The sequence below is a fragment of the Wenyingzhuangia gilva genome (assembly GCF_030519655.1).
In the GTDB taxonomy this organism is placed as follows: Bacteria; Bacteroidota; Bacteroidia; order Flavobacteriales; family Flavobacteriaceae; genus Wenyingzhuangia; species Wenyingzhuangia gilva.
On sequence record NZ_JAUMIT010000005.1, the window covers coordinates 288,357 to 332,541 of the forward strand.

A 44,185-nucleotide genomic window follows, 5' to 3' on the forward strand; every position below is an offset into this window, starting at 1 on the left:
GGTGTTTTCTTTCATATATAATCAATGCTTTTTAAATGGAATAAATCTAATAACTCATTTAACTAATGTTAAATGAGTTAAATGAGTAAAAATATTAACATAAATCAGTTTGTTAAGAGTAAATAAAAAATTATTTTTGTTCTCGATTTAGAAAATTGATATATGTCAGTGTTTTAATAATCAAAAATTATGAAGGCTAAAAGTTATAAAATATTAGTTTTATTAGCAGCGGGTATTGTCTTTTCGGCTAATGCAGCTCCAGGGCCTCCACCTCCGCCTCCAGGATTACATCCTCCAGCTCTACCTATAAATATGGGTGTGGTAGTATTAATATTAGCAGCTGTAGGATTGGGAGTAACCAAGTTGAAGAAACAAACGATATAAATAAAAAAGCCACTCATTGAGTGGCTTTTTTATTTGTTGTAACAATTTTATTAAATGCTATATTTGGCTATTTTCTTTACATATTTTCCTAATACATCAAATTCTAAGTTTACTTTTGTGTTTATTTTATAGTGTTTAAATCTAGTGTTTTCATAAGTATAAGGAATAATAGCAACACTAAACGTATTTTCTCCAGAGTCAACCACTGTCAAGCTTGTACCGTCTATAGTAATAGATCCTTTTTCAATGGTTAAATTTCCAAGGGTTTTATCATACTCAAAACTAAACTGCCAACTTCCGTTTTTGTTTTCAATATTAGTACAAATACCAGTCTGATCTACATGTCCTTGTACAATGTGTCCATCTAACCTATCACCAAGTTTCATTGCTCGTTCTAAATTCACAACATCATTTATTTGTAGTGTGTCTAAATTTGTCTTTTCAAGAGTCTCCGCAATAGCTGTAACGGTGTATTCGTCTTTATCAATCTTTACTACAGTTAAACAAACACCGTTGTGTGCAACACTCTGATCAATTTTTAGTTCGTTGGTAATATTTGAAGAAACAGTAATGTCTAAATTGGTGTTTTTGTGTACTAAGTTTTTAACAACACCGGAGGTTTCAATAATTCCTGTAAACATGATGTATATGATTTTAAATGACTAATTTCGTACTCCAAAAGTAATATATAATGAGTGATAATCGTATAATAAGAGTAGGAATCTCTGTTGGTGATTTGAATGGTGTAGGAATAGAGTTGATTTTAAAAACATTTGAAGATAAAAGAGTGTACGATTTGTGTACACCTGTTGTGTATGCATCAGATAAGGTGATGTCATTTTACAAAAAACAATTAAAGTTTAATTATCCAATAAATTTTATAGCAGATGCCCAAGGCATAGAAGAAGGAAGGTTAAATGTTATAAAGGTATGGGATGAAGTGGTTGAATTACAACCAGGGATACCGACACAAGTATCGGGTCAAAAAGCTTTTGAATCATTAGCGGCTGCCACAGAAGCTATAAACAAAGAAGAGATAGATGTGCTTTTAACCGCTCCAATAAGTAAAGATAATATTCAGTCAGAGGAATTTAGTTTTCCAGGACATACGGAGTATTTAGAATCAAAAATTGATGGCGAAAGTTTAATGATTTTAATGTCAAAAGACATCAAAGTAGGATTGGTTACAGGGCATATTCCAGTTTCTCAAGTTTCCGAAGCATTGAACAAAGAACTAATTTGCAAAAAAATTGATATTATGTATCAATCATTAATGCAAGATTTTGGAGTCTCAAAACCAAGAATTGCTGTTTTAGGTTTAAATCCACATTGTGGAGATCACGGAGTAATTGGTAAAGAAGATGATGAATTAATTCGTCCAATATTAGAGGAATATCAAGAAAAAGGTCAGTTGGTTTATGGGCCTTATGCAGCAGATGGTTTCTTTGGAAATCAATCTTATCAAAAATTCGATGGAGTTATTTCTATGTATCATGATCAAGGATTGGTTGGGTTTAAAGCCATTTCGTTTGGTGAAGGAGTTAATTTTACCGCAGGTTTAGCTAAGGTAAGAGTGTCTCCAGACCACGGAACAGCCTTTGATGTTGCTGGAAAAGGAATGGCAAATACTTCCTCATTTCAAGAGGCTTTGTATAAAGGAATTTCAATAATTAAAAAGAGAAAAGAGTACGAAAAATTGACGGCTAACAGTTTAAAAACTAAAAAGTAAGAAATTAATCATTTAGTTTTTGAATCAACAAAATGTTTTTATATCTTTGCCGGCTCAAATTGATGTTTTTATATGAAAACACTTAGTGAATTTAGGATACCTTTTATAGGGTTGAAAGAAGGAAAACACCAGTTTGATTTTCAAATTGATAGAAAGTTCTTTGATGCTTTTGAATATGATGAGTTTGAGGAGGTTGATTTTAATGTTCGTTTAGAGCTAAATAAAAAAACAACCTTATTAGAGTTAAATTTTGTTGCAAATGGAAGTGTAAAAGTTCCTTGTGATGTAACAGGAGAAGATTTTGATCTAGAAGTTAGTGGTAGGTTTTCGTTAATTGTAAAGTTTGGAGAAACTTTTAATAATGATGTAGAAGACTTATTAATTTTACCTCATGATGCATATCAAATAGAAGTGCAACAATATATATACGAGTTAATCGTGTTGTCTGTACCTCAAAAAAGAGTAAAGCCAGGAGTCTCACGTAAAGAGATTAAAGATGCACAAGAATTTGAAAAGCAATTAAAGAAGAAAGAAGTAAAAAAAGAACAATTAGATCCAAGATGGGATCAGTTAAAACAATTATTAGATAAAAAATAAAAATTTATAGCAATGGCACATCCAAAGAGAAAAATCTCAAAAACAAGAAGAGATAAAAGAAGAACTCATTACAAAGCTGTAGCTCCACAAGTTGCTGTAGATCCAACTACTGGAGAAGCACACTTATATCATAGAGCTCACTGGAACGAAGGAAAATTATATTACAGAGGTCAAGTTGTTATTGACTCAACTGAAGCTGAAGCATAGTTAATCGTTTTTACATGTATTAACAAAGAAACCCTCATTTTATGAGGGTTTCTTTGTTAATTTGAACAAATATTGACAAAAAAAGGAGCCTTTTTAATCAAGATTTAGAAATAAATTTTATTACTTTGGCTTTTCATATTGTTTAAAGATTTCTTAACAATCAATTTATGGCAAAGATTAGTGCTGCTATCACAGCTGTTGGAAAATATGTTCCTGATTATGTATTGACTAACAAAGAGTTAGAGCAGATAGTAGAGACAAATGACGAGTGGATTACCTCTCGTACAGGAATCAAGGAAAGGAGAATCTTAAAAGACAAAGATAAACCAACCTCTTATTTAGCAATTAAGGCTGCTGAAGATTTGATTCAAAAGAAAGGATTAGACCCAAAGGAAATTGACTTAGTTTTGGTTGGAACTGCTACACCTGATATGAATGTAGCGTCTACGGCAGTATATGTGGCCACTCAAATTGGAGCTATAAATGCATTTGGTTATGATTTACAAGCAGCATGTTCAAGCTTTTTATATGCAATGTCTACAGCAGCAGCATATATAGAATCTGGTAGATACAAAAAGGTGTTAATTATTGGTGCCGATAAAATGTCATCTATTATAGACTACGAAGACAGAGCAACATGTATTATCTTTGGTGACGGTGCAGGAGCTGCATTATTTGAACCAAACACTGAAGGTTTAGGATTACAAGATGAATACTTAAGAAGTGATGGAATTGGAAGAGAATTCCTTAAAATGGAAGCTGGTGGATCTTTAAATCCTGCTTCTCATGAAACAGTAGATAATAAACAACATTATATAAGACAAGAAGGTAGAACTGTATTTAAGTATGCCGTTTCTAATATGGCCGATGCTGCGGTAAAGGTTTTAGAAAGAAATAACTTGACTAATGATGATGTAGATTGGTTGGCTGCACACCAAGCAAACACAAGAATTATTGAGGCAACTGCTAACAGAATTGAATTAGACAAATCAAAGGTAATGATGAATATTCAGTATTATGGAAATACTACATCAGGTACTTTACCTTTATTGCTAGCAGATTACGAAAAACAACTTAAAAAAGGTGATAATATAATATTTGCTGCTTTTGGTGGCGGATTTACATGGGGAGCTACCTACTTAAAGTGGGCTTATAACTCATAAAATAATTAATTAACTTTAAAGAATACGCACTTAATATAAACGATTATGGAATTAAAGGACATTCAGAATTTAATTAAATTCGTGGCAAGATCTGGAGCTAACGAAGTAAAATTAGAAATGGAAGATATTAAAATCACCATTAAAACAGGGGAGGGTAAAACCGAAACTACTATTTTACAACATGCAGCACCATTATCTATGGCAGCACCAGTAGCTCAAGCAGCACCTGCTCCTGCAGCACCAGTTGCTTCAGACTCACCAGCACCTGCTCCTGCTGCTGAAGATTCAAAATACATTACAATTACGTCTCCAATGATTGGTACTTTTTACAGAAAACCATCTCCTGACAAACCATTGTTTGTTGAAGTAGGTGATACTGTTCAAGCAGACTCAGTAGTTTGCGTAATTGAAGCAATGAAGTTATTCAACGAAATTGAATCTGAAGTATCAGGTAAAATCGTAAAAATATTAGTAGAAGATAGTACTCCAGTAGAATTTGGACAGCCATTATTTTTAGTAGATCCATCATAATTACTGATGCGTTTACAAGATTTAAGTACTAACTACTAAAAGAAAAAAAATGTTTAAAAAAATATTAATAGCCAACCGTGGTGAGATTGCTTTACGTGTTATTAGAACATGTAGAGAGATGGGAATCAAAACAGTAGCTGTTTATTCAACTGCAGATCAAGATAGCTTGCATGTTCGTTTTGCAGATGAGGCGGTTTGTATTGGACCTGCTCCAAGTTCGGAGTCTTATTTAAAGATGGTAAACATTATTGCAGCTGCAGAAATTACCAATGCAGATGCAATTCATCCAGGATATGGATTCTTGTCTGAAAATGCAAGATTTTCTAAATTATGTCAAGATCACGATATTAAATTTATTGGAGCTACTCCAGAAATGATTAATAGAATGGGGGATAAAGCCAATGCTAAATCTACCATGATTGCTGCAGGAGTACCTTGCGTACCAGGTAGTGAAGGAGTGATTGAAGATTTTGAAACATGTGAAAAAGTAGCATTGGAAACAGGTTACCCTGTCATGCTTAAAGCTTCTGCTGGAGGTGGAGGTAAAGGGATGAGAGCTGTTTGGAAAGCAGAAGATTTAAGAGATGCTTGGGATTCTGCACGTCATGAATCAAAGGCAGCTTTTGGAAATGATGATATGTACATGGAAAAGTTAATTGAAGAACCACGTCATATTGAAATTCAAATTGTTGGAGATGCATATGGAAAAGCATGTCACTTATCAGAAAGAGACTGTTCTGTGCAACGTCGTCATCAAAAACTAACAGAAGAAACACCTTCTCCATTCATGACAGATGAGTTGAGAGAAGCGATGGGAAATGCTGCTGTTGCAGCTGCTGAGTACATTAAGTACGAAGGAGCTGGGACTGTTGAGTTTTTGGTAGATAAGCATAGAAATTTCTACTTTATGGAAATGAATACTCGTATCCAAGTAGAGCATCCAATTACAGAAGAAGTTGTTGATTACGATTTAATTCGTGAGCAAATTATGGTAGCAGCAGGAATTCCAATTTCAGGTAAAAACTATTTTCCTAAATTACATTCAATAGAATGTAGAATTAATGCAGAAGATCCTTTTGCTGGGTTTAGACCTGCACCAGGTAAAATTACTTCTTTTCATGCACCAGGAGGGCACGGAGTTCGTTTAGATACTCATGTTTATGCTGGGTATACCATTCCGCCAAACTACGATTCAATGATTGCAAAGTTAATTTGTACTGCGCAAACTCGTGATGAAGCCATCAACAAAATGAAACGTGCTTTAGATGAATTTATTATTGAAGGAATTAAAACAACAATTCCTTTTCATCGCCAATTAATGGATCATCCAGATTATGTAGCAGGTAATTATACCACTAAATTTATGGAAGATTTTGTGATAGAAAAAACAATATAAATTAAGTTTTATAAGTCAAAAAAGAGAGCGCTGTAGAGCGCTCTCTTTTATTTTTATGTAAATTTATTGTCATGAAAATATTAGTTGTTTATACAGGGGGAACTCTTGGAATGGTAAAAGATGAAATATCTGGAGCTTTAAAACCTGGAAGTATAAAAGGAATAGAACACTTTCTTGAAAAGGAGAATTTTTTAAATCATTGCCATTTAACATCTACTAGCACTTTGGTGGATTCTTCTAATTTTAATAAAAAATATTATTCTGAATTAAGCGTTATCATTAAACAAAACTATTCAAAATATGATGCTTTTTTAGTTTTAATGGGAACAGATACGATGGCTTATATAAGTTCATTGTTAAGCTTTTGTATTAGTGGCCTTGCTAAACCAATCATATTTACAGGAGGTCAAAAAACATTGTATGAGCAAGATTCTGATAGCGTAAAAAACTTAAAAGGAGCGATTCAAAAGTTGATAGAAAATAAATTTCCTAATGAAGTTGGAATTTACTTTTCAGAACAATGGCACAGAGCAGTTTGTACAACGAAGCATCATACAAAAGATTTTGATGCATATGTTTCAATTATTAATCATTCATATATAGCAGATTTAAGTGAAGAATTTAGTGTTGTAACTAAAGTTTCGGCTAACCCAGTAATTATAAAAATAACTCCTTTTAATGACGAGAATTTGTTGTTTACACTTTTGAAAGATCAAAAAATTAACATAATCATATTAGAAATATTTGGTTCTGGTAATATGCCAGAGTTTTCAGAGGGGCTAAAAAGGTTGTTTAAAGAGAGAATTAATGAGGGGTTAAAGGTTGTTGTAACCTCACAATGTATGTATGGAGGCCTAGAAATAGGTAGATATGAATCTAGTTTAAACATCTCATCATTAGGGGTTTTAAATGCAGGAAGTATGACAAAAGAGTCTATTGTCGGGAAATTGATGTTCTTGGTCGAAAAAAAATTAAATATTCAAGAGTTTAGGACAATCTTTGAGAATTCTGTTCGAGGTGAATAGAAAATTGTTAACAATATTTAACAATATATTATTTTTTAAAGTAAACATTTTTTTGTTACTTGCTCATCGTTTATCAATTATCATTAATAGTATTAATTAAAATAGAAATGAAAAAAGTTTTTAGTATCCTAGCTGTTGCAGGATTATTGTTTTTAGGGACTTCAAATGCATTTGCACAAGAAGAAGAAGCTACTGTAGATTCTACAAATGTAGCAGCAACTGAAAATGTTGCAAATGAAGAGACGGCGGCTACTCCAGAAAAAGCGGAAGAAGCTGAAGCTCCAAAAGTTGAACCAACTTTTCACCAAGTATTAAAACAACGTTTTATTGAGGGTGGTGCTGAATTCATGGGAATTGTATTGGTTGCGTTAATTTTAGGATTAGCTATTGCTATCGAAAGAATTATTTATTTAAACTTAGCTACTACAAACACTAAGAAATTAGTTGCGAAAGTAGACGAAGCATTGTCTTCAGGTGGTTTAGATGCTGCAAAAGAGGTTTGTAGAAATACAAAAGGACCTGTTGCTTCTATCTTTTACCAAGGTTTAGATAGATCATCAGAAGGAATCGATGCTGCTGAAAAAGCGGTTGTTGGTTACGGAGGAGTTCAAATGGGATTATTAGAGAAAAATATCTCTTGGTTATCTTTATTTATCGCCTTAGCACCGATGTTAGGATTCATGGGTACAGTAATTGGTATGATTGAAGCTTTTGATGCAATTCAAGTTGCAGGAGATATTAACCCAGCGGTAGTTGCAGGAGGTATTAAAGTAGCCTTATTAACTACTGTATTTGGATTAGTAGTAGCAATTATATTACAAGTATTTTACAATATTATCGTTGCAAAAGTTGATAGTATTGTTAACAAGATGGAAGATGCTTCTATCTCTTTAATCGACTTATTAGTTAAATACAAAAAATAATATTCATTATGAGTAGTAAATTATCAAAAATATTAACCGCTATAATTTTTGTTATTGCTGTTATTGCTGCTGTATTGTTTATTAACGTATTTATTGCTGAGGAAGACGAATTATATTCAAAGGTAAATCCTTTGGTAGAATTTTCAGCATGGTTGTTATACATTACATTAGCTATAACTTTAATATTCTCAGTGGTGAATATATTTAAACATCCAGAAGAAATAAAAAAGATAGTAATCAATTTAGCCATTTTAGCGGCTGTTTACTTTGTAGCATATCTTACAGCATCTGATGCTGCTGTATTAAATGTTCAAGGGCAAGTGTTAAAAGGTGGTGATGCTGGGTCAGTATCAAAATTAATCAGTACAATTATTAACTTTAGTGTATACTTAGGAGTTATTGCAATTGCTGCTGTTGGTTTAGGTACCGTTAAAACAGCAATTAAATAAACCTGATTTATGGCAAGAAGAGAAAATAGTGAAATTAATGCAGGTTCAATGGCAGATATTGCTTTCTTGCTGCTTATCTTTTTCTTGGTAACAACAACTATGGATACCGATTCTGGTATTCTAAGAAAATTACCAGAAAAACAACCAGAGAATGTAGATCCGCCACCAGTAAAGCAGAGAAACATATTTGAAGTAAACATCAACCGTTTCGATCAATTATTAGTTGAAGAAGAAGAAGTGAAAATTGGTGAATTAAGAGAATTAGCAGTTAAATTTATTGACAACGGAGCAGGTAAAAATGCAGAAGGACAGGTTTGTAATTATTGTGAAGGGGAAAAATCAGAATCATCTTCTGAGCATCCTGCAAAAGCAATAATTTCGGTTCAAACTGCGCAAACAACTTCTTATGGAATGTATATTTCGGTTCAGAATGAATTGTTGGCAGCCTACACGGAGTTAAGAAATAGATATGCAAAAAAATATCTACAAGGAAAATATAAAGGACTTTCGTATTCTGATTTGTTAAAATTACAAAAAGGAGATGTAGAAAATCCAGATTTAGATGCTGCAATCGATCAGATTAAAAAGGCATATCCTGAGATATTATCTGATGCTAAACCAATAAAATAATAAGCAATATGTCAAAGTTTGGAAAGAAGAAAAAAGAAGTGCCCGCAGTAAACACTGCAGCATTGCCGGATATTGTATTTATGCTTTTGTTTTTCTTTATGGTATCTACTACGATGCGTGAAACATCTTTATTAATTAAAAAACCAAAATTGCCTAGTGCAACTGAAGTAAAGAAGTTAGAACACAAAAGTTTAGTAAGTACTATTTATGTAGGTAAAGCTGTTAATCCTTCAGAAGGAACTGGAGATAAAATCCAGTTAAACGATAAAATTTCTACAGTAAATGATATTGTAAATTTTGTGTATTCTGAAAGAGATAAGCATGATGCTGAAGAGCAGAAAGCAATGGTTACCTCTATCAAAGCAGATATGAAGACCAATGTTGGAACCATCTCAGATATCAAAGATGAATTACAATCAGTTAATGCATTAAAAATTAGTTATTCATCTAGTTCAGGTGATGTCGCTAATAATTTTAAATAATAAAAAAGCAGTGCCAAAAGCACTGCTTTTTTATTGTCTTTATATGATAAAATTTTAACGAATAGGTTTTCGAAACTTATTTATTTTGTTGTATTTTTCGGATCAATTGTTGTGTATCTTGCGCAACATAAAAATTATAATAATTAAATACTAAAAATATGAGCGTTATAGTTAACATTCACGCAAGACAAATTTTTGACTCTAGAGGTAATCCAACTGTAGAAGTTGATGTAATTACTGAAAATGGAGTTTTAGGTAGAGCTATTGTTCCTTCTGGAGCGTCTACTGGAGAGCATGAAGCCGTAGAATTAAGAGACGGTGGTTCTGACTTTATGGGGAAAGGTGTTTTAAACGCTGTTAAAAACGTAAATACTGTACTTGCTGAAGAATTAATAGGGTTTTCTGTTTTTGAACAAAATGCTATTGATAAAGCAATGATTGATTTAGACGGAACTCCAAATAAAGCTAAATTAGGAGCTAACGCAATTTTAGGAGTTTCTTTAGCGGTTGCTAAAGCTGCTGCTAACGAATTAGATATGCCTTTATATCGTTACGTAGGTGGTGTTTCTGCTAATACTTTACCTGTTCCTATGATGAACATCGTAAATGGTGGATCCCACTCTGATGCTCCAATCGCATTCCAAGAGTTTATGATTATGCCAATTAAAGCTAAAAACTTTACTGAAGCATTAAAAATGGGAACTGAAATCTTCCACAACTTAGCTAAGATTTTACACGGACGTAATTTATCTACTGCTGTAGGTGATGAAGGAGGATTTGCTCCAACATTTGATGGAACAGAAGATGCTATTGAAACAGTATTATCTGCTATTGAAAAAGCTGGATATAAGCCAGGAGAAGAAGTGAAATTAGCTTTAGACTGTGCTTCTGCTGAATTCTATGAAAATGGAAAATATAACTATGCTAAATTTGAAGGTGAAGGTGGAGCAGTTCGTTCTTCTAAAGAACAAGCTGAATACTTAGCTGAATTGGCAAGTAAATATCCAATCATCTCTATTGAAGATGGTATGGACGAAAATGACTGGGAAGGATGGAAATACTTAACTGAATTAATTGGAGATAAAGTTCAATTAGTTGGTGATGATTTATTTGTAACAAACGTAGAGCGTTTGGCTACAGGTATTGAAAAAGGTATTGCTAACTCTATCTTAATTAAAGTAAACCAAATTGGTACTTTAACTGAAACTATTGCAGCGGTAAACATGGCACACAATGCTGGTTACACTTCTGTAATGTCTCACCGTTCTGGAGAAACTGAAGATACTACTATTGCTGATTTAGCTGTGGCATTAAACACAGGTCAAATCAAAACTGGTTCTGCTTCTCGTTCTGATCGTATGGCTAAGTACAACCAATTAATTAGAATTGAAGAAGAATTAGGTGAGGTAGCCTATTTTCCACAAGCTAAAGCTTTCAAAATTAAAGCTTAATTGCTTTCAATAAATATTTAAAAAGCACCTCATTTGAGGTGCTTTTTTGTTTTATCTAATTTCTATAACGATTATTAAAAACTATTGTTTATTTTGAGTTGGATTATTAATTTTTTGAGATGAATGTAATGGTAAGAAAAGGCGAGTTAAAAGATGCTCGTGGAATATTTTCGTTGATTAATCAATTAGCCAAATTTGAAAATGAACCCGAAGCAGTTGAAGTAACTTTGAAAGATATTGAAAATGATGGATTTGGTAAAAATCCAAAATTTGAAGTATTTGTAGCAGAATTAGATGGTGATATAATTGGTATGGCTTTGTTTTACTATAGATATTCCACTTGGAAAGGAAAGACATTGCATCTAGAAGATTTAATCGTTCAAGAAGATGCAAGAGGTAAGGGAGTAGGAAAATTGTTGTATAATAAAGTTTTAAAGTATGCCTATCAACAAAAGTTAAAAAGAGTAGAATGGGCTGTTTTAGATTGGAATACACCAGCTATTCATTTTTATGAAACTTCAGGAGCCGTTGTTTTTGATGATTGGCGAGTGGTACAAATGACTCAAAAACAATTGAAGAATTACATTGATAGCATTTAATTTTTTCATCTATTTATAAAATAAAAAAATCCCAAAGCAAAACGCTTTGGGATTTTTTAAATAATGATAGTTACTAATTATTTAGCAGCTTCGTAGTTTGCAGAAACAGCATCCCAATTAATTACATTAAAAAATGCATTGATATAATCAGGTCTTCTGTTTTGATAATTTAAGTAATAAGCATGTTCCCATACATCTAAACCTAAAATAGGTTGATTACCACAAGTAACACCTGGCATTAATGGGTTGTCTTGGTTAGGAGTAGAACAAACGTTTACAGCTCCACCTTTCGCAACACATAACCATGCCCATCCAGATCCGAATTGAGTAGCAGCAGCTTTAGAAAAAGCCTCTTTAAAAGCTTCAAAAGATCCAAATGCAGCATCAATAGCATCAGCTAAAGCTCCAGTTGGTTCTCCTCCACCATTTGGAGACATTACGTTCCAAAATAATGAGTGATTGTAAAAACCTCCACCGTTATTTCTAACAGCTTTGTTTTCCATATCTAATCCGTTTAATATCTCTTCGATAGACTTTCCTTCTAAGTCTGTACCAGCAATGGCAGCGTTTAAGTTTGTAGTATATCCGTTGTGGTGTTTGCTATGGTGTATTTCCATAGTTCTTGCATCTACATTAGGTTCCAATGCATCGTATGCATAAGGTAATTTTGGTAATTCAAAAGCCATTTTGTTATGATTTTTATTGTTTCGTACTCAAAGATAATTAACTATTTTTTTTTCAAAGAATTTTTAGGACTTATTTACAGAAATCATTAAACTGTGAAAATATAAAATTCTTAAAATTAGGGTTTTATGAATTTAATTCATAAATTTAAGATGATTCATGGTAATACGAACCCCTTTCATGTTTTTGTTTAACTAAAACTGTTTTCCATGAGTAATTCTATTTTTACTTCCGATGGACTAAGTTCCATGTATCATGTTATTCTAGATTCTATCTATAATATTGTTAAAGATATTTTGAACCAGGTCAAAGTGTTGAATACAATTCAGAGAATTATTATAGCTATATACTTTTTCTTAGTGATATTCTTTTTTAGTATGGCAATTTACTATGCTTTGTTTCAGCGTTGGTTTTAGTTTTATAAGCTTCGAAGACAAAATATACAAATACAATTACATATTCTAAAAATACCAACCAAAGATTTTCTTTGTAATTGTGGTTTTTATATGCACTATAACTAAGGATAATAGTAAAACTCCATAAAACAGGAAAGGTGTAATTTGTAAAAATACATAAGAATAGAGGAATAGCTATGTACCAAGGGTGAACTACGCTTGCCAACAAATAATAGCTGATGATTAAAAACAGCATGCTGGTTAAAAGTGTTTCTGTTTGATTGTTTTTTCTGAAGAGAGAAATAAGGATAGTAATACCAATAATAATAAAAGGCGTTGTTTTTCCAACCAAACCAATGATGTTATAGCCTTTAATCCAAAAGCCAATTTCTCTAACAACATAATAAATACTAGCATTGAATTCAAAGTTTTGAAAATAGAGTTCTATACTAGACATAAAGTTGTTTACTAAATCTTGACTTAAAAAAGGGGTGAATAGTATTACGTTAATCCCTAAAACAATTGCTCCATAAATGAATAGATTTTTGAATCCTAATTTTTTGTACAGAAGGGGAATAAAAAGCAATGGAATTAATTTGATTGAAACTGAACAAGCCCAAAGGGATGCAGATAAATGATTTTTGTTTTGAAGTAAGTAATAAATACTTGCGCTAAGAAAAGCAATCATCATTCCTTCGTAATGTAAGTTGCCTGTGATTTCAATGATGATAAAAGGGTTGATGAAATATAAGAGTATTTTTCTTTTATCAATATTTAAGTTATCTAAGATCTTGAGGCCAAAATATAGGGAGATGATATCAGCGATAATTAATGTTAATCTCATTACAATAGTGCTAATGAAAATACCATTTTCTGAAATGATGGCAGGAATGCTAAACGCAAATTGATTTAAAGGCGGATAACAAGTAAAATGACTTCCATTCATACTTCCCATGCCTTTATATAATTCTATTCCGTTAGAAATAAGCTCAGGATTATTTTTTGGTAATATTAAATATGGATTGATCCCGTTTAACAAAGCTCTCCCATCCCATAAAAATCTATAAAAGTCATCAGAAAGATTAGGGATGGCTAATAAAATGACCAATCTAAAAAGGATTCCACCAACAATTAGCCATTTTATGGAGAGGTTGCTGAATTTATATAAAAGTCCAAATCCAATAAAAAGAAGGCTATAATAGGTGAAAACTTTGTTAAAATCTGTTCTAGGCGTTGTATAGCCAAATAAATAATAGGTTATAGCGGAAAGAAAAATGACTAACAAAGCGTGTTTGTTAGTCATTTTAAAAGATTTTATAAATAATTTCATTAGGCTTTTATTGAGTCTGATCTGTCGAAACAAAAACAGCTTATTTACATTACACTTTTTTAAATACAGAGGTATAAAATATAAATCCAAAACCTAAAAATAACATCACATGAAATATAATCAATCCGCTGTCAAAAGGAATGTACCAAGCATCACAAGGAGCTAAGCCAAACATACAGTCTTTGTCATAAACTTTTAATTCATTTCTTCCTATATATCTTACCAACCAAGCGCTTAGAATACCAAATAAAAAGTAAAGACATAAAAATCCTTCGTAAATCACATTTTTTGAAGGCTTTTTACGAATGTATTTGTTCTTTTTCCAACCATCAATAGATTTGATATTAAATTTTGGAGTTCTAACAAATTCACTACGTTTACGTCTATGTCCTTCAATCACTGCACCAGAGTTGTTTAAAGACAATCCCATGGCAACACTAAAGAAGGTTAGAAAAGTTCTGATGTATTGTAAAAATCCTTTAAAACCAGATTTTTTTTGCACATGTTTAAACATATACCAGTAACAAATAAAGAAAATAAGCGTACTGATTCCGAAAAAACTCATGGCTATAAAATAACCTTTAAAGTCTTCAAAATAGTTTTTAACATATAACATAGGAACACTTAAAACTCCTACAATTAATACATTTAAAAACATAGTGCTATTTAAAAGATGCATTACACAGTGTGCTTTGGTTTTGAAAGATAAATCAGAATGAATAATTTTTTTAAACATTTTCTGAAAATTTTCAGCCCCACCTTTGTTCCATCTAAATTGTTGAGATCTTGCAGCGCTAATCACTACAGGTAATTCAGCTGGTGTTTCCACATCAACCAAATATTTAAATTGCCAACCTTTTAATTGTGCTCTATAACTTAAATCTAAATCTTCTGTTAAAGTATCTCCTTCCCAGTTACCAGCATCATAAATACATTCTTTTCTCCAAACCCCTGCAGTTCCATTAAAGTTGATAAAATGTCCTTTAGAGTTTCTACCCATTTGCTCTAAGGTAAAGTGAGCATCTAAGGCAAAAGCTTGAATTTTAGTTAATAAAGAATAGTTTCTGTTAATATGTCCCCATCGGGTTTGAACAACTCCAATTTTTTCATCCTTAAAGTAAGGAATGGTTTTGTACAACCAATCAGCTTCAGGTAAGAAGTCAGAATCAAAAATGGCGATTAATTCCCCTTTAGCAATAGCCAATCCTTCTTTTAAAGCACCAGCTTTAAAACCTTGTCTATTGGTTCGAGTAATATGAATAATGTCTAAACCTGTTGCCGCAAGTTTATCAACCCTTTCTTTTGTTTTGATCACGGTTTCATCCGTAGAATCATCTAAAACCTGAATTTCAAGTTTTTCTCTAGGATAGTCTAATAAAGCGATGTTTTTTAACAATCGTTTCATTACGTATTTTTCGTTAAATACAGGAAGTTGTATGGTAACGTAAGGAATTTCATCAGGATTTGTTAAATCGAATTTAGCAGAACTGTCTAATCCTTTTCGATCTTTTTTCCTAGCCTTAAGGTAATTGAACAGTAAATTTAACTGTGCCAATGCATAAAAGAAAACCATTACTAACGAGACTAAATATATAATTAAAAGTATGCTACTGATAATGTATATGATATCGTTAGTAGATTTTGAAAGCGTAAATAGTAAACCGTACAACATTACTTGAAACTATATTTAAAAATCCAACTTAATATTTTAATTCCGGCAAAGATAGTTCCTTTTATCGTACCTGAAACTTTTGAAACCCCAATTCTTTTCTTATATCTAACTGGTACCTCAAGATAGTTAATTTTTTGTTTAAGAGCCTTTAATTGCATTTCAATTGTCCAACCGTAGGTCTTATCTTGCATGTTTAATTTTAGCAATGAATTGTATTTAATAGCTCTAAAAGGGCCTAAATCAGTGAATTTGGCATTAAAAATAATTTTCATAAGACTGCTTGCCAACCAATTTCCAAATATTTGTTGGGGAGTCATGGAATTTTTTTCTCTTCCTTGTTGATGTCTTGATCCTATCACAAAATCATAATTTTGTTCAATAATAGGAGTGACCAAATCAATCATTTCTTCTGGATAGTCGGAATAATCTCCATCTAAAAAAACAACAATATTTGGGTTGATATTGTTTTTAGCAATATAATCCAATCCTTTTAGGCAAGCATAACCATAACCTTTTTGTGTTTCTAATAAAACAGTAGCACCAGCTTTTTTTGCAACTTGCTCAGTATTATCGGTAGAATTGTTGTTAACTACTATAATGTAGTTGGCGATATCCTTAGGAATATCATGAATTACGTGAGCAATAGATTGCTCTTCATTATAAGCAGGAATAATCACTGCTATGGTGTTGTTCATATAATTATGTAGTTGATATTTTATATGATTAGGAATTCTTTTTTGTCATGCTAAGTAAGTCCATATCATTCCCCAAAAGTATATCATTTACTTGAGTTCTACTAATACCTGTATCAGAACCATTTTCTAATTTTAAAACTCCGCGAGGACATACGGCTGAACATATACCACAACCCACACAAGAGGAACGAACAATGTTCTGTCCCTTTTGAGCGTAAGCCCTAACATCAATTCCTTGTTCGCAATAAGTTGAACAATTTCCACAAGAAATACATTGTCCTCCGTTGGTTGTAATTCTGAATTTAGATTTAAAACGTTGCACAAATCCCATGTAAGCTGCTAAAGGACAACCAAACCTACACCAAACTCTGTTTCCCATAATAGGATAAAACCCTGTTCCAATAACTCCAGAAAAAATAGAACCTATAAAAAATCCATACCAAGTTTGTACATCATAAGCAGAAATACCAAAGGCAATTACTTTCCAACTTTCTATATGAGCGAAATATACATATAAGGTCAAGGCGGTCATTAAAGTAGCAAAGACCAGTACTCCATGTATCAACCAACGTTCTACTTTCCAAGAAAATAAAGATTTGTCAGACAATTGTCTGTAAGGATCTCCTAGAGTTTCTGCCAAACCACCACATCCACAAACCCACGAACAATACCATCTTTTACCATAAAAATAAACCATAATTGGTACAATAATCACAGTTAAAGCAATTCCCCAAACGAGCATAAAAATTCCTAAATGCCCACTATTTAAAAGATTATTGATGTTATAATCAAAAAAGAAAGTATAGTTTAAAGGCCAAGCATTTTTAAAATCAAACCAAGGCTTGTTAAAGGCAACTAATATTTCAGGAATTAAAAATCCAAAGGCAATTTGAAAAAATAAAACTACTGTAGTTCTTAATAATTGATAACTATTGTGGCGATATTTAATAAACATTCTAACAGCAAAAACAGTCATTACCGAGCAATACATTACTCCATATAAAAACCATTGACCAGCATCGTTTCCACTTAAAAACTGATTAATTCCATTTACCGATAAAATAGGATTGATGATATAATTAGGAAAAAAGTAAAGCAACACATAAAAGGCCATAAAAAAGAAAGCGGTGATAAAACCAATGATTCCTTTGTTGGTAGCACTGTGTTGAAAAATTCCGTTGTTTTTAATTCCTGCCGGACCTAATAATTTATAATTGGGGATAAAAATCATGAGACCACCAAGGATGGCAAATCCAAAAGTGATAAGAAACCAAAGCGTAGGGTGTTGTTTGTACCAACCAATTACAGAAGCTCTGGCCAAAGGATAAATAAAATCTTTAGAGGTTTTACTCCATTTAAGGTGAATGATTTTACTCCAATCTGTTTTTGGCTGACTTTTTTGATATTGATTTGATGCTTTTGCTTGATCAAGAATAATCTGTGATAATTCCCAAGTACTCATTTGTTGATCAACAATTGCTTTTTGAGTATGGTTTATAAAATATTCACTTTTAATATTTTTACTTTGTATCCAGTTTTCATAAGTAGCTGTAGTTACTTTATGAGTTCCTGTAAAAACACTTCCTATAAAAAAGGCAAAACCTAAAAAAGTTAAAAAATATCCTATGTTTTTAATTGCTTTCATTTATGTTTTAGTTGATGGTTGTCAGTTGTTGGTTTTTTGTATTGCAATAAATGCTATAGTAACTAAAAACCACAAACAAATAACTAGGCGAAAATTCGTTTCCAACTTTTCTTTTTTGCAGTTAAAGTAGTTCCATTTTCTGAGTTGAATTTTGTAATGATTTCCTCCTCATATTGTTTGTAAAACTCAGGATCAAAATTGGCGTCTTTTAAATGTTCTAACACATATTCAATGCTTTTTTCTTCGGTTAACCATCTGTCAAATAGTTGATGTCTTAACCTTATACCCAAAGTATTGATTCCAATAAATTTTCTTGAAATTTTATCAAAATTAAAATGCAAACACTTTTTACCATCTTTATGTTCCCAATAAAAACGAGCTTCATTTTCTTTAGGTAATGCAGTAATCCATCCGTAGGTTTGATATTCAATATCAAAAAACTTAGCAGAGTTAAACCAATGTCCCGGACTGTATTTTGTGGGAATACCACAAATAGTTCTAGCAACGGTTTCTCCCATTATTCTACCTGTATACCAAACAGCTTCAATAGGTCTGCGTTCTCCAATAACAGATTGTTGCTCTGCACAATCTCCAATAGCATAAATATTAGGAATGTTGGTTTCTAAGTTTCTATTAACTAAAACACCTTTATCTGTTTTAATGTCTGAATTTTTTAAGAAAGAAATATTAGGACTTACTCCGGCTGTTAATCCTACTAAATTACAAGAAATAGTTTCTCCTTTATCGGTAACAATGGCTTTTGCTCTTCCGTGTTCGTCTGATAAAATTTCTATTAAATTGGTGTTTAAGCGTAAGTCTATGTGATGTTCTTTGATGTGCTTATTAATCATTTCAGACTCTTGAGCAGGTAACACTTTGTTCCAAAAGCTAGTTTCTCTTACTAAGAAGGTTACAGGAATATTTTTAGAAGCAAACATTTCAGCCATTTCAAAACCAATCAATCCACCCCCAACAATTACTGCTCTTTTACAATCTTTAGCGTAGCGGTTAATTTCATCTAAATCTTGTTTAGAATACATCCCCATCACTCCTTTTAAATTTTGTCCAGGCCATCCAAATTTATTGGGGGTAGAACCTGTGGCAATAATTAAATCATCAAAAGTAATTGTGGTATTATTGTTTAGCACTAATTTTTTTAATGTTGTGTCAATCTTTTGAACATATGCTTGAACTAATTCAATTCTGTTTTTCTTCCAAAACCAATTTTCGTAAGGTTGGGTGTGCTCAAATTTCATATGTCCCATAAAAACATACATCAAAGCAGTTCTAGAAAAGAAATACTTGGTCTCTGATGAGATGATAGTAATGTGATAATCAGACTTTTTTCTGATGTGTCTTGCAGCAGTAACACCTGCAATTCCATTTCCTATAATAACTACGTGCTTCATGTAGGTTTTTTTGTTAAGATACAATCTTTAGGTCGTAAAGAATTTTATAGACTTAATTTTTGAAACACATTTAGAACAATTTCAAATTAGGAATTGTTGATAGATGTTTTAGTTATGAAGTATTACATTTTTACAGAGATTTCTTGATCCTTATCTAAATAAAGTTTTACGTATTTATTTTTTCCTTTGTAGGAAACCCTAATAATATAATCTCCCTTAAAACCTCTAACTTTTGCAGTCCCTATGTTGTTTGTATTTAGCAATTCTTGAGTGTTAAATTCTTTGCTAAAAGTCTTTATCCACTGTTTACCACAAGCAGTAGGTGTCCCATCATAATTAAACAAAGCCCAAGGTTTATTTCCTTTTTTATTGTTGTTAAAAGTCCAATGCCAAATTCCCTCTACCTTAGGGTGACTTAAATAAATCAACATAAATTGTTCTACAATTTGTTGTTTTTGTATGTCAGTATATCGAAATTTTGGTTGATCTCTTACTTCAAATTCTGTAGCTTGATAGGATAGATTAAATTCATCAAAATATTGAAGGCGTTTGTACATTTCTTCTGGAGAAACAAAACCATTTTTAATTCTTGACTGAAATCCAATACCTTCAATAGGTCCTCCTTCGTTGATAACTTCACGAATAATATCTTTATATTTTTTAGGTCTAGCGTAAGTATCTTTTGTGGTACCTGATATAATTCTGTTTTCGTTGATATAAAGTTTAACCCCAGGTCTGTTGTATAATTTTCTATAATAATCAGCTCTTTTAAACCAATAGGTTACTAGGTTGTTAGGTGTTAAATCATTCGCTGCATGATTTTCTATAGGTTCATTTAAAACATCCCAAGCAGTAACATTCCATTTTTTAATACCGTGTTCTATGTGTTGTTCCATTAATGGAATTACTTTTGCGGCTTTTTCGGTATCACTCAAATCTTTGTTAGTGATAATTTCTTTTTCTTCTGATCGTAAAAATTTTAAACCATCATATACAAGGGTATGTCCTCTCATAGTGATGTTATGTGCCGTAAACCATTCAGCTGCTATTTCTGATGCTTTTTCTTTTGGATTACCTCTTTGTTTTTGTTTCAATCCGTTTTCAAAACCAGCTGCATTAAATAAATTAGCAAAGTTTCTTTTGTAGATATCGGTATATTTAGAGGCCATAAAATCATCTTCTACAACTGCTCCAAATTGAAATTTATGTCTTACCAATTTTATATCTATTAAGGCATTTTTTAAAGGAAGGCCTTGCTCATTAAGTACATGAATGGTAATGTTATTTTTTCTATATAAATCTATTCTTTTTATTGCTTCTTCTTTCCATTGAGGACCTTGAGCTGTTATTGAGTTTGTAATCAATAAAAAAAAGAATAGCATTAAAGTATTGATGATTTTCATTTTAAGGGTATATGGGTTCTTATACAAATATCAAGAAATATAATTTAGAAAATACATGCAGGATTAGTTAGTGGAGTTTATTAGTTGATTTTTGTACCTGATTAACAACACCCACCACCATCGTAATGATAGGTAGATTCTGAAAAGTAAATATCATCTCTGCCCAAATCTTTTAAAGCTTGAGCCGTTTTATCGCAAATGGCTAAAGGTTGATTTTTTAACAAAGTATGTCCTTTACCATCGTCAAAAAACGCTTGATCACCATAATAAATAGCTGCTTTTCCTGTAAATATACAAGGGCCGTCTTCTGGCATAGGATCTTTAATGGCTGCTACCTCAATAGACTCAATGTAGATTAGTTCTTCTGTAGGGTAATTTTTAGGATCTAAAATTCGGTAAGGTTTTCTAGCTCTAATTTCAATAGTTCCAAAACCTGCATCGGTTAACATTTTAACATATTCAGCTATAGGTAAACTACCACTTAAGCACAAAGCACGCAAACGTTCATCGTTACGTAAAGTGTCGTTCATAGGTTGTTCACAAGTAGGATCACTCATCACCAAACGACCATGCGGTTTTAAGACTCGGTACATTTCTGCAATGGCTTTTTTTAAATCGTCGGCTTTAAAAATATTGAATAAGCAGTTCTGTGCTGCCACATCAATAGAGTTGTCATCAACAGGTAAATTTAAAGCATCTCCTTTTCTTAAATCGACAAATTCTTTATTGAACCATTTATTTTTTTCTTCGGCTTCTATAAAATTATTGGCTGATGCTTCTAACATTTCATCCACCACATCAATACCAATCACACCATTTTTTTGACGAGAAAAATAGGCGAATTGTAATAATTCCATTCCGCCACCAACACCAACATATAATATTTTTGGACTGCGAGATAAATCACGAGCATGCACTGTTGAACCACAACCGTAATTCATTTCTTGCATTATTTTTGGAATGGTTAAACCCGGTAATTCCCAAATAGGATTGGTGGTGCAACATAAACCAACATCAGGGGTTAATGCTGCTTCTTTATATACGTTTTTGGTGGTTTCTAAGTAACTCATAAGTTTTGGGTTTTTCAGTTCTCAGTTTACAGTTTTTATTATTGTTTAAAGCTGTCTACTGAATACTGTATTACAAATAGCTTTAATTATAACTGCTCAATTAATTTGGTGAATAAAGTAATTAATTTTGGTTCTGCTTTGGCAGCCATTTCAAAAATTTCTGGAATGTTGATGGGATTTAAATTCATAGGATCACATTCATCTGTTAATACAGAAATTGCAGCACAAGGCAATCCAATTTGATTGGCAACTATCACTTCTGGTACGGTACTCATTCCTACGGCATCGGCACCAATAATTTTTAAATATTTATATTCCGCCCTAGTTTCTAACTGAGGACCAACCACAGATGCGTACACTCCTTTGTGCAGATTGATGCTATTTTCTAGAGCAATATTTTCTAATTGTTGATTCATATTTTTGTTATAGGGAGCAGACATGTCCACAAAAATATTCCCAAATACTTTGGCGTTTTTAAAAGCTAGCGGAGAACCTCCTTGTAGATTGATATGATCTTCAATTAACATCAATTCTCCTTTGTTAAAGTTTAAATTGATGGCACCCGCAGCATTGGAAATCAATAAATGTTGTGCTCCTAAAGCCTTCATCACTCTTATTCCGTAGGTTACTTCGTTAAAATTGTATCCTTCGTACAAATGAAAACGACCGTTCATTACCACAACTTCTTTGCCTGCCAGAGTTCCAAAAATCAATTTACCTGCATGAGATTCTAAAGTAGCGGCTACAAAATGCGGTATATTGGTATAATCAATTTCATGAGTAATATTAATTTCATCGGTTAATTGTCCCAATCCAGTTCCTAAAACGATGGCAACTCGTGGAGTTTTTATTCCTTTTGATGTTAGAAAATCAACACTTTCTTGTATGTTTTGTAAAGTCATTATTTATAATCTTTTACATGATGAAATAAAAAAGAATCTTCTTCAATATCTTCTAACAAATCAATATCATTAAGTTCATCCAGTAGGGCAATTTCTTCTTCGGCAAAATCCAATAAAGTATCTCTTAATACGGTGTCTGTTCCCCATTCTTTGTTTTGAAAAACATCAGTTCTAGGTTCTTCTAATCCTAATAAATAATAGCCACCATCTTCAGAAGGACCAATTACGGGTTGCTGTTTTACTTGATCAAAAGCATCTTCTATCATTTCTTGCGTTAAGGTATCTACATCACTACCAATCATCACAATTTCAAAGTATCCTGCACCGAACCCTTTAAAAAAAGCATCTTGCATTTTGGCTCCTAAATCCCCTTCAGCTTGAATCATTTTCATGTAATCTCCTTCATCCCAAAGATCCTCAAATTCTATATCATCCGTGTAAAACACCCATTTATCAACCTCTAAATTTTTAGTAATTTGATGTGTGTGAATTAATAAATCTTTGTAAACGGCTAGGGCAATTTCATCAGAAGTATCTTTTGCCAATCTTGTTTTTACTTTTCCTAATTCGGGTTTTCGTGTGAATATAATTAAGAGTTGTTTGCTCATTTTATATGATATGTTTATTCGTTGAATTGTTCATTTGTTGAACTGAAAATCTGTTTTTTTACTAATCGCTAATTGTTCCCTGACAACTACTACCTGCACCAGCCGTACAACCGTAGCAGTGTTGAGACACAACAATATCTCGTTTTTGTAAAGCGTCCAAATCAAATTCAGATAAATGTGTTCCTTGTGTGGCTACTTTTAAATTTAGTTGTTGATTAAAATCACAATCGTATAAATTACCATTCCAATCTATAGAAATAGTGTTTTTACACATCACGTTTTTTACTGCTTCAGGGTTGTAGGCATCTACCAATTCATCCATATAATCTTCGTAGTTTTCTGAAGCGACTAAGAATTCTAAAAATCTACTGATAGGCAAGTTGGTGATGGCAAATAGATGATTAAAAGAGATGTTAAAATCTTCTTTAAGGGCTTTTTTAAATTCTTGTTCTAGTTCCGATTGATTTCCAGGTAAAAAAGCACCAGAGGGATTAAAAACCAAATCTAATTTTAAACCAGTTCCTGTTATTCCGTACCCCACTTTGTTTAGTTCTTTTAAAGCTTCAATAGAAGCATCAAAAACACCATCACCACGTTGTTTGTCAGTTTTTCCTTTTTTATAAAAAGGTAGAGAAGAAACCACATGAATATTATGTTTCTTAAAAAACTCAGGTAAATCGTAATATTTTTTATTGGCTCTAAGAATGGTTAAATTAGAACGAACAATAAAGTCTTTTACGCCAATTTTACTAGCTTCTTCTACAAACCATCTAAAATTAGGATTCATTTCTGGAGCACCACCAGTTAAATCTAAAGTAGTAGCACCAGATTCTTTTAACTTGTTCAAACATAGTTGCATGGTTTCAGTAGTCATGATCTCTTTTCTATCGGGACCTGCATCTACATGACAATGGGCACAAACTTGGTTACACATATAACCCAAATTCACTTGAAATATTTCAAGTTTATTAGGTTTTAAAGGATATTGATTGCTCTCGGAAACTTTTTGCTTAAATATTGGCAATTCTCCATTTGCAAACACACCGCTGTTAAATAATGCGATTTGATTTTTAGGATTTGCCAAACTATTTTTTCTCTTTGCGAGTGATTTCATTTGTAAGGGTATCAGGTATCAGGTATCTGGTAGCAGGTGTTTTAAAGTGTTTATTCTAGATACTTGCTACTGGTTACTTGATACTTTTTTACATAGACAACTTGTCGTATTTTTTCATCATTTGTACACCGTGTACCAAAGTAGCTCCAGATTTTATAGCAGCAGCCACATGTACGGCTTCCATCATTTCTTCTCTTTCCAAACCACGTTTTAATCCATCACTGGTATAAGCATCAATGCAATAAGCACATTGAACGGTGTGAGATACGGCTAGGGCAATTAAAGATTTTTCGCGAGCCGTTAAAGCTCCTTCTTCAAATACCTTTCCGTAATACTCAAAAAACTTTTCGCCTAATTCTTGATCCCATTCGCTAATTTTTCCAAAATCTTTTAAATCTTTTGGATCGTAATATGTTTTTTGCATGTTGATTATTTTTGTTTGTTTAGGTTCCAATTGTATTCCTTGTACACAATTGTTGCACCACTATTTATTTTAAGATTGCTGTATTGGTTGATAAAAGTAATTAAATCGGTTTGTTGGGTAAAATCCTCTTGAAACCAATTAAAAATTTGTGACAATTCTAGTTTATTGACAGTGATTTTATTTCGATGCTCATCGTTTATAAAATTTGTCATTGATTTCGTCAGTAAATCATCGATGTTTTTTTCTGTAAAAGCCTTGTTAGGTAGAGCAGGACAGGAGATAGATGCACAATTAACCCCAACATGAATTCTAGGATCCTTAAATTTTTTTCGTAAAATTTCATGTTCAATAAAATTTAAAGTGTAAGCTTTACCGCCAACCTTAGCAAAAGGAATTTCCCAAGCGTTTTTGTTGTTTTGTTTGATGTCTAGAATTGAATTTAAAGGGTAGTGTTCTAAAATCAATTTGATGGTATAGGCATTATATGCATTTATCCAAAAGGCTTTTTGCTTGTTTTTAGACCAACTATCATTGGGTTTTGTCTTGTCTAAATATGTTAAGTAGTGATTTAAAATGATGCTATCATTTTTAAATCCATCATAATTAACCCAACCATTTTTATCTACATTTTTCTGAAGTAATTGATTCCAAACATGTTCTTGAGCAAAATTTTGGATACTCATTAATAAAGTAAAAACGAATAACAGTAGTTTCATGTAGTATACTTTTTGTTGGTAAATAATCTTAATGAAACCTTAGTGGGCGTTTCTGCTAAATCATTACAGAACTAATTTTGTAATTTCTTGATTTGTTTCTAGGTTGAATTTCTTTTTCATGAAATAAATAATGATATAAAGTATTGGAGTATCTAAAAGAGCAATCAATGCTTTGAATAAAAAACCGCTAATCACAAATGGAAGAAAAGAAGTCCATGGAAATACTTTAAATACACAAAGCAATCCTACAACCAAGCTAGTATCAATAAATTGAGAGGTAAAAGTCGAGAAATTATTTCTAATCCAAAGATGTTTTCCTTGGGTATAATCTTTCCAAAAATGATAGATTCTAATATCTACAAACTGAGCAGCTAAATAAGCTAGCATAGAAGCCAAAACCCCTAATGGAGACAAACCAAATACTTTGGTAAAAGTTTCATCATTTACAGGAGAAGTTGCAATGGCAGGAGCGTGGTTGGCAATTAATATAATAGCCATAGAAAATACTGAAGCAAAAATGCCGACAATCACTACTTGATTGGCTTTTTTCTTCCCATATATTTCAGAAATGGTATCGGTAATTAAAAAAGTGATAGGGTATGGTAAAATTCCCACAGAGATTTCAAATCGATACCAACCAAAAGGCTCCCAATAAAAAAACTTTTGAAAAATTAAATTAGAAACCACTAATGAGGTAACGAATAAAGTGGCTAGAATTAAATAGATATTGGTAGCTAGTTTTTCTTTTTTTGTAATCATACAGTATTTGTCTTATCTTCCTTAAAAATAGAACTCTTTAAGTGAAAAAACATTGTTTTTGGGGTTTTTTGCTATTTTTGCCCCACAAAATTTAGAAAACTAATTTTTATGAAAGCATATGTATTTCCTGGACAAGGAGCACAGTTTACAGGAATGGGGAAAGATTTATACGATAATTCTCCATTGGCTAAAGAATTATTTGAACAAGCAAATGAGATTTTAGGATTTGAAATTACTAAAATTATGTTCGAAGGTTCTGCTGATGATTTAATGCAAACCAACGTAACGCAACCAGCTGTATTTTTACATTCTGTAATTTTGGCAAAAGTTTTAGGAGATGATTTTAAGGCAGATATGGTCGCTGGACATTCTTTAGGAGAATTATCAGCTTTAGTTGCCAACGGAACTTTATCTTTTGAAGACGGATTAAAATTAGTCGCTAAACGTGCAGATGCCATGCAAAAAGCATGTGAAATGCAAGCAGGAACTATGGCGGCAGTTTTAGGATTAGAAGATGCTGTAGTAGAAGAAGTTTGTGCTGCAATTGATGGAGATGTAGTAGCTGCAAATTACAACTGCCCAGGACAATTAGTGATTTCTGGAGAATTAGAAGCAGTAAAAGCAGCTTGTGAATTGGCTACTGAAAAAGGAGCACGAAGAGCATTGTTATTACCAGTAGGAGGAGCATTTCACTCACCATTAATGGCACCAGCAAAAGAAGAATTAGCAGCAGCTATAGAGGCAACTCAGTTTAATGAGCCTTCTTGCCCAGTGTACCAAAATGTAGTAGCGAAAGCCGTTACAAATCCTGCTGAAATTAAAGAAAATTTAATCGCTCAGTTAACAGGGGCTGTAAAATGGACACAATGTGCACAAGCCATGATTGCTGATGGAGCAACAGAAGTAATTGAAGTTGGGCCAGGAAAAGTATTACAAGGTTTATTTGCTAAAATAGATAGAACTGTTGCTAGAAGTAGTGCAGAGGTCTAAAAATAGAATTCACATAAAATTTAAAATCCCTTCTGAAAAACTCAGAAGGGATTTTTTATGATAGTGTAAGCTCTGTAATCATTTTTTCATGTTCAGGAAATAAAGCAATCAATTCATTTCTTTTTGCGAGTGTAAAATCATCAAAGTCAAAACCGGGAGCAACGGCACAACCTACCAAGCTATAACTGTCTTTTTGTTCAACAGTTGCAGCAAACCAATATTCTCTGGGAACAGTATGTTGGAATTGTTGCCCTTTTAGAACGTTATTCCCAAGCATTACAAAACTATATTCACCACTAGGTGAAATTTGATGAATTTTTATTGGAGCTCCTTCATGAAAATACCATGTTTCTTCTTGATTGATTTTATGGAAAGCAGAAAAATCATCAGAAGTTAAAAGAAAGTAAATACTGGTGTAATAATTTCTATCACCATTGAATAGATCGGGCAAAGAGTTTTGAGGTATTTTGCCTACGCTTCGATGCGTTTCTTTAAAATACCCACCTTCGGGATGTTGAATCAGTTCCAGTTGATCAATCAATAATTGCGCTCTTTTTGTCATAGTATTGATGATTGTTTTTGAGTATATACTTTAAAATTATAATATTGTGCTGATCTTGTAAACATATGTCTTAAACCAATTCTGCCTTCTTCAACTTTGTTTTTAGGAAGTTTCCATGTAAAAAGTTTAGAGTTGTTTTTTCCAGCTACATTAAAATACAAGTGTGTATTGGTTTTAATTACTGTTATTTTATAAGTTTCGTTAGGAATAAATAAATCAGTATTAAAATATGCGGGATTAATTTCAGTTGAGGTATTAAAATTTTGTCCTTCTAAAACAGGATACTGTCTAACTCTGATATAATCATTTTTTGCATCTGTATTTTTACTTCCATAAGCAGCATAGCTAATGTGTAAAGTTTTCATGTTTTTATAATAAGTACTCATGGCTGGAACTTTTCTTAAATCATTCCATTTGCTGATGTTGGTTGTGTATGGAGTTTTACCAATTCCTGTAGCCTGAATATAAAGAATGTTTACCCACTTTGTTGTTGAGTCTTTTCGGGTGTAATTGTATTCTATTTTAATAGTTCCTTTAAAAGATTTTTTGGTCCATAAAACAGCATGGCAAGAATCGTTTCTTTCTATTTTTCCTGCACTAAAAACCATTCCTTCTTTAGTGTTTTTTACCTGAGCACGTAACCCATCTAAAAACCATTTTGTTTTCCAATTTTCGGTTCCATCATCTTTAAATTTTAAACTCCAATTCTTAGAGTTGTTTAGTTGATGAAATTGTTCATTGTTTTGTGAATAACAGAATTGGGTAATCAATAAAAAAGAAATCAATAAAAAGTATTGTTTAATCATTTCTGTTGAATGTTTGTTTAGCGCTAAATTTAATTATTTTCCTTAAAATGGAAATAAAAAAAAATCAGCTATGAAGCTGATTTTTTAGTGATTATATTTTTAAAAAGATGATTTCTTAGTCAAATTTTGCCCATTCAAATTCCTCTTCATCATATTTAAGGTCTGCATCTTTTTCCCAAATTTCCATTTCACAAGGCTTGCAGTTAAACTTTAATTTGTATTCGTTTTCACCGTGAGAAAGGGTCAACGGTTCTTTTAACTTTTCTCCCATGGTAGCACGTTGGAATCTTGCACATTTACCCAATTCGTATTTTACACAATATTTGGTAGTCATTACTCTGGCCTTTCCAGGTTCCCATTGCAATTCAAAAGCTTTTTCAATTTCTTCAACACCATGTCTTTTGTAAAACTGTCTTGCTAATTTATTAGATACATTATAAGTAAAATCTAATGTTTTTTCAGGATAAGGATGATCTGTTTTTACAATTGGTTGCTCGTCTCTATGATATTCCTCAATTCGGATGTCTATTAGTTTGTCTAAAACGGTTCTTCTAATTTCGTTGATTTTAGAAATTGGCACAAACCAATTGTCTTTTACTTTAATGGTAATATCATCAACAATAAAAGGCGTGTTTCCTGTTTTAACTAAGTTTTTTTCTAAGTTACTTTTTAAGAAACCTTCTTTCTTCGCTAATTCTTTGGTGATTTTAAATCCTTCAGAACTAACATGTCCATCTTCATCAGTAGCGGTTAAACTAAATCCGTATTGAGTTTCTTCAAATTTTAGTTGTACTCCAATTTTTCTGATAGCACTGTTGTCTTTTTCAACTTGTTTGTTAAAATTAGCATCAGAGTTTCTAGAAATTAAAGTTCCTATAGCAATGTTTTTATAGTTGTTTGGAGTAATCCAACCGTTTTCTACCGTATTGATTTGCACTCCATCTGCTTCATTTTCTTCATTAATAAAATAAAGTCCATCACCATTGTTTAGTTTCTCAGCATTTTCAATCAAGTATTTTCCGTTTTTAACTTCAATTACTTTACCTATGATTTGACCTTTAGATTTTGGGCTTTCCCAAGATCCAATTTTAGCCATACGTTTGTTTACAAAATAATCGGTGTAACCACGGTTAAAACTTCTGTCCATTTCTGCATCAAAAGTGTAAAAAGTTCTACCAGACGAAGCTTTTTGATAATTTTCTTTACCCTCACCATTTAAAAAATCATCTAATTTTTTTCTTAGGTATGAAACGTTATTTTTAACGTAAACTACATCTTTTAATCTTCCTTCAATTTTAAACGACATCACTCCAGCTTCAATCATTTGAGGCAATTGATCACTTAAATCTAAATCTTTGATAGATAATAAATGACTGCTTTCTATTAAAGTATCATTATTTCCATCAGTCAATTTATAAGGCAATCTACAGTTTTGTGCGCATGAACCACGGTTGGCACTACGTTCTCCACCGGCAACACTCATATAACAGTTTCCGCTAAAAGAAACACACAAAGCACCAGAAACAAAAAATTCTAACTCAACATCGCAAGCTTCGTTAATTTCTTTTATCTGATCTAAGTTTAATTCTCTAGCCAACACCACACGTTTCATTCCTGCTTTTTGCAAAAAATCCACCTGTTTAGGATCTCTGTTGTTGGCTTGGGTACTTGCGTGGATTACAATAGGAGGTAAGTTCATTTCAAAAATAGCCATGTCTTGTACAATCAAAGCATCCACTCCAACATGGTATAATTCATGAATTAATTTTTCACAGGTTTCTAATTCATTATCATATAAAATGGTGTTGATCACCACAAAAACTTGTGCTTTAAATAAATGAGCATATCTTACCATTTCGGCAATATCAGCTACTGAGTTGTTTGCGTTTGTACGTGCTCCAAATTGTGGAGCTCCAATATATACAGCATCTGCTCCTGCATTGATGGCTGCCATTCCTTGAATTAGGTTTTTGGCAGGTGCTAAAATTTCAACCTTTTTTCTCATAAGTATTATAAATTCCTAAATAGACTCCTTAGTGCTTCTGTACTAGTTGATAAAATGCTTTTTATCAAAGGATTAGACTAGAAATGTAATTTGTTTTAAAAATTAGGGACTGCAAAGTTACTATTTTTAGTTGGTAAAATAATTAATAATCAAAGGTTTAAGATGATTTTCTCTTTGCTTTTTAGATTGATGAAAACAGAGATTGAAATAAAATTAAAATGATAACTTTACCAACTGTTATTAAAAACAAAAAGAAATACATAGAGCATGTCAACAATCAACTGGAAAACAGTCAAGGAATACGAAGATATTACTTATAAAAAATGTGATGGAGTAGCAAGAATTGCTTTTAACAGACCTAATGTTAGAAATGCGTTTAGACCTAAAACCACTTCAGAATTATATGATGCTTTTTACGATGCACAAGAAGATCCAAATATTGGAGTAGTTCTATTATCGGCAGAAGGTCCATCCACAAAAGATGGTGTATATTCTTTCTGTTCTGGTGGAGACCAAAAAGCAAGAGGACACCAAGGATATGTTGGAGAAGATGGAGCACATCGTTTAAATATTTTAGAAGTACAACGTTTGATTCGTTTTATGCCTAAAGTAGTGATTGCCGTTGTTCCAGGATGGGCAGTTGGTGGCGGACATAGTTTACACGTGGTTTGTGATATGACTTTGGCGAGTGAAGAACATGCTATTTTTAAACAAACAGATGCCGATGTTACTAGTTTTGATGGTGGATACGGATCTGCTTATTTGGCTAAAATGGTAGGACAGAAAAAAGCTAGAGAAATTTTCTTTTTAGGAAGAAATTATTCTGCTCAAGAAGCTTTTGAAATGGGAATGGTTAATAAAGTAGTTCCTCATGCTGAGTTAGAAGACACTGCCTATGAGTGGGCACAGGAGGTTTTAGGAAAATCACCGTTATCTATCAGAATGTTAAAGTTTGCTATGAACTTAACCGATGACGGAATGGTAGGGCAACAAGTTTTTGCAGGTGAAGCAACTCGTTTGGCGTATATGACAGATGAAGCGAAAGAAGGTAGAAATGCCTTTTTAGAAAAGCGTAAACCAAATTTTGATAAAAAATATATTGTATAAATAGTTTATGGTTTGTAGTTGTTCGTTGATGGAAATCTCACTAATAACTATAAACTAACAACCACCAACTAAAATTAATGAAACCACAAATCATAACTTTTTTAATAAAGTGTCCCGATCAAAAAGGGATTGTATCAAAAATAACGCACTTCTTTTATCAAGAAGGTTTTAACTTAGTAAGTGCACAACAATATACCAATTCAATAGACGGAATGTTTTTTATGCGTTTGCGCATAGAATCAGACGACTCTGTAACCATTACTAAAGAACAACTAGAAGAGCGTTTTGCTCGTTTGGCTCCTGCGTATGATATTGTGTGGAGTGTGGACTATGGGATTACAAAACAAAAAGTAGCCATTATGGTTTCTCATACTACTCACAACTTATATGATTTGTTGCAACGTAACAAAGAAGAAAAATTACATTGTGATGTAAAAATGGTGGTAAGCAATCATACCAAATTAAAACCGATTGCTGATATGTTTGAAATTCCTTTTTATCATTTACCAGTAACCAAGGATACTAAAAAAGAACAAGAGCAACAGTTAATAGATTTGTTTGATTCTAATGACATCGATTTAATTATCATGGCTCGTTACATGCAAATTTTATCAAATGATTTTATCAATCATTATCCTAATAAAATCATTAATATTCATCACTCTTTTTTACCTGCTTTTCAGGGAGCAAATCCTTATATGAGAGCTTATGAGAGGGGAGTAAAGTTAATTGGTGCTACCGCACATTACGCAACTCAAGATTTAGATGAAGGGCCAATTATTGAACAAGATGTAGAACGAGTTACGCACGAAAGTACTCCAACTACGTTAAAAGCTATTGGAGCAGATATTGAAACAATGGTGTTGGCTAGAGCTGTAAAAAGTCATTTAAACAATCAAATTATTGTAGACAATAACAAAGCAATTGTGTTTCCAGAAACAGGAGAGTAAAATTTAAATAGTACAAAGTAAAAAAGTACGAAGTACATAGTTAGCGTAGCTATGGTACTAAATACTCAGTACTCAGTACTTAATACTAAATAACATGAAAATCATCTGCATTGGTCAAAATTACGAAGACCATATAAAAGAATTAGGGTCAAAAAGACCAGAAGAACCTTTGATCTTTTTAAAACCAGACTCTTCGGTTTTGCCAAAAAAAAATCCATTTATCATTCCTCCTTTTTCTAACGAGGTACATTATGAAGTTGAGGTGTTGGTAAAAATAAATAAAGTTGGAAAGTTTATTGGAGAAAGATTTGCTCACAAATATTATGATGAAATTGGTTTAGGAATAGATTTTACGGCAAGAGATTTACAAGCCCAATTAAAAAAAGCAGGGCATCCTTGGGAAAAAGCCAAAGGTTTTGATGGAAGTGCTGTCATTAGCCCTTTTTTTCCAAAAGAAAATTTTGCAGATTTAAATGATATTAACTTTTCATTAGCAAAAAACGATGAAAAAGTACAAATAGGAAACACCAAAGACATGATTTTTAAGATTGATGAATTGGTTTCTTATGTGTCTAAATTCTTCACTTTAAAAAAAGGCGATATAATTTTTACAGGAACTCCCGTTGGAGTAGGTGCAGTGGCTAAAGATGATGTGCTCACTGGCTTTTTAGAAGATGAAAAAGTAATAGATATTAAAATAAAATAGTTTTTAGTTATTAGGGCTTGGTTTTTAGTTAAATAAAATCAGCCAATAGCAATTATCCAAAAACTACCAACCAACAACTAAGAACGAAATTTTGAAAGCAAGTATAATTACCATAGGAGATGAAATTTTAATTGGTCAGGTGCTAGATACCAACAGCCAATGGGTAGCCAACAAATTACATGTATTGGGAGTGGAGTTGGTGGAAACAGTCTCTATTTCCGATACTAAAGAAGCCATTGTGAATGGACTAGATCATGCCATGTCTATTGCTGACTTAATTATAGTAACAGGTGGTTTAGGGCCTACAAAAGATGATGTAACTAAATATACTTTGGTAGATTATTTTAATGATGAATTGATTTTATATCCAGAAGTTTTAGAAGATATTAAAGAACGATTCAAAAAAAGAGGAATTCATTTTTCTGACTTGAATAAAAGTCAAGCCATGTTGCCTAAAAAAGCGACTATTTTACCTAATAAATTAGGAACAGCAGCAGGAATGTGGTTTGAGGAACAAGGAAAAATAATCATTAGTTTGCCGGGTGTTCCTTTTGAAATGAAAGGATTAATAGATGCTGAGGTATTACCAAGATTAAAACAAATAGGAGGGTTTCCTTCTCAGGCTTATCAAACGTATGTTTTGTATGGTGTTGGTGAAAGCAATGCGGCTGAAAAATTAGAAGTTTTTGAGAATAACTTGCCAGATTTTATCAAGCTGGCTTATTTGCCAAGTCCAGGTCGTTTGCGATTAAGATTAACTGGAACGTACCAAGACAAATTGTTGTTAGAAAATGCCATTCAGCAATTAGGGAAAGAATTGATGATAATCTTTAAAGAGGAAAGTATTATTGAAGGAGATTTAAGTTATGTAGATTTTATTCAGCAATATTTAACCACTCATCACCAGACATTAGCTTTGGCAGAAAGTTGTACAGGAGGTAAAATGGCAAGTGATATAACTGAAAAAAGTGGTGTGTCTAAGTTTTTCTTAGGAGGAGTGGTGGCTTACAATGCTTTGTTAAAGCAAAATATTTTAGGAGTTTCAAAAAATACGATTGATACTCATACGGTTGTATCAAAAGAAGTAGCAAAGGAAATGGTTTTAGGAATTCAGAAAATAACAGGGGCAGATTATGCCATTGCGACTACTGGAAACGCTGGGCCTACTACAGACAATACCAATGAAGAAGTTGGAATTGTTTTCATTGCTATTGCTACACAAAATCAAGTAATTGTAGAACGATTTAACTTTGGTCAACCAAGAGAAAAGGTTATAGAACAGGCGAAAAATAAAGCTTTTGAGATGTTGAGTAAAGAAATATTAAAAAATCAGTAAATTAATTTTGTTAGTACCAATTATTGTTGTTAAATTTGCACTCCGTTTAGAATTAAATTAAAACTGTTACGAGATGTCTAAAGTTTGTGAACTTACTGGTAAAAAAGCAATGGTTGGGAACAATGTTTCTCACGCATTAAATAGAACAAAAAGAAAATTTAACGCTAACCTAATTACAAAGCGTTTCTATATCCCTGAAGAGGATAAGTGGATTACATTAAAAATATCTACTGCTGCGTTAAAGAATATCAATAAAAAAGGTATTTCTGCTGTAATTAAAGAAGCAAAAGAAAAAGGATTTTTAGTTAAATAATTTTTTCTTATAAAAAGCATATATAGAGATGGCAAAAAAAGGAAACAGAGTACAAGTTATTTTAGAATGTACTGAGCACAAGACATCTGGTCAACCAGGTACGTCTAGATACATTACAACTAAAAACAAGAAGAATACTCCAGATAGATTAGAGATTAAGAAATTTAATCCAATCTTAAAGAAAATGACAGTTCACAAAGAAATTAAATAATATAGGATATGGCAAAGAAATCAGTAGCATCGTTACAGACAGGTTCTAAAAGATTGTCTAAAGCTATCAAAATGGTAAAATCTCCAAAATCTGGAGCTTATACTTTTGTTGAAGCTATTATGGACCCAGAGCAAGTAAAAGACTTTTTTGCAAAAAAATAATTTTTTGTAAAATTTATATACAAAGGCTACTTTCAATCATGAGAGTAGCTTTTTTTGTATTTTAACGCTTTCGTGTTGTAACAAGTGTAAATAAATAAAATATGAGTTTTTTTAAGAAAATATTTTCTTCTGATAAAAAAGAAACCTTAGACAAAGGTTTAGAAAAATCTAAAACTAGTTTTTTTTCAAAGCTGTCTAAAGCAGTAGCAGGAAAATCTAAAGTGGATGATGATGTTTTAGATAATTTAGAAGAAATTTTGATTTCTTCGGATGTTGGGGTAGATACCACATTAAAAATTATAGAAAGAATTGAAGAAAGAGTAGATCGTGATAAGTATTTAGGTACAGACGAATTAAACTTAATTCTTAGAGAAGAAATCGCTGGTTTGTTATCAGAAACAAGTGGAGAAGATGCAACAGATTTTGTAATTCCAGAAAACAAAAAACCTTATGTTTTAATGGTGGTTGGAGTAAATGGAGTTGGTAAAACTACGACCATTGGTAAACTGGCAGCACAATTTAAAAAGAAAGGGTTGAATGTAGTTCTTGGGGCTGCAGATACTTTTAGAGCAGCAGCCATAGATCAATTACAGGTTTGGGCAGATAGAGTTGATGTGCCTCTTGTTCGTCAAGATATGGGATCAGATCCTGCTTCTGTTGCATACGATACTTTAAAATCTGCTGTGGCTAAAAATGCGGATGTAGTAATTATCGATACGGCAGGACGTTTACATAATAAAATCAATTTAATGACTGAGTTGACAAAAATAAAACGTGTGATGCAAAAAGTGGTGGCTGATGCTCCACATGATGTGTTATTGGTTTTAGATGGATCAACAGGTCAAAATGCATTTGAGCAAGCAAAACAATTTACCTTGGCAACTGAAGTAACTGCTTTGGCGGTGACTAAATTAGATGGAACTGCAAAAGGAGGAGTAGTTATAGGTATTTCAGATCAGTTTCAAATTCCAGTAAAATATATTGGAGTGGGTGAAGGGATAGATGATTTACAAGTGTTCAACAAATTTGAATTTGTAGATTCTTTCTTTAAATAATTTAGTTGTCTGTTGTTGGTGGTTCGTTTTTAGAATTTTAAACCAGCAACTAGAAACTAACAACTAATAACTAATAAATGCGCACAAAAACAATAAAGCAAAATAAAATAAACGTAGTAACACTGGGGTGTTCTAAAAACGTTTATGATTCTGAAGTCTTAATGGGGCAATTAAAAGCCAACGGAAAAGATGTAGTACATGAAGATGAAAATGATGAAGGGAATATTGTAGTCATCAATACTTGTGGATTTATAGGAAAAGCTAAAGAAGAATCTGTAAACACTATTTTACATTATGCCAACCAAAAAGAACTTGGATTGGTAGATAAAGTATATGTTACAGGGTGTTTGTCTGAAAGATATAAGCCAGATTTAGAAGCTGAAATTTCTAATGTTGATCAATATTTTGGTACGCAAGATTTACCAAACTTATTAAAGGTTTTAGAGGCAGATTATAAGCATGAATTAATTGGAGAAAGATTAACAACCACTCCAAAACATTATGCATATTTAAAAATTGCAGAAGGTTGTGATAGACCTTGTTCATTTTGTGCCATTCCATTAATGAGAGGTAAACACAAATCGACTCCAATTGAAGATTTGGTCACAGAGGCTGAAAAATTAGCAGCGAGTGGAATTAAAGAATTGATTTTAATAGCTCAAGATTTAACTTACTATGGATTAGATTTATACGGAAAAAGAAACTTGGCTGATTTGTTAAAGGAGTTGGTAAAGGTTGAAGGAATAGAATGGATTCGTTTACATTATGCATTCCCAGCAGGTTTTCCATTAGATGTTTTAGATGTGATGAAATCAGAACCTAAGGTTTGTAATTATTTAGACATTCCTTTACAACACATCAACACAGAGATTTTAAAATCTATGCGTAGAGGAACTACTTATGAAAAAACCAATAAGTTATTGAAGGAGTTCAGAAATCATGTTCCAGAAATGGCAATTAGAACGACTTTAATTGTTGGGTATCCAGGAGAAACTGAAGAAATATTTCGAGAATTAAAAGCTTGGGTTGAAGAGATGCGTTTTGAGCGTTTGGGAGTTTTTGCTTATTCTCATGAAGAAGATACGCATGCAGCGACTTTGGTGAATGATGTTCCTGAAGAGGTGAAAGAAGAAAGAGTAGCTGAGATTATGGAGTTACAAGCTCAAATATCTTGGGAGTTAAATCAAGAAAAAGTTGGGAATACCTACAGATGTATTTTTGATAGAAAAGAAGGTGAGTATTTTATTGGTAGAACAGAACAGGACTCACCAGATGTAGATAATGAGGTATTGGTTGAGGCTAGTAAATTCTATATTAAAACAGGAGAGTTTATCGATATTAAGATATTAGAAGCAGGAGACTTTGATTTATATGGAGAACCAGTTCGTCCCTAATAGTCTTGACAAGCCTTTTTAAATAAAGGTTTTGAAGAAAAACATACCATTTTAGTTTAATATTTAACTTTTTTTGTTTTTTTCATTGCTATAAAAATAATGCTTTGTATATTTGAAGCATAAATATTTAGGGGTAGGTATTTATAATTGCATTATACATCTTAATTTTTAGGGGTAGAAATTAAAATGTTGTTTTAAATAACAGATAATGTTAAACAGTTAACCCAGTTCATAAGTTTGTTAGTCTTATGGCTGGGTTTTTTCTTTTTTATCACTTTTTCTTTATTATCTACTTTGTCTACAAGCTATCAAATAGGTATATTTGCTAACATCAAAAAATATTTATGAATCCATTTATAGTATCTGCACGAAAATACAGACCTCTTACTTTTGAGGATGTGGTTGGTCAAAAAGCCATTACCAATACGCTAGAAAATGCTATAAAAAACGATCATTTAGCACAAGCTTTGCTGTTTACAGGTCCAAGAGGAGTTGGAAAAACAACCTGTGCTCGTATTTTGGCAAAAAAAATAAACGAACAAGCTACAGGAGCAGAAGTTGAAGATGATTTTGCATTTAATGTTTTTGAATTAGATGCTGCCTCAAACAATTCTGTAGATGATATTAGGTCTTTAATAGATCAGGTTCGTATTCCGCCACAAGTAGGAAAATTTAAAGTATATATTATTGATGAGGTACACATGTTATCTCAAGCAGCTTTTAATGCTTTTTTAAAAACATTAGAAGAGCCACCAGCACATGCTATTTTTATTTTAGCAACTACAGAAAAACATAAAATCATTCCAACGATTTTATCTCGTTGTCAAATTTTTGATTTCAAAAGAATTACAGTTTTAGATGCCAAAGAGCATTTAAAAAGAATTGCAGATCAAGAAGGAGTTACGGCAGAGGATGATGCTTTGCACGTAATTGCTCAAAAAGCAGATGGAGCCATGCGTGATGCACTTTCTATTTATGATAGAGTCATCAGTTTTGCAGGAAAAGATTTAACAAGATTAGCGGTTACCGAAAATTTAAATGTTTTAGATTATGACATTTATTTTAAAGTAACTCATTTGTTAATAGAAAATAAAATTCCTGAAGTATTAGTTGAATTTAATAGTGTTTTATCAAAAGGTTTTGATGGGCAACATTTTATTAATGGATTGGCTTCTCACTTTAGAGATTTGTTGGTAGCAAAAGACAATACCACTATTTCTTTATTAGAGGTAGGAGACAATGCAAAAAAACAATATTTAGAACAAGCAAATAAAGCCGAATTATCATTTTTAATGGAGGCTATTGATAAAGCAAATCAATGTGATATGCAATATAGGGCTAGTAAAAATCAACGATTATTGGTTGAAATTTGCTTAATGCAACTGGCTTCTATTACTTTTAGTGATGTAAAAAAAAAAGCAGTAACTTCATAATTCCTGCTACTTTTTTCAGAACTCATATTTCTGCTTCCAGTCAACAAACTGATAAAAAAGCAACCGCTCCACAAATTCAGAAAAAGGAAGTTGAGGTAAGTAAAGAAACAGTTTCAAAACCAACTCCTACCATTGCCGCTGCTGCTTCAAGGCGAAGAAGAGCATCTGCATTGTCTTTAAAAAATATCCATTCAAAATTAACAGATTTAGATTATGTAGCTACAGATGAAGATTTGAGCGACAAACCTAAAACCCCTTTTTCAGAAATTACTCTGGTAGAAAAATGGGCTAATTTTGGAAATTTATTGCAGGTAGAAGGAGAGCTAAATATGGCTTCTATCATTAATGCAAATAAACCAATGCTAAAAAACAATCAAATTATTTTTGCATTACCTAACAAGTTGATGGAAGATCAGTTTGGAGTAATTAGACCTAAGTTGTTAAATTATTTAAGAGAGGAATTAAATAATTACGGAATTGTTGTAAAAACAGAAGTGCTTCAAGAAGAGGTAAAAAAGTATATCTATACACCACAAGAAAAGTTTCAAAAGTTAGTAGAATCGAATCCTGACGTGATGTTATTAAAAACAAAATTTGGATTAGATATCTAAAGTTGATTGTTTATATTTAAGCTCAAAACAGTATCCTTTGCAAGAATTTAATAAAATTTTAGTAGGTGCAGCTTTTTCACCAAATTTAAAAGTCAATATTTTTCAGGCTTGCAGATTTGCTACTTTCTTCGATGCAAAATTATATGTGGTTCATATTGGTTCTTCTGACGAATCTAAATTGAGACAGTTAAATGAAATTGTTAAAGATTTTAATTTTACTGGAGAAATAGAATTTGTCTTTAAAGAAGGAAAACCTATAGAAGTCCTATCTTATATTTGTGAAGAAAATCAAATTGATTTATTGATTTTAGGAGCGCAACAAAGAGAAAATATTTTTAAACATTATATTGGTACTGTTGCAAAAAAACTTACTAGAAAAGTTAAATGTTCTGTTTTACTTTTAAGAAATCAATCAAAAGTAGAGTTTGTAAAAAAGCATATTGTTGTCAATGGTTTGGAGTCTGAAAGTTCTGAAAATACCATTGCTACTGCATTTTACACTGCAAAAGGTTTATCATCAAAAAAAATAACGATTGTAGAAGAAATTGCAAACGAAGGACTAAAGGTTGATGACGATAGATCTTTAAGAAAAGCAACCATTAATTACGAAAGAAAAACGCATCAAGAAGATTTAAGAATCAAAAAAATAATAGCTAATATTTCTGAGGAATATCAAAAAGGAATTGAAGTCAAGTTACAAAGTATTTTTGGTCGTAGTGGTTATGCAATTGGCCATTACGCCAGAGTGGTACGTGCTGATTTATTGGTGATGGATATTCCCAAAAAAAGTGGAATCTTTCAAAAGTTTATGATGGATGATTTGGATTTTATTTTATCAGAATTACCTACAGATGTGTTAATTGTTAAATAATCGTATGCCAGTAAAAAAAGTAAATAATTTTATGGAAACACTTCCTCAGAATATCTTTTCTGGATTTGTGGTTTCGTTAATTGCATTGCCTTTAGGTTTAGGTTTGGCATTGGCATCAGAAGCTCCACCTATATCGGGTATTATTGCAGCTGTTGTTGGTGGAATTATAGTTTCTATTTTTGGTGGATCAAAAGTGACTATTACAGGGCCTGGAAATGGATTGGTTGTAGTTTTACTAACTTCCATTACAACTTTAGGAGGTGGCGATTTGCAATTAGGATATATGTATACACTTGCTGCTATTGTGTGCTCTGGTGTTATTATGATTTTATTGGGTTTTTTAAGATTAGGAATTTTAAGTGATTTTTTTCCATCAACTGCCATACAAGGAATGTTGGCAGCTATTGGAGTAGGAATTTTTGCCAAACAATTTCATGTGATGTTGGGTAATACGCATGAAGATGGTGGCTTGGTTGAATTACTTATAGAAATTCCAAAAACCATACAACATTTTATAACGACCAATGATCATAACTTTTTTTATGCAGGAATAGCAGGTTTGGTCAGCTTGGCCATCATGGTTTTTCATGCCAAAATTAGAAATAAATATTTTCAGTTGATCCCTGCTCCTATGTGGATTGTTTTTTTTGCGGTTGGAATGAGTTATTATTATCAACTTGTTTTAAAACAAGAACATCCCATTGATGAAGAATGGTTAATTCGCATTCCAGAAGATGTGTTTTCAAGTCTTGCTTTTCCAAATTTTAATATCATTTATAAATTTGAATTTTTAGCAGCAGTAGTTTCCATTACATTAATAGCAAGCATAGAATCTCTATTGAGTATAAAAGCGGTGGATTTGTTAGACCCTTTAAAAAGAAGATCAAATGTTAATAGAGATTTAAAAGCTTTGGGATTGGCAACTATGGTGAGTGGATTTTTAGGCGGTTTAAATGTAGTTACTGTTATTGCAAGGAGTTCTGTAAATGTAAATAACAACGCAACTAATAGAACATCTAATTTTTTTCATGCTGTTTTTTTATTAGTGTTTTTGTTGTTATTTCAAAAGCAATTACACATGATTCCTATGTCGGCTTTGGCAGCTATATTGGTATATACGGGTTATAGATTAGCGGCTCCGTCAAACTTACTCTCGGTAAGTAGGGTAGGAAAAGATCAGTTAATCATTTTCATCATTACTTTATTAACAACTATTTTTACGAGTCTGATTATGGGGATTCTTGCGGGAATTCTAGCAACATTTATAGCACATGTTATGATGAATAAAGACATCGTGTTGTTTTTTAGAAATATTTTAAAACCAAATGTTTTAATGTTTAAAGAAACAGACGGAAGTTATTATGTAAGTGTTAAGAGTTTTAGTTCGTTTTTAAATTTTTTTAGGTTAAAAAATAAACTGAATTTAATTCCAGAAACAGAAAATGTAGTCGTCGATTTTTCTAGATGTAGATTTGTTGACAATACTGTAATGGAAAATATGAATACTTATGTAGAAAAATTTGAAGCCAAATATGGAAATTTAGAAGTTGTTGGGTTAGATTTGCACGGTACAGAAACAACACATCCTTTTGCTTCAAGAAGAATGATACAAAGATCTTTAAAAACAAAAGGTTTTAGTTTAACCAAACGTCAAACCAATTTAGAAATTGTAGCAAAAGATTTTGGTTGGAAATACATTCCATACACAGAAGAATCTATTGGGTTGATGTCTGAGTTTACTTATTTTAAGACAAGACAAATTCAGGCAACTAAAAATTTATTACAAAACAAAAATGATACATTATTTGATGTTGTTTTTACAGAGGGAGCTTTTATTGCCCGTCAATTAATAAGATCCACCATGTTTCACATCACTATGGAACATCAAATTCCAGAATTCACCTTAGATAAAGAAGGTTTGTTCGAGTTTGTAAAACAATACACAGAATTTTCTGATATTGAAATTCCAAACCATTCAGATTTTGATAAAAGATTTTATTTGTCAGGAACCAATAAAGAAGAAGTTTTAAAATTCTTTACAGATGATGTTATTTTGTTTTTAGAAAGCAATAATTATTATCATATAGAATCAAATAAACAAGGATTGTTAATTTTTAAGAAAGAAAGATTGGCAAGTGTTAAAGAAGTAAAAGCAATGATAGATTTTGGATTGCGTTTTGAAAAATTAATAAAAGAGAAATATGCTAGGGCTTAAATTACCAACAGACCCAAGATGGGTAAATATTGCAGAAAAAAATATTGATGAAATTTTAATAGATCATGCACATTGCGAACAAAAAGCAGCATCAACAGCTATTTCATTAATTGTAAGTTTTCCAGAATACACAGATTTGGTTACAGAAATGATTGCCTTGGTAAAAGAGGAAATGAGTCATTTTAAATTGGTTCACGATAGACTTATTAAGAAAGGAGTGGTTTTGGGTAGAGATAGAAAGGATGAATATGTAATGGATTTGATTAAATTCTTTCCAAAAGGAGGGAGTAGAACTACTCAATTGGTCCATCGTCTTTTATATGCAGCATTAATCGAGGCAAGAAGTTGTGAAAGATTTCGTTTGTTATCAGAAAATTTAGAAGATAAAGAATTGGCTAAATTTTATAGAGACTTAATGGTTTCTGAAGCCAATCATTATACTTTGTTTTTAAATTTTGCACGTCAATATGGAGACAGAACTGAGGTTGATGAAAAATGGCAAGCTTTATTAGAGTATGAAGCCAAATTGATGAAAGGACTAGGAACCAAAGAATCTATACACGGGTAACATGTTCAGTAGAGAAGAGTCAGCAAAAATCAGAAAAGAATTTTGGGTTAGTTACGGAAAGTCCTTTCCCAGAAAATGGCTTTTGTACAATACAAAGATCAAAGATTTTGGATTTAAGTTTGTTGCTGATAGAAAAACTGCAGAAGTAACTTTAGATATTGAGTCTTCTGATGAGATACAAAGAGAACTTTTATTTGATCAAATACTTTCTTTAAAAAAGATTATTGAGTCAGAATATTTACCAGAAGTTATTTTTGATAAAGAGTATACTTTAGAAAATGGCAAGTTAATCAGTCGTATATATATAGTGCATCAAAAAAAGTTTAGCATACATAATAAAGACACTTGGGCAGATTGTTATGCTTTCTTCAATCGTACAATGCCAAAATTCGAATTATTTTGGGATGAATACGAAGATTACATTCGCCAGGCTGTGATTTAAAATAAAAAAGGAGACTAATATAGTAGATCTCTTTTTTGTTTTATGGAGGATTATATG

48 protein-coding genes are annotated in these 44,185 nt (G+C 32.1%); 29 read left to right on the forward strand and 19 right to left on the reverse strand.

Annotated features, from left to right (window positions below):
* Window positions 1–203 precede the first annotated feature (203 nt).
* Together QVZ41_RS11260 and QVZ41_RS11265 are read right to left on the reverse strand one after the other, a co-directional pair.
* Window positions 204–401, reverse strand: coding sequence for a hypothetical protein (locus QVZ41_RS11260; protein ID WP_302884677.1), 198 nt, complete (start codon window positions 399–401; stop codon window positions 204–206).
* A gap of 33 nt (window positions 402–434) precedes the next feature.
* Complete coding sequence (locus QVZ41_RS11265; protein WP_302884678.1) at window positions 435–1,025, reverse strand: riboflavin synthase; 591 nt, start codon at window positions 1,023–1,025, stop codon at window positions 435–437.
* Window positions 1,026–1,075: 50 nt separating this feature from the next.
* Here QVZ41_RS11265 and pdxA point away from each other — a divergent pair, with 50 nt between their 5' ends.
* The 13 genes from pdxA (at window position 1,076) to QVZ41_RS11330 (ending at window position 11,566) form a co-directional block, all read left to right on the forward strand.
* The gene (gene pdxA / locus QVZ41_RS11270) at window positions 1,076–2,113 is read left to right on the forward strand and encodes a 4-hydroxythreonine-4-phosphate dehydrogenase PdxA (RefSeq protein ID WP_302884680.1); all 1,038 of its coding nucleotides are present in this window, start codon (window positions 1,076–1,078) and stop codon (window positions 2,111–2,113) included.
* 72 nt (window positions 2,114–2,185) lie between these two features.
* A complete protein-coding gene (locus tag QVZ41_RS11275) occupies window positions 2,186–2,710 on the forward strand; it encodes a YceD family protein (protein ID WP_302884681.1) in 525 nt (174 codons plus the stop codon).
* Window positions 2,711–2,722: 12 nt separating this feature from the next.
* Complete coding sequence (gene rpmF, locus QVZ41_RS11280; RefSeq protein WP_068827521.1) at window positions 2,723–2,917, forward strand: 50S ribosomal protein L32; 195 nt, start codon at window positions 2,723–2,725, stop codon at window positions 2,915–2,917.
* A gap of 167 nt (window positions 2,918–3,084) precedes the next feature.
* Window positions 3,085–4,080 (forward strand): beta-ketoacyl-ACP synthase III, encoded by a 996-nt coding sequence (locus tag QVZ41_RS11285; protein ID WP_302884682.1) that lies wholly within the window; start codon window positions 3,085–3,087, stop codon window positions 4,078–4,080.
* 45 nt (window positions 4,081–4,125) lie between these two features.
* On the forward strand, window positions 4,126–4,611 hold the full coding sequence (gene accB / locus QVZ41_RS11290) for an acetyl-CoA carboxylase biotin carboxyl carrier protein (protein WP_302884683.1): 486 nt from the start codon (window positions 4,126–4,128) through the stop codon (window positions 4,609–4,611).
* A 49-nt stretch (window positions 4,612–4,660) separates the two neighbouring features.
* Entirely contained in the window at window positions 4,661–6,007 is a 1,347-nt protein-coding gene (gene accC, locus QVZ41_RS11295) for an acetyl-CoA carboxylase biotin carboxylase subunit (protein WP_302884684.1), read from the forward strand.
* A 71-nt stretch (window positions 6,008–6,078) separates the two neighbouring features.
* Complete coding sequence (locus QVZ41_RS11300) at window positions 6,079–7,032, forward strand: asparaginase domain-containing protein (RefSeq protein WP_302884685.1); 954 nt, start codon at window positions 6,079–6,081, stop codon at window positions 7,030–7,032.
* Window positions 7,033–7,139: 107 nt separating this feature from the next.
* Window positions 7,140–7,955 (forward strand): MotA/TolQ/ExbB proton channel family protein, encoded by an 816-nt coding sequence (locus QVZ41_RS11305; RefSeq protein WP_302884686.1) that lies wholly within the window; start codon window positions 7,140–7,142, stop codon window positions 7,953–7,955.
* Between the two features lie 8 nt (window positions 7,956–7,963).
* Window positions 7,964–8,404 carry a hypothetical protein gene (locus tag QVZ41_RS11310; protein WP_302884687.1) on the forward strand — a complete coding sequence of 147 codons (441 nt, stop codon included), beginning with the start codon at window positions 7,964–7,966 and terminating at the stop codon, window positions 8,402–8,404.
* 9 nt (window positions 8,405–8,413) lie between these two features.
* Window positions 8,414–9,034 carry an ExbD/TolR family protein gene (locus tag QVZ41_RS11315; RefSeq protein ID WP_302884688.1) on the forward strand — a complete coding sequence of 207 codons (621 nt, stop codon included), beginning with the start codon at window positions 8,414–8,416 and terminating at the stop codon, window positions 9,032–9,034.
* Between the two features lie 8 nt (window positions 9,035–9,042).
* Window positions 9,043–9,516, forward strand: a complete 474-nt coding sequence (locus QVZ41_RS11320; RefSeq protein WP_302884689.1) for an ExbD/TolR family protein — start codon at window positions 9,043–9,045, stop codon at window positions 9,514–9,516.
* 158 nt (window positions 9,517–9,674) lie between these two features.
* Window positions 9,675–10,967: a phosphopyruvate hydratase gene (eno, locus tag QVZ41_RS11325; protein WP_302884690.1), complete on the forward strand. Its 1,293-nt coding sequence runs from the start codon at window positions 9,675–9,677 to the stop codon at window positions 10,965–10,967.
* Between the two features lie 119 nt (window positions 10,968–11,086).
* Window positions 11,087–11,566 (forward strand): GNAT family N-acetyltransferase, encoded by a 480-nt coding sequence (locus QVZ41_RS11330; protein WP_302884691.1) that lies wholly within the window; start codon window positions 11,087–11,089, stop codon window positions 11,564–11,566.
* Between the two features lie 77 nt (window positions 11,567–11,643).
* On the opposite strand, the gene QVZ41_RS11335 is transcribed toward QVZ41_RS11330, so the two are convergent.
* The 14 genes from QVZ41_RS11335 to QVZ41_RS11400 form a co-directional block, all read right to left on the reverse strand.
* The gene (locus QVZ41_RS11335; protein ID WP_302884692.1) at window positions 11,644–12,252 is read right to left on the reverse strand and encodes a superoxide dismutase; all 609 of its coding nucleotides are present in this window, start codon (window positions 12,250–12,252) and stop codon (window positions 11,644–11,646) included.
* A 370-nt stretch (window positions 12,253–12,622) separates the two neighbouring features.
* Window positions 12,623–13,975 (reverse strand): MptA/MptB family glycosyltransferase, encoded by a 1,353-nt coding sequence (locus tag QVZ41_RS11340; RefSeq protein WP_302884693.1) that lies wholly within the window; start codon window positions 13,973–13,975, stop codon window positions 12,623–12,625.
* Window positions 13,976–14,024: 49 nt separating this feature from the next.
* A complete protein-coding gene (locus QVZ41_RS11345; protein ID WP_302884694.1) occupies window positions 14,025–15,647 on the reverse strand; it encodes a cellulose synthase family protein in 1,623 nt (540 codons plus the stop codon).
* Window positions 15,647–16,342, reverse strand: coding sequence for a glycosyltransferase family 2 protein (locus QVZ41_RS11350; protein ID WP_302884695.1), 696 nt, complete (start codon window positions 16,340–16,342; stop codon window positions 15,647–15,649). Before QVZ41_RS11350 ends, QVZ41_RS11345 begins: the two co-directional genes overlap by 1 nt.
* A gap of 28 nt (window positions 16,343–16,370) precedes the next feature.
* Window positions 16,371–17,987 carry a 4Fe-4S binding protein gene (locus QVZ41_RS11355; RefSeq protein WP_302884696.1) on the reverse strand — a complete coding sequence of 539 codons (1,617 nt, stop codon included), beginning with the start codon at window positions 17,985–17,987 and terminating at the stop codon, window positions 16,371–16,373.
* An 83-nt stretch (window positions 17,988–18,070) separates the two neighbouring features.
* Complete coding sequence (locus QVZ41_RS11360) at window positions 18,071–19,396, reverse strand: NAD(P)/FAD-dependent oxidoreductase (protein WP_302884697.1); 1,326 nt, start codon at window positions 19,394–19,396, stop codon at window positions 18,071–18,073.
* Between the two features lie 122 nt (window positions 19,397–19,518).
* A complete protein-coding gene (locus tag QVZ41_RS11365) occupies window positions 19,519–20,799 on the reverse strand; it encodes an endo-1,4-beta-xylanase (RefSeq protein ID WP_302884698.1) in 1,281 nt (426 codons plus the stop codon).
* Between the two features lie 101 nt (window positions 20,800–20,900).
* Window positions 20,901–21,869 (reverse strand): arsenosugar biosynthesis arsenite methyltransferase ArsM, encoded by a 969-nt coding sequence (gene arsM, locus QVZ41_RS11370; RefSeq protein ID WP_302884699.1) that lies wholly within the window; start codon window positions 21,867–21,869, stop codon window positions 20,901–20,903.
* Between the two features lie 86 nt (window positions 21,870–21,955).
* On the reverse strand, window positions 21,956–22,771 hold the full coding sequence (locus QVZ41_RS11375) for a purine-nucleoside phosphorylase (RefSeq protein ID WP_302884700.1): 816 nt from the start codon (window positions 22,769–22,771) through the stop codon (window positions 21,956–21,958).
* Window positions 22,771–23,379, reverse strand: coding sequence for a TIGR04282 family arsenosugar biosynthesis glycosyltransferase (locus QVZ41_RS11380; protein ID WP_302884701.1), 609 nt, complete (start codon window positions 23,377–23,379; stop codon window positions 22,771–22,773). Before QVZ41_RS11380 ends, QVZ41_RS11375 begins: the two co-directional genes overlap by 1 nt.
* A 61-nt stretch (window positions 23,380–23,440) precedes the next feature.
* Window positions 23,441–24,493 carry an arsenosugar biosynthesis radical SAM (seleno)protein ArsS gene (gene arsS / locus QVZ41_RS11385; protein ID WP_302884702.1) on the reverse strand — a complete coding sequence of 351 codons (1,053 nt, stop codon included), beginning with the start codon at window positions 24,491–24,493 and terminating at the stop codon, window positions 23,441–23,443.
* A gap of 88 nt (window positions 24,494–24,581) precedes the next feature.
* Window positions 24,582–24,917, reverse strand: coding sequence for an arsenosugar biosynthesis-associated peroxidase-like protein (locus QVZ41_RS11390; protein ID WP_073122529.1), 336 nt, complete (start codon window positions 24,915–24,917; stop codon window positions 24,582–24,584).
* A 5-nt stretch (window positions 24,918–24,922) separates the two neighbouring features.
* Window positions 24,923–25,633, reverse strand: a complete 711-nt coding sequence (locus tag QVZ41_RS11395) for a DUF547 domain-containing protein (RefSeq protein ID WP_302884705.1) — start codon at window positions 25,631–25,633, stop codon at window positions 24,923–24,925.
* A 63-nt stretch (window positions 25,634–25,696) separates the two neighbouring features.
* Window positions 25,697–26,392, reverse strand: coding sequence for a queuosine precursor transporter (locus QVZ41_RS11400; RefSeq protein ID WP_302884706.1), 696 nt, complete (start codon window positions 26,390–26,392; stop codon window positions 25,697–25,699).
* Window positions 26,393–26,500: 108 nt separating this feature from the next.
* Here QVZ41_RS11400 and fabD point away from each other — a divergent pair, with 108 nt between their 5' ends.
* The gene (gene fabD / locus QVZ41_RS11405; RefSeq protein ID WP_302884707.1) at window positions 26,501–27,382 is read left to right on the forward strand and encodes an ACP S-malonyltransferase; all 882 of its coding nucleotides are present in this window, start codon (window positions 26,501–26,503) and stop codon (window positions 27,380–27,382) included.
* A 55-nt stretch (window positions 27,383–27,437) separates the two neighbouring features.
* Here fabD and QVZ41_RS11410 read toward each other — a convergent pair whose 3' ends face one another.
* The 3 genes from QVZ41_RS11410 to QVZ41_RS11420 form a co-directional block, all read right to left on the reverse strand.
* Entirely contained in the window at window positions 27,438–27,944 is a 507-nt protein-coding gene (locus QVZ41_RS11410; RefSeq protein WP_302884708.1) for a cupin domain-containing protein, read from the reverse strand.
* Window positions 27,941–28,750, reverse strand: coding sequence for a DUF1961 family protein (locus QVZ41_RS11415; RefSeq protein ID WP_302884710.1), 810 nt, complete (start codon window positions 28,748–28,750; stop codon window positions 27,941–27,943). The genes QVZ41_RS11410 and QVZ41_RS11415 overlap by 4 nt, the downstream gene beginning before the upstream one ends.
* 115 nt (window positions 28,751–28,865) lie before the next feature.
* Window positions 28,866–30,755, reverse strand: a complete 1,890-nt coding sequence (locus QVZ41_RS11420) for a peptidase U32 family protein (protein ID WP_302884711.1) — start codon at window positions 30,753–30,755, stop codon at window positions 28,866–28,868.
* A 267-nt stretch (window positions 30,756–31,022) separates the two neighbouring features.
* Here QVZ41_RS11420 and QVZ41_RS11425 point away from each other — a divergent pair, with 267 nt between their 5' ends.
* The 15 genes from QVZ41_RS11425 (at window position 31,023) to QVZ41_RS11490 (ending at window position 44,128) form a co-directional block, all read left to right on the forward strand.
* Window positions 31,023–31,862, forward strand: a complete 840-nt coding sequence (locus tag QVZ41_RS11425; protein WP_302884712.1) for a 1,4-dihydroxy-2-naphthoyl-CoA synthase — start codon at window positions 31,023–31,025, stop codon at window positions 31,860–31,862.
* Between the two features lie 77 nt (window positions 31,863–31,939).
* On the forward strand, window positions 31,940–32,812 hold the full coding sequence (purU, locus tag QVZ41_RS11430; RefSeq protein ID WP_302884713.1) for a formyltetrahydrofolate deformylase: 873 nt from the start codon (window positions 31,940–31,942) through the stop codon (window positions 32,810–32,812).
* Between the two features lie 94 nt (window positions 32,813–32,906).
* Entirely contained in the window at window positions 32,907–33,518 is a 612-nt protein-coding gene (locus QVZ41_RS11435) for a fumarylacetoacetate hydrolase family protein (protein WP_302884714.1), read from the forward strand.
* A 91-nt stretch (window positions 33,519–33,609) separates the two neighbouring features.
* Window positions 33,610–34,854, forward strand: coding sequence for a CinA family nicotinamide mononucleotide deamidase-related protein (locus QVZ41_RS11440; RefSeq protein WP_302884715.1), 1,245 nt, complete (start codon window positions 33,610–33,612; stop codon window positions 34,852–34,854).
* A 73-nt stretch (window positions 34,855–34,927) separates the two neighbouring features.
* Window positions 34,928–35,167 (forward strand): 50S ribosomal protein L28, encoded by a 240-nt coding sequence (gene rpmB, locus QVZ41_RS11445; RefSeq protein WP_073122502.1) that lies wholly within the window; start codon window positions 34,928–34,930, stop codon window positions 35,165–35,167.
* A gap of 28 nt (window positions 35,168–35,195) precedes the next feature.
* On the forward strand, window positions 35,196–35,378 hold the full coding sequence (rpmG, locus tag QVZ41_RS11450; RefSeq protein WP_302884716.1) for a 50S ribosomal protein L33: 183 nt from the start codon (window positions 35,196–35,198) through the stop codon (window positions 35,376–35,378).
* A gap of 8 nt (window positions 35,379–35,386) precedes the next feature.
* A complete protein-coding gene (locus QVZ41_RS11455) occupies window positions 35,387–35,539 on the forward strand; it encodes a DUF4295 domain-containing protein (protein WP_302884717.1) in 153 nt (50 codons plus the stop codon).
* A gap of 101 nt (window positions 35,540–35,640) precedes the next feature.
* Window positions 35,641–36,594, forward strand: a complete 954-nt coding sequence (gene ftsY, locus QVZ41_RS11460; protein WP_302884718.1) for a signal recognition particle-docking protein FtsY — start codon at window positions 35,641–35,643, stop codon at window positions 36,592–36,594.
* A gap of 77 nt (window positions 36,595–36,671) precedes the next feature.
* Window positions 36,672–37,988 carry a 30S ribosomal protein S12 methylthiotransferase RimO gene (gene rimO / locus QVZ41_RS11465; protein ID WP_302884719.1) on the forward strand — a complete coding sequence of 439 codons (1,317 nt, stop codon included), beginning with the start codon at window positions 36,672–36,674 and terminating at the stop codon, window positions 37,986–37,988.
* Window positions 37,989–38,332: 344 nt separating this feature from the next.
* Window positions 38,333–39,421 (forward strand): DNA polymerase III subunit gamma/tau, encoded by a 1,089-nt coding sequence (dnaX, locus tag QVZ41_RS14560; RefSeq protein WP_338140801.1) that lies wholly within the window; start codon window positions 38,333–38,335, stop codon window positions 39,419–39,421.
* A 170-nt stretch (window positions 39,422–39,591) separates the two neighbouring features.
* Window positions 39,592–40,032 (forward strand): hypothetical protein, encoded by a 441-nt coding sequence (locus tag QVZ41_RS14565; RefSeq protein ID WP_338140802.1) that lies wholly within the window; start codon window positions 39,592–39,594, stop codon window positions 40,030–40,032.
* Window positions 40,033–40,069: 37 nt separating this feature from the next.
* Window positions 40,070–40,903: a universal stress protein gene (locus QVZ41_RS11475; protein ID WP_302884720.1), complete on the forward strand. Its 834-nt coding sequence runs from the start codon at window positions 40,070–40,072 to the stop codon at window positions 40,901–40,903.
* Window positions 40,904–40,907: 4 nt separating this feature from the next.
* The gene (locus QVZ41_RS11480; protein ID WP_302884721.1) at window positions 40,908–43,118 is read left to right on the forward strand and encodes a SulP family inorganic anion transporter; all 2,211 of its coding nucleotides are present in this window, start codon (window positions 40,908–40,910) and stop codon (window positions 43,116–43,118) included.
* Window positions 43,105–43,686 carry a MiaE family protein gene (locus QVZ41_RS11485; protein WP_302884723.1) on the forward strand — a complete coding sequence of 194 codons (582 nt, stop codon included), beginning with the start codon at window positions 43,105–43,107 and terminating at the stop codon, window positions 43,684–43,686. Before QVZ41_RS11480 ends, QVZ41_RS11485 begins: the two co-directional genes overlap by 14 nt.
* A gap of 1 nt (window position 43,687) precedes the next feature.
* Window positions 43,688–44,128 (forward strand): DUF4268 domain-containing protein, encoded by a 441-nt coding sequence (locus QVZ41_RS11490; RefSeq protein ID WP_302884724.1) that lies wholly within the window; start codon window positions 43,688–43,690, stop codon window positions 44,126–44,128.
* Window positions 44,129–44,185 lie beyond the last annotated feature (57 nt).

Excerpts from the sequence above, each read along its gene's own strand:
- QVZ41_RS11260 (WP_302884677.1), bottom strand. The coding sequence starts at position 401 with ATGAGTGGCTTTTTTATTTATATCGTTTGTTTCTTCAACTTGGTTACT.
- QVZ41_RS11265 (WP_302884678.1), bottom strand. The coding sequence starts at position 1,025 with ATGTTTACAGGAATTATTGAAACCTCCGGTGTTGTTAAAAACTTAGTA.
- pdxA (WP_302884680.1), top strand. The coding sequence starts at position 1,076 with ATGAGTGATAATCGTATAATAAGAGTAGGAATCTCTGTTGGTGATTTG.
- QVZ41_RS11275 (WP_302884681.1), top strand. The coding sequence starts at position 2,186 with ATGAAAACACTTAGTGAATTTAGGATACCTTTTATAGGGTTGAAAGAA.
- rpmF (WP_068827521.1), top strand. The coding sequence starts at position 2,723 with ATGGCACATCCAAAGAGAAAAATCTCAAAAACAAGAAGAGATAAAAGA.
- QVZ41_RS11285 (WP_302884682.1), top strand. The coding sequence starts at position 3,085 with ATGGCAAAGATTAGTGCTGCTATCACAGCTGTTGGAAAATATGTTCCT.
- accB (WP_302884683.1), top strand. The coding sequence starts at position 4,126 with ATGGAATTAAAGGACATTCAGAATTTAATTAAATTCGTGGCAAGATCT.
- accC (WP_302884684.1), top strand. The coding sequence starts at position 4,661 with ATGTTTAAAAAAATATTAATAGCCAACCGTGGTGAGATTGCTTTACGT.
- QVZ41_RS11300 (WP_302884685.1), top strand. The coding sequence starts at position 6,079 with ATGAAAATATTAGTTGTTTATACAGGGGGAACTCTTGGAATGGTAAAA.
- QVZ41_RS11305 (WP_302884686.1), top strand. The coding sequence starts at position 7,140 with ATGAAAAAAGTTTTTAGTATCCTAGCTGTTGCAGGATTATTGTTTTTA.
- QVZ41_RS11310 (WP_302884687.1), top strand. The coding sequence starts at position 7,964 with ATGAGTAGTAAATTATCAAAAATATTAACCGCTATAATTTTTGTTATT.
- QVZ41_RS11315 (WP_302884688.1), top strand. The coding sequence starts at position 8,414 with ATGGCAAGAAGAGAAAATAGTGAAATTAATGCAGGTTCAATGGCAGAT.
- QVZ41_RS11320 (WP_302884689.1), top strand. The coding sequence starts at position 9,043 with ATGTCAAAGTTTGGAAAGAAGAAAAAAGAAGTGCCCGCAGTAAACACT.
- eno (WP_302884690.1), top strand. The coding sequence starts at position 9,675 with ATGAGCGTTATAGTTAACATTCACGCAAGACAAATTTTTGACTCTAGA.
- QVZ41_RS11330 (WP_302884691.1), top strand. The coding sequence starts at position 11,087 with ATGAATGTAATGGTAAGAAAAGGCGAGTTAAAAGATGCTCGTGGAATA.
- QVZ41_RS11335 (WP_302884692.1), bottom strand. The coding sequence starts at position 12,252 with ATGGCTTTTGAATTACCAAAATTACCTTATGCATACGATGCATTGGAA.
- QVZ41_RS11340 (WP_302884693.1), bottom strand. The coding sequence starts at position 13,975 with ATGAAATTATTTATAAAATCTTTTAAAATGACTAACAAACACGCTTTG.
- QVZ41_RS11345 (WP_302884694.1), bottom strand. The coding sequence starts at position 15,647 with ATGTTGTACGGTTTACTATTTACGCTTTCAAAATCTACTAACGATATC.
- QVZ41_RS11350 (WP_302884695.1), bottom strand. The coding sequence starts at position 16,342 with ATGAACAACACCATAGCAGTGATTATTCCTGCTTATAATGAAGAGCAA.
- QVZ41_RS11355 (WP_302884696.1), bottom strand. The coding sequence starts at position 17,987 with ATGAAAGCAATTAAAAACATAGGATATTTTTTAACTTTTTTAGGTTTT.
- QVZ41_RS11360 (WP_302884697.1), bottom strand. The coding sequence starts at position 19,396 with ATGAAGCACGTAGTTATTATAGGAAATGGAATTGCAGGTGTTACTGCT.
- QVZ41_RS11365 (WP_302884698.1), bottom strand. The coding sequence starts at position 20,799 with ATGAAAATCATCAATACTTTAATGCTATTCTTTTTTTTATTGATTACA.
- arsM (WP_302884699.1), bottom strand. The coding sequence starts at position 21,869 with ATGAGTTACTTAGAAACCACCAAAAACGTATATAAAGAAGCAGCATTA.
- QVZ41_RS11375 (WP_302884700.1), bottom strand. The coding sequence starts at position 22,771 with ATGACTTTACAAAACATACAAGAAAGTGTTGATTTTCTAACATCAAAA.
- QVZ41_RS11380 (WP_302884701.1), bottom strand. The coding sequence starts at position 23,379 with ATGAGCAAACAACTCTTAATTATATTCACACGAAAACCCGAATTAGGA.
- arsS (WP_302884702.1), bottom strand. The coding sequence starts at position 24,493 with ATGAAATCACTCGCAAAGAGAAAAAATAGTTTGGCAAATCCTAAAAAT.
- QVZ41_RS11390 (WP_073122529.1), bottom strand. The coding sequence starts at position 24,917 with ATGCAAAAAACATATTACGATCCAAAAGATTTAAAAGATTTTGGAAAA.
- QVZ41_RS11395 (WP_302884705.1), bottom strand. The coding sequence starts at position 25,633 with ATGAAACTACTGTTATTCGTTTTTACTTTATTAATGAGTATCCAAAAT.
- QVZ41_RS11400 (WP_302884706.1), bottom strand. The coding sequence starts at position 26,392 with ATGATTACAAAAAAAGAAAAACTAGCTACCAATATCTATTTAATTCTA.
- fabD (WP_302884707.1), top strand. The coding sequence starts at position 26,501 with ATGAAAGCATATGTATTTCCTGGACAAGGAGCACAGTTTACAGGAATG.
- QVZ41_RS11410 (WP_302884708.1), bottom strand. The coding sequence starts at position 27,944 with ATGACAAAAAGAGCGCAATTATTGATTGATCAACTGGAACTGATTCAA.
- QVZ41_RS11415 (WP_302884710.1), bottom strand. The coding sequence starts at position 28,750 with ATGATTAAACAATACTTTTTATTGATTTCTTTTTTATTGATTACCCAA.
- QVZ41_RS11420 (WP_302884711.1), bottom strand. The coding sequence starts at position 30,755 with ATGAGAAAAAAGGTTGAAATTTTAGCACCTGCCAAAAACCTAATTCAA.
- QVZ41_RS11425 (WP_302884712.1), top strand. The coding sequence starts at position 31,023 with ATGTCAACAATCAACTGGAAAACAGTCAAGGAATACGAAGATATTACT.
- purU (WP_302884713.1), top strand. The coding sequence starts at position 31,940 with ATGAAACCACAAATCATAACTTTTTTAATAAAGTGTCCCGATCAAAAA.
- QVZ41_RS11435 (WP_302884714.1), top strand. The coding sequence starts at position 32,907 with ATGAAAATCATCTGCATTGGTCAAAATTACGAAGACCATATAAAAGAA.
- rpmB (WP_073122502.1), top strand. The coding sequence starts at position 34,928 with ATGTCTAAAGTTTGTGAACTTACTGGTAAAAAAGCAATGGTTGGGAAC.
- rpmG (WP_302884716.1), top strand. The coding sequence starts at position 35,196 with ATGGCAAAAAAAGGAAACAGAGTACAAGTTATTTTAGAATGTACTGAG.
- QVZ41_RS11455 (WP_302884717.1), top strand. The coding sequence starts at position 35,387 with ATGGCAAAGAAATCAGTAGCATCGTTACAGACAGGTTCTAAAAGATTG.
- ftsY (WP_302884718.1), top strand. The coding sequence starts at position 35,641 with ATGAGTTTTTTTAAGAAAATATTTTCTTCTGATAAAAAAGAAACCTTA.
- rimO (WP_302884719.1), top strand. The coding sequence starts at position 36,672 with ATGCGCACAAAAACAATAAAGCAAAATAAAATAAACGTAGTAACACTG.
- dnaX (WP_338140801.1), top strand. The coding sequence starts at position 38,333 with ATGAATCCATTTATAGTATCTGCACGAAAATACAGACCTCTTACTTTT.
- QVZ41_RS11480 (WP_302884721.1), top strand. The coding sequence starts at position 40,908 with ATGCCAGTAAAAAAAGTAAATAATTTTATGGAAACACTTCCTCAGAAT.
- QVZ41_RS11485 (WP_302884723.1), top strand. The coding sequence starts at position 43,105 with ATGCTAGGGCTTAAATTACCAACAGACCCAAGATGGGTAAATATTGCA.
- QVZ41_RS11490 (WP_302884724.1), top strand. The coding sequence starts at position 43,688 with ATGTTCAGTAGAGAAGAGTCAGCAAAAATCAGAAAAGAATTTTGGGTT.